The sequence below is a fragment of the Rahnella sp. CFA14(1/10) genome, assembly GCF_004195095.1.
GTDB lineage: Bacteria > Pseudomonadota > Gammaproteobacteria > Enterobacterales > Enterobacteriaceae > Rahnella > Rahnella perminowiae.
On sequence record NZ_SEWS01000008.1, the window covers coordinates 1 to 57,098 of the forward strand.

General features: G+C 53.3%; 51 protein-coding genes and 2 pseudogenes (1 of these 53 running past the window's edge). 32 read left to right on the forward strand and 21 right to left on the reverse strand.

Annotated features, from left to right (window positions below; translation table 11 throughout):
- Window positions 1–274: 274 nt before the first annotated feature.
- Window positions 275–736 (forward strand): hypothetical protein, encoded by a 462-nt coding sequence (locus EVX52_RS16225; protein ID WP_205952675.1) that lies wholly within the window; start codon window positions 275–277, stop codon window positions 734–736.
- Window positions 737–886: 150 nt separating this feature from the next.
- On the opposite strand, the pseudogene EVX52_RS16230 reads toward EVX52_RS16225, so the two are convergent.
- A pseudogene (locus tag EVX52_RS16230) lies at window positions 887–1,333 on the reverse strand (integrase core domain-containing protein); the annotation flags it as partial.
- 70 nt (window positions 1,334–1,403) lie between these two features.
- On the opposite strand from EVX52_RS16230, the pseudogene EVX52_RS16235 reads away from it, so the two are divergent.
- From EVX52_RS16235 to EVX52_RS16265, 7 genes and pseudogenes are all read left to right on the forward strand, one after another.
- Window positions 1,404–2,513: pseudogene (locus EVX52_RS16235) on the forward strand (IS3 family transposase).
- A 24-nt stretch (window positions 2,514–2,537) separates the two neighbouring features.
- A complete protein-coding gene (locus EVX52_RS16240) occupies window positions 2,538–2,798 on the forward strand; it encodes a helix-turn-helix domain-containing protein (protein WP_129991660.1) in 261 nt (86 codons plus the stop codon).
- Window positions 2,799–2,824: 26 nt separating this feature from the next.
- Window positions 2,825–3,088: a colicin immunity domain-containing protein gene (locus EVX52_RS16245; protein ID WP_129955071.1), complete on the forward strand. Its 264-nt coding sequence runs from the start codon at window positions 2,825–2,827 to the stop codon at window positions 3,086–3,088.
- 37 nt (window positions 3,089–3,125) lie between these two features.
- Window positions 3,126–3,380, forward strand: a complete 255-nt coding sequence (locus EVX52_RS16250; protein WP_129991661.1) for a bacteriocin immunity protein — start codon at window positions 3,126–3,128, stop codon at window positions 3,378–3,380.
- A gap of 557 nt (window positions 3,381–3,937) precedes the next feature.
- Complete coding sequence (locus EVX52_RS16255) at window positions 3,938–4,423, forward strand: hypothetical protein (RefSeq protein WP_129991662.1); 486 nt, start codon at window positions 3,938–3,940, stop codon at window positions 4,421–4,423.
- A 3-nt stretch (window positions 4,424–4,426) separates the two neighbouring features.
- On the forward strand, window positions 4,427–5,986 hold the full coding sequence (locus EVX52_RS16260; protein ID WP_129991663.1) for a colicin E3/pyocin S6 family cytotoxin: 1,560 nt from the start codon (window positions 4,427–4,429) through the stop codon (window positions 5,984–5,986).
- 8 nt (window positions 5,987–5,994) lie between these two features.
- Window positions 5,995–6,246 carry a colicin E3-like toxin immunity protein gene (locus EVX52_RS16265; protein ID WP_113877978.1) on the forward strand — a complete coding sequence of 84 codons (252 nt, stop codon included), beginning with the start codon at window positions 5,995–5,997 and terminating at the stop codon, window positions 6,244–6,246.
- A 174-nt stretch (window positions 6,247–6,420) separates the two neighbouring features.
- On the opposite strand, the gene paoC is transcribed toward EVX52_RS16265, so the two are convergent.
- The 3 genes from paoC to paoA are packed head-to-tail and all read right to left on the reverse strand — an operon-like array spanning window position 6,421 to window position 10,118.
- Window positions 6,421–8,619: an aldehyde oxidoreductase molybdenum-binding subunit PaoC gene (gene paoC, locus EVX52_RS16270; RefSeq protein WP_129991664.1), complete on the reverse strand. Its 2,199-nt coding sequence runs from the start codon at window positions 8,617–8,619 to the stop codon at window positions 6,421–6,423.
- A gap of 3 nt (window positions 8,620–8,622) precedes the next feature.
- The gene (locus tag EVX52_RS16275) at window positions 8,623–9,573 is read right to left on the reverse strand and encodes a xanthine dehydrogenase family protein subunit M (protein ID WP_129955075.1); all 951 of its coding nucleotides are present in this window, start codon (window positions 9,571–9,573) and stop codon (window positions 8,623–8,625) included.
- Window positions 9,570–10,118, reverse strand: coding sequence for an aldehyde dehydrogenase iron-sulfur subunit PaoA (gene paoA, locus EVX52_RS16280; protein WP_129955076.1), 549 nt, complete (start codon window positions 10,116–10,118; stop codon window positions 9,570–9,572). The genes EVX52_RS16275 and paoA overlap by 4 nt, the downstream gene beginning before the upstream one ends.
- 332 nt (window positions 10,119–10,450) lie before the next feature.
- Here paoA and EVX52_RS16285 point away from each other — a divergent pair, with 332 nt between their 5' ends.
- Complete coding sequence (locus tag EVX52_RS16285; protein ID WP_129955077.1) at window positions 10,451–10,708, forward strand: DUF1471 domain-containing protein; 258 nt, start codon at window positions 10,451–10,453, stop codon at window positions 10,706–10,708.
- 62 nt (window positions 10,709–10,770) lie between these two features.
- Here the strand turns inward: EVX52_RS16285 and EVX52_RS16290 are convergent, their stop codons facing one another.
- Both EVX52_RS16290 and EVX52_RS16295 read right to left on the reverse strand, forming a co-directional pair.
- Window positions 10,771–10,998, reverse strand: a complete 228-nt coding sequence (locus tag EVX52_RS16290) for a hypothetical protein (RefSeq protein WP_129955078.1) — start codon at window positions 10,996–10,998, stop codon at window positions 10,771–10,773.
- Window positions 10,999–11,063: 65 nt separating this feature from the next.
- On the reverse strand, window positions 11,064–11,987 hold the full coding sequence (locus EVX52_RS16295; RefSeq protein ID WP_129991665.1) for an AraC family transcriptional regulator: 924 nt from the start codon (window positions 11,985–11,987) through the stop codon (window positions 11,064–11,066).
- 96 nt (window positions 11,988–12,083) lie between these two features.
- Between EVX52_RS16295 and EVX52_RS16300 the strand changes: the two genes are divergently transcribed.
- The 3 genes from EVX52_RS16300 to EVX52_RS16310 all read left to right on the forward strand — a co-directional run bounded on the left by EVX52_RS16300 (window position 12,084) and on the right by EVX52_RS16310 (window position 14,533).
- Window positions 12,084–12,830: an SDR family oxidoreductase gene (locus EVX52_RS16300; protein ID WP_129991666.1), complete on the forward strand. Its 747-nt coding sequence runs from the start codon at window positions 12,084–12,086 to the stop codon at window positions 12,828–12,830.
- Window positions 12,831–12,950: 120 nt separating this feature from the next.
- Complete coding sequence (locus EVX52_RS16305) at window positions 12,951–13,184, forward strand: DUF333 domain-containing protein (protein ID WP_129991667.1); 234 nt, start codon at window positions 12,951–12,953, stop codon at window positions 13,182–13,184.
- Between the two features lie 191 nt (window positions 13,185–13,375).
- Entirely contained in the window at window positions 13,376–14,533 is a 1,158-nt protein-coding gene (locus EVX52_RS16310) for a M20 aminoacylase family protein (RefSeq protein WP_129955082.1), read from the forward strand.
- An 81-nt stretch (window positions 14,534–14,614) separates the two neighbouring features.
- Here EVX52_RS16310 and EVX52_RS16315 read toward each other — a convergent pair whose 3' ends face one another.
- Both EVX52_RS16315 and EVX52_RS16320 read right to left on the reverse strand, forming a co-directional pair.
- Window positions 14,615–16,402, reverse strand: coding sequence for a methyl-accepting chemotaxis protein (locus EVX52_RS16315; RefSeq protein ID WP_129955083.1), 1,788 nt, complete (start codon window positions 16,400–16,402; stop codon window positions 14,615–14,617).
- Window positions 16,403–16,538: 136 nt separating this feature from the next.
- Window positions 16,539–16,844, reverse strand: a complete 306-nt coding sequence (locus tag EVX52_RS16320) for a SelT/SelW/SelH family protein (RefSeq protein WP_129955084.1) — start codon at window positions 16,842–16,844, stop codon at window positions 16,539–16,541.
- 251 nt (window positions 16,845–17,095) lie between these two features.
- Here EVX52_RS16320 and recC point away from each other — a divergent pair, with 251 nt between their 5' ends.
- The 3 genes from recC to recD are packed head-to-tail and all read left to right on the forward strand — an operon-like array spanning window position 17,096 to window position 26,336.
- A complete protein-coding gene (gene recC, locus EVX52_RS16325) occupies window positions 17,096–20,557 on the forward strand; it encodes an exodeoxyribonuclease V subunit gamma (RefSeq protein ID WP_129991668.1) in 3,462 nt (1,153 codons plus the stop codon).
- Window positions 20,554–24,285 (forward strand): exodeoxyribonuclease V subunit beta, encoded by a 3,732-nt coding sequence (gene recB / locus EVX52_RS16330; RefSeq protein ID WP_129991669.1) that lies wholly within the window; start codon window positions 20,554–20,556, stop codon window positions 24,283–24,285. The genes recC and recB overlap by 4 nt, the downstream gene beginning before the upstream one ends.
- Window positions 24,282–26,336, forward strand: coding sequence for an exodeoxyribonuclease V subunit alpha (gene recD, locus EVX52_RS16335; RefSeq protein ID WP_129991670.1), 2,055 nt, complete (start codon window positions 24,282–24,284; stop codon window positions 26,334–26,336). The genes recB and recD overlap by 4 nt, the downstream gene beginning before the upstream one ends.
- 20 nt (window positions 26,337–26,356) lie before the next feature.
- On the opposite strand, the gene EVX52_RS16340 is transcribed toward recD, so the two are convergent.
- From EVX52_RS16340 to EVX52_RS16360, 5 genes are all read right to left on the reverse strand, one after another.
- Window positions 26,357–26,599 carry a hypothetical protein gene (locus EVX52_RS16340; protein WP_205951619.1) on the reverse strand — a complete coding sequence of 81 codons (243 nt, stop codon included), beginning with the start codon at window positions 26,597–26,599 and terminating at the stop codon, window positions 26,357–26,359.
- 123 nt (window positions 26,600–26,722) lie between these two features.
- Entirely contained in the window at window positions 26,723–26,830 is a 108-nt protein-coding gene (gene yniD / locus EVX52_RS16345; RefSeq protein WP_013574326.1) for a small membrane protein YniD, read from the reverse strand.
- Between the two features lie 24 nt (window positions 26,831–26,854).
- Window positions 26,855–27,004 (reverse strand): hypothetical protein, encoded by a 150-nt coding sequence (locus EVX52_RS16350; RefSeq protein ID WP_217137925.1) that lies wholly within the window; start codon window positions 27,002–27,004, stop codon window positions 26,855–26,857.
- A gap of 97 nt (window positions 27,005–27,101) precedes the next feature.
- Window positions 27,102–28,346 carry an MFS transporter gene (locus tag EVX52_RS16355; protein ID WP_129991671.1) on the reverse strand — a complete coding sequence of 415 codons (1,245 nt, stop codon included), beginning with the start codon at window positions 28,344–28,346 and terminating at the stop codon, window positions 27,102–27,104.
- A complete protein-coding gene (locus tag EVX52_RS16360) occupies window positions 28,343–29,494 on the reverse strand; it encodes a serine hydrolase (protein ID WP_129991672.1) in 1,152 nt (383 codons plus the stop codon). Before EVX52_RS16360 ends, EVX52_RS16355 begins: the two co-directional genes overlap by 4 nt.
- Window positions 29,495–29,608: 114 nt before the next feature.
- On the opposite strand from EVX52_RS16360, the gene EVX52_RS16365 reads away from it, so the two are divergent.
- The 4 genes from EVX52_RS16365 to EVX52_RS16380 all read left to right on the forward strand — a co-directional run bounded on the left by EVX52_RS16365 (window position 29,609) and on the right by EVX52_RS16380 (window position 33,324).
- Window positions 29,609–30,517 carry a LysR family transcriptional regulator gene (locus EVX52_RS16365; protein ID WP_129955091.1) on the forward strand — a complete coding sequence of 303 codons (909 nt, stop codon included), beginning with the start codon at window positions 29,609–29,611 and terminating at the stop codon, window positions 30,515–30,517.
- A gap of 27 nt (window positions 30,518–30,544) precedes the next feature.
- A complete protein-coding gene (locus EVX52_RS16370; RefSeq protein ID WP_129955092.1) occupies window positions 30,545–31,036 on the forward strand; it encodes a GNAT family N-acetyltransferase in 492 nt (163 codons plus the stop codon).
- 114 nt (window positions 31,037–31,150) lie between these two features.
- A complete protein-coding gene (locus tag EVX52_RS16375) occupies window positions 31,151–31,630 on the forward strand; it encodes a 2TM domain-containing protein (protein WP_129955093.1) in 480 nt (159 codons plus the stop codon).
- A 131-nt stretch (window positions 31,631–31,761) separates the two neighbouring features.
- Window positions 31,762–33,324, forward strand: a complete 1,563-nt coding sequence (locus tag EVX52_RS16380) for a sensor domain-containing diguanylate cyclase (protein ID WP_129991673.1) — start codon at window positions 31,762–31,764, stop codon at window positions 33,322–33,324.
- A 64-nt stretch (window positions 33,325–33,388) separates the two neighbouring features.
- On the opposite strand, the gene EVX52_RS16385 is transcribed toward EVX52_RS16380, so the two are convergent.
- The gene (locus EVX52_RS16385) at window positions 33,389–33,661 is read right to left on the reverse strand and encodes a hypothetical protein (RefSeq protein WP_129955095.1); all 273 of its coding nucleotides are present in this window, start codon (window positions 33,659–33,661) and stop codon (window positions 33,389–33,391) included.
- 90 nt (window positions 33,662–33,751) lie between these two features.
- Complete coding sequence (locus EVX52_RS16390; RefSeq protein ID WP_205952678.1) at window positions 33,752–34,480, reverse strand: DUF3053 domain-containing protein; 729 nt, start codon at window positions 34,478–34,480, stop codon at window positions 33,752–33,754.
- Window positions 34,481–34,662: 182 nt separating this feature from the next.
- On the opposite strand from EVX52_RS16390, the gene EVX52_RS16395 reads away from it, so the two are divergent.
- Window positions 34,663–35,718 (forward strand): DUF1615 domain-containing protein, encoded by a 1,056-nt coding sequence (locus EVX52_RS16395; RefSeq protein WP_165385185.1) that lies wholly within the window; start codon window positions 34,663–34,665, stop codon window positions 35,716–35,718.
- 352 nt (window positions 35,719–36,070) lie between these two features.
- Window positions 36,071–36,283 (forward strand): RNA chaperone/antiterminator CspA, encoded by a 213-nt coding sequence (cspA, locus tag EVX52_RS16400; protein WP_013574336.1) that lies wholly within the window; start codon window positions 36,071–36,073, stop codon window positions 36,281–36,283.
- A gap of 636 nt (window positions 36,284–36,919) precedes the next feature.
- On the opposite strand, the gene EVX52_RS25320 is transcribed toward cspA, so the two are convergent.
- Window positions 36,920–37,057 carry a hypothetical protein gene (locus EVX52_RS25320; protein WP_165385184.1) on the reverse strand — a complete coding sequence of 46 codons (138 nt, stop codon included), beginning with the start codon at window positions 37,055–37,057 and terminating at the stop codon, window positions 36,920–36,922.
- A 675-nt stretch (window positions 37,058–37,732) separates the two neighbouring features.
- Between EVX52_RS25320 and EVX52_RS16405 the strand changes: the two genes are divergently transcribed.
- Both EVX52_RS16405 and EVX52_RS16410 read left to right on the forward strand, forming a co-directional pair.
- Entirely contained in the window at window positions 37,733–39,070 is a 1,338-nt protein-coding gene (locus EVX52_RS16405; protein ID WP_129955098.1) for an MFS transporter, read from the forward strand.
- Complete coding sequence (locus EVX52_RS16410; RefSeq protein WP_129955099.1) at window positions 39,063–40,409, forward strand: enolase C-terminal domain-like protein; 1,347 nt, start codon at window positions 39,063–39,065, stop codon at window positions 40,407–40,409. Before EVX52_RS16405 ends, EVX52_RS16410 begins: the two co-directional genes overlap by 8 nt.
- Window positions 40,410–40,461: 52 nt before the next feature.
- On the opposite strand, the gene EVX52_RS16415 is transcribed toward EVX52_RS16410, so the two are convergent.
- The 3 genes from EVX52_RS16415 to EVX52_RS16425 form a co-directional block, all read right to left on the reverse strand.
- The gene (locus EVX52_RS16415) at window positions 40,462–40,665 is read right to left on the reverse strand and encodes a hypothetical protein (RefSeq protein ID WP_129955100.1); all 204 of its coding nucleotides are present in this window, start codon (window positions 40,663–40,665) and stop codon (window positions 40,462–40,464) included.
- 135 nt (window positions 40,666–40,800) lie between these two features.
- A complete protein-coding gene (locus tag EVX52_RS16420) occupies window positions 40,801–42,051 on the reverse strand; it encodes an OFA family MFS transporter (RefSeq protein WP_129955101.1) in 1,251 nt (416 codons plus the stop codon).
- Window positions 42,052–42,416: 365 nt separating this feature from the next.
- Entirely contained in the window at window positions 42,417–43,193 is a 777-nt protein-coding gene (locus EVX52_RS16425) for an alpha/beta fold hydrolase (RefSeq protein WP_129955102.1), read from the reverse strand.
- A gap of 193 nt (window positions 43,194–43,386) precedes the next feature.
- Here EVX52_RS16425 and EVX52_RS16430 point away from each other — a divergent pair, with 193 nt between their 5' ends.
- Window positions 43,387–43,785, forward strand: a complete 399-nt coding sequence (locus tag EVX52_RS16430) for a hypothetical protein (protein WP_240783480.1) — start codon at window positions 43,387–43,389, stop codon at window positions 43,783–43,785.
- A 207-nt stretch (window positions 43,786–43,992) separates the two neighbouring features.
- The gene (gene mrdA, locus EVX52_RS16435; RefSeq protein WP_129991676.1) at window positions 43,993–45,939 is read left to right on the forward strand and encodes a penicillin-binding protein 2; all 1,947 of its coding nucleotides are present in this window, start codon (window positions 43,993–43,995) and stop codon (window positions 45,937–45,939) included.
- A 222-nt stretch (window positions 45,940–46,161) separates the two neighbouring features.
- Here mrdA and EVX52_RS25595 read toward each other — a convergent pair whose 3' ends face one another.
- The gene (locus tag EVX52_RS25595; protein WP_240783481.1) at window positions 46,162–46,623 is read right to left on the reverse strand and encodes a hypothetical protein; all 462 of its coding nucleotides are present in this window, start codon (window positions 46,621–46,623) and stop codon (window positions 46,162–46,164) included.
- A 1,289-nt stretch (window positions 46,624–47,912) separates the two neighbouring features.
- Here EVX52_RS25595 and EVX52_RS16445 point away from each other — a divergent pair.
- The 7 genes from EVX52_RS16445 to EVX52_RS16475 all read left to right on the forward strand — a co-directional run bounded on the left by EVX52_RS16445 (window position 47,913) and on the right by EVX52_RS16475 (window position 55,906).
- Window positions 47,913–49,352, forward strand: a complete 1,440-nt coding sequence (locus EVX52_RS16445) for a HAMP domain-containing sensor histidine kinase (RefSeq protein ID WP_129955105.1) — start codon at window positions 47,913–47,915, stop codon at window positions 49,350–49,352.
- On the forward strand, window positions 49,352–50,107 hold the full coding sequence (gene qseG / locus EVX52_RS16450) for a two-component system QseEF-associated lipoprotein QseG (RefSeq protein ID WP_129955106.1): 756 nt from the start codon (window positions 49,352–49,354) through the stop codon (window positions 50,105–50,107). The genes EVX52_RS16445 and qseG overlap by 1 nt, the downstream gene beginning before the upstream one ends.
- A complete protein-coding gene (glrR, locus tag EVX52_RS16455; RefSeq protein ID WP_129955107.1) occupies window positions 50,104–51,441 on the forward strand; it encodes a two-component system response regulator GlrR in 1,338 nt (445 codons plus the stop codon). The genes qseG and glrR overlap by 4 nt, the downstream gene beginning before the upstream one ends.
- A 154-nt stretch (window positions 51,442–51,595) precedes the next feature.
- Window positions 51,596–51,934, forward strand: coding sequence for a nitrogen regulatory protein P-II (gene glnB / locus EVX52_RS16460; RefSeq protein WP_013574351.1), 339 nt, complete (start codon window positions 51,596–51,598; stop codon window positions 51,932–51,934).
- A 411-nt stretch (window positions 51,935–52,345) separates the two neighbouring features.
- Window positions 52,346–52,867, forward strand: coding sequence for a sorbitol dehydrogenase family protein (locus tag EVX52_RS16465; RefSeq protein ID WP_129955108.1), 522 nt, complete (start codon window positions 52,346–52,348; stop codon window positions 52,865–52,867).
- A gap of 26 nt (window positions 52,868–52,893) precedes the next feature.
- Window positions 52,894–54,495, forward strand: coding sequence for a GMC family oxidoreductase (locus tag EVX52_RS16470; protein ID WP_129955109.1), 1,602 nt, complete (start codon window positions 52,894–52,896; stop codon window positions 54,493–54,495).
- Window positions 54,496–54,505: 10 nt separating this feature from the next.
- Window positions 54,506–55,906, forward strand: coding sequence for a cytochrome c (locus EVX52_RS16475; RefSeq protein WP_129991677.1), 1,401 nt, complete (start codon window positions 54,506–54,508; stop codon window positions 55,904–55,906).
- A gap of 64 nt (window positions 55,907–55,970) precedes the next feature.
- On the opposite strand, the gene hmpA is transcribed toward EVX52_RS16475, so the two are convergent.
- Window positions 55,971–57,098, reverse strand: the 3' portion of a protein-coding gene (gene hmpA, locus EVX52_RS16480; protein ID WP_129955111.1) for an NO-inducible flavohemoprotein. It continues 63 nt past the right edge of the window; the window shows 1,128 of its 1,191 coding nt (coding positions 64–1,191); its start codon lies beyond the right edge, outside the window; the stop codon is at window positions 55,971–55,973.

Sequence of the window (57,098 nt, forward strand, 5' to 3'; positions counted from 1 at the left end):
GCTTCAGCCTCGCGGAGGATACTGATGATCTGTTCGTCGGAAAAACGCTTCTTCATGGGGATGTCCTCATGTGGCTTATGAAGACATTACTAACATCGTGGTGTATTAATCAACGGGGAGCAGGTCAGTAGGTCATAGGCGATTACTACTTGAAGGGAGCGATTCCGCCCAAGCTCCATTAACTGGATTTCCAAACGTCGATAGGCATCTTATAAAAATTCGTAACATATTAAGAGCTTTTCCTGGATTACACTCAGATGACATTGCTAATACAATGATTATACTTGGCGGCTTAGGAAATGTTGCAGCACAAGCTCTTAAAGCTAGTTTATTTATTGCTGGCACATCAGAACAAAAATTTCAGCGTAAAATAGCCGAAATGCTTAGAAGTAGGAATGAGATTGGCGAGAACTTACAAGGCCATCCAGAGGCTGCTGGTGGGATAACGGATCTCACATTTGAAGACATTCCGATAGAACTAAAAGTAGAAAATAATAAGGTTATTTTCCCCAAGTATTTTCAAAAATATTTTGATCAAACAGCAGCTTATGCCATTGGATTAGGTAAGCGTATCGGTATTTTGGCTGTTCTGGAATCTACGTCAAAATCAGCGCCGGTAGGAGTAATAGAGGATGATATTGAGGTATTTACTCATCCAACAGGACAATCTCAAGTTGCAATTGTTGTTGTCGTCGTCAGAGGTGGTTTCCCTAAACCTAGTTCCTATTCTCGATAGCCATTGATATCAACTAATAGTAGAATATAAATATTATATAAAATTGTATTATGTCTATATGATTTTATTTTTTATGTAGAGGGCAGCGTGTGAAAAGAAAAGTAGAAATAACGGTAATCCCCCCATTTTTAGCGGAGGTGATAAGTAGAATCAGGTCATGCGTTGAATATGCTGCATCGGTGTGTAACCATTCAACGCCATATTCGGACGTTTGTTATTATAAAACCATTGCCACTGAGTGGCATAGTTTTGCAATTCATCCAGTGATGTAAACAGGTACAGCCCCAGCCAGTCATAACGTACCGTCCGGTTATATCGCTCAATATAGGCGTTCTGCTGAAGCTTGCCGGGTTGAATAAAACTAAGGATTATATTCTGATGAACCGCCCATGACATCAGCATCTTCCCCGTATATTCCGGCCCGTTATCACACCGTATTGCCGTCGGTTTCCCTTTCCACTCAATCAGTTGTTCCAGCGTTCTGATGACCCGACTGGCGGGCAGGGAAAAATCTACCTCAATGGTCAGCGCTTCACGATTAAAGTCATCAATAACATTCAGCAAACGGACTGAACGACCATCCGATAGCTGATTGTAATCCCCCCTGAATTTAGTCTTACTGCTTGATAGAGTTCCCTGGTTAAAATACTACCAAAGGAGGCTCATCATGAAGAAAGCGCGTTTCACTGAAACTCAGATCCTGCGAGTTCTAAAAGAAGTTGAAGGGGGTCGGCACGTTAAGGATGTGTGTCGCGAAAACGGCGTGTCGGAAGCCAGCTATTACAACTGGAAATCTAAATACGGCGGTATGGAGTCCTCTGATATCAAACGAATGAAAGAGCTGGAAGAGGAAAAACGCCGATTAAAGCAGATGTATGCCTCCTTGAACTTAGATCATTAAATTCTTAAGGATGTTGTTTCAAAAAAACTTTAGCGGTGCCCGAAAAGCGTGAGTTGGTGCGTTACGTTATGACGGAACATCAGACCAGCGAACGACGCGGGTGCCGGATTATCGGTATAAGTCGAAGCCTCTTGCATTATTTCCCGAACACGACACGGGATCTGCCCGTGGTCGAGGCACCGCAAAAATTGGCGCATCAGTATCCGGCTTATGGTTTTGGCCTCATGTTCAATAAGTTACGCCAGGCAGGATTACTGTGGAATGCAAAACGGGTTTACCGGATCTACCGATTATTAAAACTGAACCTTCGGCGTAAAGGAAAAAAACGCTTACCTAACAGGCATCCACAGCCCTTGGTTATTCCGCATAAAAATGAACCACTGTTGGTCAGTTGATTTTATGAGTGATGCCCTGCTCTACGGGCGGCGATTCAGGTTATTTAACGTCGTCGATAATTTTAATCGGGAAGCGCTGGCAATCGAGGTTGATTTGAATATACCTGCTCATCGTGTTGTACGCATCCTGGAGCGGTTAAGTGCTGAAAGAGGCTATCCGGCATTTATACGCAGCGATAACGGGCCAGAACTTACAGCCGCTGCTTTAGCTGAATGGGCAGAGTTGCACGGCGTGATACTCGATTTTATTCAGCCAGGCAGGCCAATGCAGAACGAATTTATTGAGCGATTTAACAAAACGCTACGAACAGCAATACTCGATATGTATCTGTTCAGAACACTGTCAGGATTCCGTGTGCTAACAGAAGACTGGCGCGCAGAATATAACGAAGAACGTCCGCATAGCTCACTGGGTGATATGCCACCCGTTATCTATGCGAGGCAAAAACTGGCCGGAGATCCTCATTGGCGGTGGTACTAAAAACCGGAGGGACTACACGGCATCATGTTGATCAAGAGACTCAAGGAAGCGCGTTTGCGTGCTGGGCTTTCTCAATACAAGTTAGGCGTTCTGGCGGGTGTTGATGAGGCATCATCGAGCGCACGGATGAATCAATATGAAAAAGGTAAACATCAGCCGGATCTGGAAACGGTGAAGCGAATTGCGAAAGTATTGGATGTGCCTGTGGCTTATCTCTATGCCGAAGAAGACGACCTTGCTGCGCTGATTATTGCATTTCATGAAAATAGAAAGCAGTCAGTTTAGTGTTTTCAAGCTCAGGGAGCCAAAAAATGAGTCAGAAACTTTTAACCTTCGCCAGATCATTTATTAATGGCGAGATCTCAGCCGAAGATTTCGCCGACCCCTATCAGATGTTATGGAAAACTGAGGGTGAAAATGGTGATTTGCTGAAAGATCCCTATCAGGACAGCGAAAAATGTTCGACCATTTTTTGTCTCGCAGATCAATTCAATCCTGACAATGATCGTGAGAAAGATGAATTTGATGCTGATGAACTTAAAGCGCGGGTTCGGGCCGTTTTGGATAACGAATGATCCTCAGGTTTCAACTGAATCCAGATAAGAGAAAAATATGCAGCTCAAAGATACGTTTGAAGAATACTCGGAAACCGAATTTATTGCGCTGGTGAAAGATATTTTCGATGTGCATGGCAGCGAGTCATATCAGGACAGTTTACTGGAAAATTTCAGCCGGGTTACCGGGCATCCTTCAGGTACTGATTTAATTTTTTATCCTGAAGGCGATAAAACAGTAACTCCAGAGAGTGTAGTTAACGAAATTAAACAGTGGCGGACTTCTGTCGGGAAAGTATTGTTTAGAATCTGATGAATCTCTATGTCATCCGAATTCAGGCAGCAGATCATATTTCTGTTGCCTGTGATTTATCACGAATGTTATTTCTCTGCACTTTTCGCAGCAGCAATAATTTTGCTGCATAAATCCTGTCTTTCAGCGGGACAGGATTCAGATGACAGCGTAATGATCTGATTCAGGTCATCCGTATCCAGTGTAGAATCGAAGTAGTGCCAGAAATGAGAGCGAGTGACAGAACAGTTACGACAATTTTCATTTTATATCCATCAATTATCATGTGTTATTTTATGCGCTGACTGCATTTTAATGTTGAACGTAATCTTACATGAAGAAACCTGTAAGGGTATTTGTGCCATAAATATTTTATATACATTTACCATAACCCCTTATTAGTAATGATGGGTCTTTTTTGTCTTATCTTTTTATATGAATGAACCCGGTAATCTAAGCGATTTATCTCTTATGATTTAGCTCAATCTTTATGGGTTTATATTTATTGTTCGTTGTGGGTGTTTATTTTAGCTGCTTATCATACCGGTGAAACTCACCTCAATGGACGAAAAATAAATATGGAAATGCAATTCACTAATGAACTGAATCAGGAATTACTGGATGCCATCAACGCCTCACCTTTCACCGCTGAACAGCTGGCTGAAATGGATGATAGCGCGCGGGCGGTGGTTGAGGAACAGACCGCGTTTGCCCGTCAGCATCCGGTTATTGCGATTTACCGGCTGGCGGTTCCGGGCAGCCTGACTGCCCGTGGTGGCAAAGTCACAAAAGCCAGCAGTACGGGGGACGTCACCCTTGAGAACGGTACGGAAGCGGCGTTTGCCCTGGAACATGATGAAGTCACTTATGCGGATGGCAGCACGGCAAGGATTGCAAACAGTGCAGGTCAGCAGTTTTGTGAGGGAAATCGTGGGCTTGCCTTGGTCGGCAGCGTGCTGGATAACGGCGATAAAATTATCAGTACGCCGCAGAACAGTTGCTATCTGGTTGCCCGAAAAGATGTCCCGATGGCAGAAGATTTTCTTGTCATTACCGGAGCATAACGGATGGGGTATCGCTCAAATTGTTATGGTCGCGGGCAGGCGCTGCACGGTGATAAAACCACGACGGGCGCGGTGTGTCTGACCTCTCTGCCCAATGCGACGGAACACGGGCTTGGCGTGATCCGCATCGGTGATGTCACGACCGCCTGCCCGAAATGCGGCCTCACCGGAAAAATCACCAGTGGAGAACCGCATTCCACCTTTGACGGCCTCGCTTCTGCCGTGGACGGTTCAGATGTTTTATGTGGTTGCCCGCCGGGGACGAACCGGGTTATCGCACCGCTCGGACAGTGGATGGGAAAAGGTAAATCCCCTTCTGAACTCGCACAGGAAAAGTGGGAGGCAGAGCGGGCCGCAGTATTACGGGTTCAGGCTGAGAAAGAAGCGGCAGAACAGGCCAGACGCTCAATACCGGTGTTTGCGAAATCCGCAGAATGTGGCGCAGGAAATACCGAAGCACGAACCTGTGAGGAGCAGCATCATAACTTCGGGCGGATGTCTTACGGCGTACCGACGCCGGTCGCAGGCATAAAGCCCGAAATTGAGCAGCACGCGCAGGCGGCGAAGCGTAAGAAGTCAGCCGGTGATAAAACGCCGTGGTACAAAAAGATGTTTGGCGGGAAGGCTGATACGCCCGCACAGTCTGGCATGCCGCTGGCACTCCCCGTGGCAACGGGGGGCAGCACTCAGCTAATCGCGTCGGGCATGAGTGCACTGCACGGGGTGACGTCAGTCCGCCTCGGCAGCCTGTTCGTGAATCCGGTAACCGTCGGTGTTATCGGAACCTTTTATTCGAACGAGCTGAACGCTGGTGAGAAAGATATTTTAAGCGACAGCCAGCTTGCGGCACTGGCCGGAAAGTCCGCCCCGACGCGGATCCGCTTTCAGTGGACGAAGGATAAATATGGGCGGTTAATTCCCGTGGCTTATCACACCGGCGCTGACAGCGGTCTGGATCAGGTTCGCGTGCGCCCGATGGAGCGGAACACATTCACGGGTAACTATGAGTTCTGGGCGGATGGCGCGGAAAAGCCCACCATCATCTGGACACCCGACGAGCTGGAGTTCAAAGCGCCCACTAATACCGGTAATCGTGACGAGCCGTATTTACCTTCGACCATCACCGTATTACCGTTACCCGGCGCGGAAGAAATGGGCAGTACCTCAACCTCGCTGCCGATCCCGGATGAATCCTCATTTGATGATTACATCCTGGTCAATCTGCCGTACGGCATGCCGCCGGTTTATATTTATCTTAGCCAGAGCCGGTCGGGTATACCTAATAAAGATTACGATTACCATCCGGCTCCTGAAACAGAAGAAATCTCAGGTCTTTCAGGATTGAGACAATCCAAAAAGAAAACACCAAAGCAAAGTGGTGGTGGATTAAGAGAGCGCTGGGTTGATAGCAAAGGGCGCCGAATTTATGAGTGGGATTCACAGCATGGTGAACTTGAGGAATATCGAGCGAGTGATGGTGAACATCTTGGTTCCGTAGATCACAAAACAGGACAACAGCTGAAACCCGCTGTTAAAGGTCGAAATATTAAACGGTATCTGTGAGGCTTGAGATGGGATTAGCTCTGAAACTTGAATGGTTTGATAAAGCTGATGAATTGTTAGTTGGTAAAGAAGTATCTGTCGACCTGGGCAATGATGGCAGCCTTATAAAGAAATTTTCCCTGCCTTTTAATGGAAGGATTTACGATGGTGGATTTGATGTGTTACAGGCGTGGAGGAGTGATTTACAGCCATTATTTCAGCACAGAATTGATTTCAGTCGATATGATTATCAGTTGGTTTTCAAAAGAACAGATAGTTAATAAGTAGTGAATGCTGATGCCCTTATTGTAAACAGTAGCTTTCTATGAGAAGGCGGTAATGAGATTTGGAGATTAAGATCTCCAGGTCCTCAAATCATGAATAATCTCAGACTAAAGATAACTAGCCCTAATCCATCATATTAGGGCTTTTGAATTTTCAGCAATTGCTTCTTGTCAACCCAGTTCCGGCAACCCTCCAATCAGTTTGTCCAGCGTGACCGGATAATCCCGCACCCTGACGCCCGTTGCGTTATAAATGGCATTGGCGATGGCGGCGCTGACACCACACAAGCCCAGTTCGCCAACGCCTTTGGCTTTCATCGGTGAGGAGACCGGGTCGGTGTCTTCCAGGAAAATTACCTCCTGATCGGGAATATCGGCGTGAACCGGCACTTCATAAGCTGCCAGATCGTGATTCACGAAATATCCCAGATTCGTATCGACATTCAGCTCTTCCGTCAGCGCCGCGCCGATGCCCATGGTCATGGCACCAATCACCTGGCTGCGTGCTGTTTTCGGGTTAAGTATCCGGCCCGCAGCGCAGACGGCAAGCATCCGGCGGACACGGGTTTCGCCCGTTGCGATATCCACGCCGACTTCCGCAAAGTGCGCGGCGAAAGTGGATTGCTGGAATGTCTTGTCCAGTCCGCCGAATTCTATGGTGTCTTCCACGGTGAGGGTTCCGCTGGCAGCAGCCTGTGCGAGCGGAGCGGTGCGGGCGTCCTGACAAATCAGTCCGTCGGTAAACACCGCTTTATCCGCATCAAAACCGAGTTTTTCAGCGATGGCCTGGCGCAATTTTATGCAGGCGGCATACACACCGGCGGTGGAGGTATTGGCCCCCCATTGCCCGCCCGATCCGGCGGAGACCGGGAAGTCGGAATCCCCCAGCTGTACCCCCACTTTTTCCAGCGGTATGCCCATCATCTCGGCGGCAGTCTGGGCGATGATGGTGTAACTGCCGGTACCGATATCGGTCATGTCGGTTTCGACGGTCACGGTGCCCCGGGCGTCGAGATGCACCCGTGCGCCGGATTTCTCCAGCAGGTTGTTACGAAAGCCCGCCGCGACGCCGATACCCACCAGCCAGCGTCCGTCGCGAACCTGCGCCGGAATGGCATTACGGCGATGCCAGCCAAATTTCTCCGCGCCGGTGCGCAGACATTCGATCAACTGGCGGCGTGAAAAGAAGCGTTCAGTATTGAGCGGATCGACCTGCGTGTCGTTAAGGATGCGAAACGCCACCGGATCGATTCCGGCTTTTTCCGCCACCTCATCGATAGCGATTTCCAGTGCCATCAGGCCGGGCGCTTCGCCGGGGGCGCGCATGGCATTGCCTTCCGGCAGATCTAATTGAGCCAGCCGCAGTCCGGTCAGACGGTTTTTGCCCGCATAGAGCAGCTCACTTTGCTGCACCGCCGTCTCAGGTGTGCCGCCGGGCAGGTTACCGGACCAGCTTTCATGGGCGATGGCAGTGATGCGGCCTTTTTCATCCGTGCCGATGCGGATGTGCTGAATAGTGGCCGGACGGTGCGTGGTGTTGTTGGGGATCAGGGGGCGCGGCAGCATGACTTTGACCGGCCGGTTGGCGGCACGGGCCGCCAGCGCAGCCAGTACGGCATCACTGCGCAGGAACAGTTTGCCGCCGAAACCACCGCCGATGTACGGCGATATCACCCGCACGTTCTCTTCAGGGATATTGAGCGTTTTAGAAAGCTCGCTGCGACACCAGGCGATCATCTGGTTCGAGGTGCGCAGGATCAGTTTATCCTCTTCCCAGACGGCCAGCGAAGCATGCGGCTCCATCGCCATATGGCTCTGATCCGGCGTGGTGTACAGGGCATCATGCTGCACCGCTGAGGCCGCGAAGGCGCGGCCAAAATCGCCAGCGGTTTTATCCGGCGTATCTTCCGGTGGCGTAGTGACAGCAGGCTTTTGCTCCGCAAGGCTGTACGCGCCTTTCCCGCGCAGGTAATCCACTTTTATCAGTGATGCCGCAGCGCGCGCCTGTTCGAAGGTCTCCGCGACCACCACGGCGATCGCCTGATGATAGTGTTCAATTTGCGGGCCGCCGAGCAGGGTCGCAGCATTCATGTCGCCTTTGCCCAGCTTACCGGCGTTGTCAGCGGTGACAATCGCCAGCACGCCGGGCGCGGTTTCGGCATCATGTAAATCCATGGCAGTGATCCGGCCTTTGGCAATGGCGGAACCGACCACATAACCGTACGCGGCACCCGGCACGTCATTCTGCCATTCATAGGCGTAGGGCGCGGTACCGGTGGTTTTTAACGGACCGTCGATACGGTCATGCGGTTTGCCCACCACTTTCATCTGGTCGATCGGATTGTCTGTTGCAGGCGTATCGAATTTCATCTGTTATGCCCTCGCTTCAGTCAGCACGGAGGTGAGCGTTCGCTTTGCCAGTATCAGCTTGAACGCATTCTCAGGTGTCGGTTGCGCATCGGCGAATAACCGCGCGTAAACTTCCCCCGCGCCTTGCGGCACCTGCGCATCCGCTTCTGCCAGCCGCCAGGGTTTATGTGCGACGCCGCCCAGCGCAACACGGCCCGTGCCATCGGGCTGAACGATGGCGGCGACAGACACCAGCGCAAAGGCATAAGAGGCGCGGTCACGCACTTTACGGTAAATATGGGTGCCGCCGGCGGGTGGCGGCAGGGTGACGGCGGTGATCAGTTCTCCCGCAGCCAGCACGGTTTCCAGATGCGGCGTGTCGCCCGGTGCGCGGTAGAAACCGGCAAGCGGAATACGGCGCACCGCACCGTCAGGGTTGACGGTTTCGACCACAGCATCGAGCAACTGCATCGCAACGGCCATGTCGCTCGGATGGGTGGCAATGCAGGCCGTACTTGCGCCGACCACTGCATGCTGACGACTGAAGCCTTTCAGGGCCGCGCAGCCACTGCCGGGCTGGCGTTTATTGCACGGCTGATGGGTGTCGTAAAAATACGGACAGCGGGTGCGCTGAAGCAGGTTACCGGCCGTCGTGGCCTGGTTGCGTAACTGGCCGGAGGCACCGGCCAGCAGGGCCCGCGACAGCACGGCATAGTCGCGGCGGATACGTAAATCTGCCGCCAGATCGGTATTGCGCACCAGCGCGCCGATCCGCAAGCCACCGTTACCGTCGGGTTCAATGGTATCCAGCGCCAGCCCGTTGACGTCGATCAGGTGAGAGGGTTGCTCAATCTCCAGTTTCATCAGGTCCAGCAGGTTGGTGCCGCCTGCAATAAATTTTGCGCCCGGATGTTGTTGTGCGCTGCCTGCGGCGTCGGCGGGCGTTTGCACCCGTTCATAGGTAAAAGCTTTCATGGTTTTTGCCCCCCGGCGACGTCTTCAATGGCGGCAAGAATGTTGGAATACGCACCGCAGCGGCAGATATTGCCACTCATGCGTTCGCGGATCTCTTCTGCGGTTCGCCCTGGCGGTGAGACCAGATCCGGCGTGACGTGGCTCGGGATCCCTGCCTCGATTTCCTGCAACACCGCTACTGAGGAGCAGATCTGCCCCGGCGTGCAGTAACCGCACTGGTAGCCGTCGTGTCTGATAAACGCAGCCTGCATCGGGTGCAGATTGTCAGGTGTGCCGAGACCTTCAATGGTGGTGACATCGGCATCCTGATGCATAACTGCCAGCGTCAGACAGGCATTGATGCGGCGGCCATCAACAATAACGGTACAGGCGCCGCACTGACCATGGTCGCAGCCTTTTTTGGTGCCGGTCAGTTGCAGATTCTCCCGCAGCGCATCCAGCAGGGTGGTACGTGTATCAACGACCAGCTGGCGGATCTGACCGTTCACTTTCAGTTTCAGGTGGGACTGATGTATTTCGTTGCCATCGTTGTCATGGTTGCTCATACCAGACCTCCGGTATTACAAAAATTAAATCGGAAAAGGGAGATGTACTCGCGGGTTTTTTTCCGGAATTTTTTATCACGAAGCTTTAAGCATAGTCGGCGATGGCGTTGGGATTAATCCTGAAGTCCGGTTTCTCCGGTGTGTTCCTCTTTTCGTCCTGCATCTTGTGATCGCACATTTAGTTAACGATCATTAAATAAATTGCTTGCACAACCTCTCGCAGGCGCTTAGTATTTACTTATCGAACGTTAATTAATAAATAGCGTTGACCTGAAACCGGGACACCTGAAACAGGCTATCCCATCAAAATTCGAAGAACAGGAATTAACATCATGAAAACTATCGCAATGACTCTCGCCGCTCTGACACTGGCAACCGCTTCTTTCTCCACCCTGGCAGCAACTGAAGTGCAGTCAGCTCCCGCAGGTCAGCAATCCCTGGGTGTCGTCGGGGCGTCAACCACCGGTTCACTGTCAGGCCTGCAATCAGAACTGAATGCTAAAGCCACCCAGGCGGGCGCAAGTTCATACCGTATTATCGGTGCATCCGGTAATAATCAGCTTTACGGTACCGCAGAAATGTATAAATAAGCTGAGCAGTAACAAGCAGTAAGCAGAAGAGGCGGCGGTTGCCGCCTTTTTCGTGTCTGCGATTAACGGAATTTATGGAAGTGGTTATTGCGGATTTTCCGGTTGATATAACCATGCAGGCCGCTGCCGGCTTTTGCCATGGCGATCATGTGGTCAACGTCCGTTACCCCCGGGCGGATGGTATTATAGATGTAATGCCAGCCGTCTTTGAACTTTACGGTAATTGAATCTTCCGTCGTCGTGAAAGCGATGATACCCGAATTGCCCCCCCGGTTTTGGTACTTTTCCATATTCCCCTTCCTGATTGATGAAGCCATTCACGACTTGAATAATAATAGCTATAAATTTTTGCAGGTTATGTGAGTAAGAAAGCTTTTTTGGCAAAACGTCCGGGCGGCATCCCTGTGTAGCGGGTAAATGCCACACCGAAAGCGCTGACCGAACGGTAACCGGTGCGTTCGGCAATATCGGCAAGGGGCAGTTCGCCTTCTCTCAGCAGCCGTTTGGCGATCGCCATTCGTAAGGCCATCAGATACGCCATCGGCGGCATGCCGACGGCGCGGTTGAAGCGCTCGCACCAGCCGGATCGCGACATCGCCGCTGCCCGTGCCAGTTGTGCGATTGTCCAGCCCGCTGCGGGCGAACCGTGCATACAACGCAACGTGATGGCCAGTTTCGGGTCCGATAATCCGCGCACCAGGCCCGGTGACGCCGCGGTCACAGCCGCTGAGCGGAACGCTTCTATCAGCAATACTTCCAGCAGGCGGGTCATCACCATTTCCCGCGCGGGTTTATCCGCGCGATATTCCTCACCGACCATCTGCACCAGCGTCGATAAACGCTTTTCCCCGCGGACATGCAGCCATTGTGGCAGCAACGACACCAGCAGCGCTGAATCCGGCGAACCGAAAACGCAATTTCCGACCAGCATCCGCATATCCACCACGCTGTCAGGGTTACCGACACGGGCGCCACCGGGCATAGGTGTGATGGGTGTGGTGATTGTTTCCCCGGTAACGGGAGGCTGGCGGTCAAGGCTGGAGGTTGAAAAACGCTTTGCTTCCGGGATCAGCACAAAATCGCCTTCGCTGAGCAGAAGCGTTTCACGATGATCATCGTTTTCTATTGTCAGGTAACAGGATCCCTCCAGCACCGCGAAGTAGAAAGGGCGTCCTGTTTCAGCGCGCTGAACCGCCCACGGTGCGGAGGCAGCCACCAGTTTTGAGAACGGAGCGCTAGGCTGAAGTAACGAAATAACGTCTGCTAAAGGATCTACCATTTGGACGATCTCGACAAAAAGATGGATATCTGAACATAGGGATCCCGGAAAGAGTCGCCTATCTTAAAGATCTTGTCCACTGTTACGGAGTTTCCCATGTCATCACCATCAACCATTCTGATCACCGGTTGTTCTTCAGGTTTCGGCCTCGACATTGCGCGTCATTTTCTTGACAAAGGCTGGCGGGTGATCGCCACGATGCGTACACCCAAAAACGATCTGTTGCCGGGATCCGACGCATTGCGCATTCTTCCGCTTGACGTCACCGACCCCGAAAGTATCCGTCGCTGTTTTGAAGACGCCGGGCCAATAGATGCACTGGTCAATAATGCCGGTATCGGCCTGATTAGTCCGCTGGAAGGGGAAAAATTCAGCAGCGTGCGTCAGATTTTCGAAACCAACACCTTCGCCACGATTGCCATGACGCAGGCGGTATTGCCGCAGTTCAGGGCGCGCCGGTCCGGGGTGATTGTAAATGTGACGTCGAGTGTGACGCTGAAATCGCTGCCGCTGCTCTCGGTTTACACCGCCAGCAAAGCGGCGGTGAATGCTTTCACCGAATCCCTCGCACTGGAACTGGCGCTGTTTAACATCCGCGTGCGGCTGGTTTTGCCGGGGCGTGCGCCGGGCACCCGCTTTGGCGCTAATGCCCGACATCTGATTGCCGATACCCTTCCCGAAGCCTATGAGGAATTCAGGAACACGGTCTTTTCTTCGTTGCAGGACACCAGCACGCCGGTGACTTATTCACAGGATGTCGCCGATGCGGTTTGGGCAGCGGTCACCGATCCTGATGCGCCGATGCGAATTCCAGCCGGAGCTGATGCGGTGGTCCTTTCCTAAAGTTTAACGCCTGATAAACGAAGCAAAAAGAAGGCGCTTTTTAAGAATACGGGAGTAGATAACACCAGGCGGCGGGGAATAGAATTGCCCGTCGTTTTACTCTCATTACGAAGGCTCAGAATGAAAAAACTCTTCCTCATTGTCATGGTTTCAGCGCTGGCGGGTTGCGTGGGTTATCACCATAAACCCGAAAGACACCAGACCGGGATGGCGAATCCTGCCGCTGTGTATTGTCATGAAAGAGGCGGGAGATCAGTGAGTGTGCAAACGCCTCACGGCGTTCGTGCAGACTGCGTATTCCCTGACGGCCGCGGTATTGATGAATGGGAGTTATACCGCCGGGATCATCAGTAAATCTGCTGTCCGCAGGCTGAAAATCAGGCTTTCCCCGCAAGAGGAAAGCCTTTTTTAATCACCCGTTATCCGTGAGCCATTATGTGCGGATTTCCCGTTTATCGGTTCACGGCGGGATGTGATACTTTGGAACAGTATCGTGCCGGTGGGAATCTCTCACCGTGTTGAATTCAGAACAGCACAGAGGGTTTATGGCGGTCATTTCCGGACAGATTATCGAGCAGGCGAAGCAGTGGCGTCGCGACTTTCACAGGCGACCTGAACTTGGCCTGAATGAGCATGGCACCGCAAAAATAATCAGCGAACTGTTATTGTCTTTTGGTCTTGACGTGCACACCGGCATTGCTGTGACTGGCATTGTTGCCACATTGCGAAATGGCGAAGGCCCCGCGATCGGTCTGCGTGCGGATATCGATGCATTACCCATTCATGAACTCAATGATTTTACTCACCGGTCACAAAACCCGGGCCTGATGCATGCCTGCGGGCACGACGGCCATACCTCCATTTTGCTGGGCACGGCAAAACATCTGAGTGAGAATCGCCATTTTCGTGGCACTGTCCATTTCATTTTTCAGCCTGCTGAGGAAAACATCGGCGGCGGTGAAATGATGGTGAAAGAAGGGCTGTTCGAGCGTTTTCCGATGCAGGCAGTTTACGCGTTGCATAACTGGCCGGGGCTGCCGGTTGGTGAGGTGGCGGTCAGTCAGGGGCCGATGATGGCGTCGCAGGACAATTTCTATATCACGCTGACCGGCAAAGGTTGTCACGCGGCGATGCCGGAACGGGGAGCTGATCCTGTGGTTGCCGGTGCGCAGCTGATTTTATCATTGCAAAGCCTGATTTCGCGCCGTTTGTCACCGCTGGAACAAACGGTAATCAGCCTGACCCAGCTTCAGGCGGGCGAAGCCATCAATGTTATTCCTGAAACGCTGCATATGTCGGGTACGCTGCGCTGCCTGAGTAGTCATACCCGTGAAACCTGCTGGCGGCTGATTGAAGAATACGTCAATGCGGTGCCGTTGCCGTATGGCGTGAAAGGGGAAGTGCGCTGGGAATTAGGCTATCCGGTTACGCAGAACCATGCGGTGCAGGCGGAAATTGTGCGCGATGCGGCGAAAAACACGCCGGGCATTGAGAAAGTGCATTTCAACAATGCGCCGTCGATGGCTGCAGAGGATTTTGCTTATCTGCTGGAAGCGTGTCCCGGCGCCTATTTCTGGCTGGGGGCCGATGGCGCCACGCCTTCGGACTCGCTGCATAGCCCGCGCTATGACTTTAATGATGACATTATTCCGCTCGGCATTGGTGTACTGACGTCACTGGTGGAACGCGAACTGAAAGCGTAATGTGACGCACTGTCGGAAAAAACCAGACGCTTTAGCGTGTCTGGTTTTTTTGTTAACGGACCAAACGGCCTGTCGGATGAGTTACACCCGGAAGTGTCCGACTGCGACGGCCAGTCCGGTGGCTTGTTGCTGCAATGCGCCAGCCGCCCCGGTGGATTCCTGAACCATCGCCGCGTTCTGCTGCACCATGCCGTCGAGCTGGGTGATGGCACGGTTAATTTCGTGAATACTCAGCATCTGCTCTTCAGACGCATGAGTGATTTCCAGCATGACACTGCTGACGTTCGACACATTGCTGACGATTTCGCTCATGCTGTCGCTGGCGAGACGTACCTGCGCTGAGCCGGACGCCACGCTGCTGACTGTCGATTCGATAAGCACTTTGATCTCTTTCGCCGCCTGCGCGCTGCGCTGTGCGAGGCTGCGGACTTCGCTGGCGACCACCGCAAAACCGCGTCCCTGTTCACCTGCGCGCGCGGCCTCGACGGCGGCGTTCAGCGCCAGAATGTTGGTCTGGAAAGCAATACCGTCGATCACACCGGTAATATCCCCGATTTTTGACGAAGCGCTTTCGATGCTTTCCATCGTTGTTATCACTTTGGTCACCACTTCGTCACCGCGTGTGGCTGCTTCGGAAGCGGCTTTCGCAGTATCGGATGCCTGCTTAGCTGAACTGGCTGACTGAGAAACCGTCGCCGTGATCTGCTCAAGTGAGGCAGCCGTTTGTTGCAGACTGGCCGCGGCAGATTCCGTACGGCCGGACAGATCGTTATTCCCGGCGGCGATTTCATCGGCAGCGATTTTAACGGATTCACTGGTGGTGCGGATTTCCGACATCACCTTACTGAGTTTATCGACGAAAGTGTTGAAGGCATGCGCGATTTGCGTCACTTCATCATGTCCGTCAACCGGCAGGCGCTGCGTCAGATCATCCTCGCCCGAACTGATCGCATTGAGCGTATCGCGCACCACCGACAGGCGGTGGAACGATTTGCTGATTATCAGCCCGATGACGGTGGCTGAAATCAGCACAATCACCAGCAGGGTAACGACCGATGAAGTCAGCAGCGATCGCATTCCGGCTGTGGACTCCTTCTTATCCTGCGCCACCAGCGTGAACCATTCCGTGCCTGCCACCGGCATTGCACGGACGCGTTTGATCGCGCCATTCAGACGAATATCCACCGGCGCATTCGCGGTAAACACATCCTGCAAATTCACCCCTTCTGCCAGTGCGGTAAACGGCTTCAGCGCCAGACTGGCGTCCGGATGGGCGATAATTACGCCGGATTTATCCACCAGCATGCCAAAACTGCCCGGCGTCGGATGAAGGGTATTAACGTTATTAACGACGCTGTCCATCGATACATCGCCTGCCACAACCGCTTTCAGAGTGCCTGCTTCCATCACAGGTACGGCGAAAGTGACCACCAGTTTACCTGTGCCCGCGTCGATATAGGGCGGTGTGGCCACAGGATGGCCGGCGGCTTCAGCCTGCCTGTACCACGGGCGGCCGGTCGGGTCGTAATCTGCGGGCACACCGGCCGGATCGGAAAACTTCGCGGTGCGGTTTGCGTAACCGACGTACACGTTGGTAAACCCACCCGCACCGGCGATTTGTTTGAGCACCGGGATCGGATCTTCGGACATTGCGACCTGTTGCAGTGAAACGATCATCCTTGTTTTCGAACTTACCCAGTCGCGGATCCCTTGTGTCTGGCTGATGGTCAGGGCGTTCAGCGTGCTGTCTGTCGCCTGACTGTTGTACTTGTTTGCAACGGTATAACTCAGGAAGGTATTGATAATCAGTGAGCAGGCCACGATGGCGATGCAGGCCGTGATAATGCGCGAACGGATAGTCTTAAGCATGGGCGTTTCCCTGGAAGGAATCTTAAGTTTCAGGTATCGGCAAAGGGGCAAAAAACTTGACCCTCCGCCTGCCCGATCTCGCATCAATGTCCGAAGTCAGGATGAATATCCTGCCTTTTTGGCGTTTAGCGCAGCATTACGCCTCACCGTCCCCGCCGGCTTTCTTCTTATCTGCATGTCCCAGTGAACGTTCCGGGAAACAGATATCGCGTACACGCTGTTTGAGCGGTGCGGCGTCCGGAAAACCACCGTCGCGTTTGCGTTCCCAGATGACTTCGTCATCGACTTTAATCTCGTAAATGCCGCCCGTGCCGGGGATCAGCGTCACCGATGCCAGATCGGTACTGAACGAGTTGAGCAATTCCTGCGCCATCCATGCGGCGCGCAGCAGCCAGTTGCATTGTGAGCAGTAAGTGATGGTGATGGCAGGAAGTTTTTCCATGATATGAACCCCTTAACGCAGCTTTATCGAATTTTTAGAAAGCAGATAAAACCCAGAAAATAGCATGATGCGATGTGATTTTCTGCATCAGCAGATGTGGCCGAACGTTGTATCCGCTGATAATCCTCGTAAATCAGCAAATTAGCGTACAGGCAGAAAAAGCTTTCTGCCTGTTTTTCTTCTGTCCTTTCATTCCTTTTCAAATCCACGCAAAATCCCAATTCTGGCAGGCGATAATAAGAGATGCGGGCGTGAATTCAGGTTTGATGGTATTACATGGCAATCACTCAGAAGCACTGAGGGACGTGCTGGTCACGTGGATGGCGGCGCATCCGCTGTCGCCGCTGGAAAACGAAGTGATTCTGGTGCAGAGCAACGGCATCAATCAGTGGCTTAAACTGGCGCTGGCACGCGATGTGGCCGAGGGGGGCTGCGGGATTGCAGCGGCGCTGGATATCAGCCTTCCGGCGCGCTTTTTCTGGCAGGTGTACCGCGCGGTGCTCGGCAAAGACCAGGTGCCGGAATCGTCGCCTTTCGACCGTCCGCTGCTGACCTGGCGGCTGATCCGCTTGTTACCCGAACTGCTCACCGAACCGGTTTTTGCGCCACTGACCCGTTTTTTAAAAGATGACGGCGACATGCGTAAACTGCATCAGCTGGCGCAGCGTCTGGCGGATTTGTTTGACCAATATCAGGTTTACCGCGCCGACTGGCTGGAAGACTGGGGTAACGGGCTGGATGTTCTGCGCACCAGCCGCAAAGGCAGCGAACCTTTGCCCGAAAATCTGCTGTGGCAGCCACAGTTATGGCGCGCATTACTGGCGGATGTCCCTGAAAGCGAACGCGGCACCAGCCGTGCGGCGCTGCATCAGCGGTTCCTGCAACACGCGCAAACTATTCCTGAAGATCAGCGTCCCGCCGGGTTACCTGCCCGGCTGGTGGTGTTTGGTATTTCCTCTCTGCCGCAACAATCCTTTGAAGTGCTGGCCGCCCTCGGTCGCTGGACGCATATCTTTATGTGCGTACATAACCCGTGCGAACACGACTGGAGCGATATCATCGCTGATAAAGATCTGTTACGCGCGCAAAGGCTACGTCAGCAACGCAAACCGGGAATGCCGCCGGTGATAGCCGAAGATGAACTCCATCAGCATGCACATCCGCTGCTGGCGGCGTGGGGCAAGCAGGGGCGTGATTATATCGGCCTGTTGAATGAATATGACAATCACGAATCTTATGCGTCACAGCTGGCACCGGTGATCCCGCGTATTGACCTCTTTACTTCAAACGGTACCGATACACTGTTGCATCAGTTGCAGGAGGACATTTTGCAACTGCGTCCTCTGGCCGAAACAATCAATGAATGGCCGGCCGTTGATGTTCAGCATGACGATTCCCTGCGTTTCTTTATTACCCACAGTGCTCAGCGCGAAGTGGAAGTGCTGCATGACCGGTTGCTGGCGGCACTGGCTGCTGACCCGACGCTGAAAGCGCGCGACATTATTGTGATGGTCCCTGATATCAACGGTTATGCGCCGCACATTCAGGCGGTATTTGGCCTGACGGAGCGCAGTGATCCGCGCTATATCCCGTTCACTGTGGCCGATCAGGGGCCGCGTCAGAACACCCCGTTACTCGGTGCGCTGGAAAGCTTGCTGGCGCTGCCGCAGTCGCGTTTTGCAGTCAGCGATTTGCTGGATTTACTTGACGTACCGTCGGTGCGTCAGCGCTTCGGGATTGAAGAACAACAACTGCCTCTGCTGCACCGCTGGCTCAGAGCCGCCAATGTACGCTGGGGGCTGCATGCTGAACAGCGTCAGAGCCTTGAGCTGCCGTTATCGCCGGAACAAAACAGCTGGTTCTTTGGCCTGCAACGCATGCTGCTGGGTTACGCCGTAGGCAGCGGCGATGCCTGGAAAAATATCGAACCACTCGATGAAATCGGCGGGCTGGATGCGGCGCTGATTGGCCCGCTGTCACATTTGCTGAACTGCCTCGATGACACCTGGCGTCAGTTACGTGAACCCGCAGCACCGCAGGTGTGGGGCGAGCGGCTGCGTACCCTCCTTTCCCGGTATTTTGCCGAAGATGACGGCGAAGACGGTTTTATTTTAGTGCGTCTTGTCGGCGAACTGGAACTTTGGCTCGAAGCCTGTGAAAGCGTAGATTTACAGGCTGAACTGCCGCTTTCTGTGGTACGTGATCACTGGCTGGCGCAGATTGACCAGTCGGGGCTGACCCGGCCGTTTTTCGGCGGCGCGGTGACGTTCGCCACGCTGATGCCGATGCGTGCCATTCCTTTCCGCCACGTGTACCTGCTGGGTATGAACGACGGCGATTATCCGCGTAACCGCGTGCCGATGGATTTCGACCTGATGGGGCGGGATTACCGCCCGGGCGACCGTTCACGTCGCGAAGACGACCGGTATTTGTTCCTCGAAGCGCTGCTTTCTGCGCGTGAGCGCTTACACATCAGCTGGGTTGGCCGCAGCATTCATGACAATACCGAACGCCCGCCATCCGTGCTGGTGGCCCAGTTGCGCGACCATCTGGCGGCAGGCTGGGAAGCAGACAATGGCGAAAAATTATTGCCTGCACTGACCACCGAACATCGTCTGCAACCGTTCAGCCGCGACTACTTCTGTCAGGGCAGTCCGCTGTTCAGTTATGCGCATGAATGGCGCGCGGGGCTGGAAGCTGAAGCCGCCGCCGTGGCGACACAACCGCTGCAACCGGTAGCGCAGGAAGGCGCACTGACGCTGCGTCAGCTGTCAGATTTCCTGTCAGATCCGGTGCGCAGTTTCTTCCGCCAGCGGCTGAACATCTGGTTTGAGCTCGAAGATCCGGGCAGTGAGGATCAGGAGCCGTTCGACATCAATGCGCTGGTAAACTGGCGGTTGCAGGACGAGCTGATCCGTGCGCAAAAACGGGCGCTGGAAGCGGGCGTTTCGCGTCAGGAGGTGTTGCGCCAGCAACTCGAACGCATTGAGCGACGCGGTGAGCTGGCACCGGGCGAATTTGCCGTCGTACTGAGTGAAGATCTCGCTGAGCCGATGGACACCTTATTCGCCAGTTATCAGCAGGTCCTCGATGCATGGTCGCAGCCGCTGGTGAATGAGGCGCTGGAATGGCATGCGGGCGAGGTCAGTTTCTCCGACTGGCTGGTGGATTTACGCGCCAGCCCGCAGGGTGACCGTGCGCGCGTGGTGCTGGAAAGCATCGGCATCATGACCAAAGAACGCAGCTACCGTTTCGACCGGCTGCTGCCGTATTGGGTCGCGCATCTCGCCGGTCACCTTGGCGGAAAGCCTATGCACACCGTCATTATCAGCAAGAATGGCACGGCTGAACTGCCGCCGCTGGAAATTGCACAGGCGCGTGCCCTGTGGGACACACTGATCGAAACCTGGAAGGCGGGGCAGTTGCGTCCGTTGCCGCTGGCGGTGAAAACTGCATTTGTCTGGCTGAAAAAAGAAGGGACAGAAAACAACCCACCGGACAGCGACGCCTGGATTTCAGCCCGTGACAGTTATGAAAATCACGATCCGGCAAACATGAAATTCGGTGAGCGCGACAGTAACCGCTATCTGGCCCGCGCCTGGCCGGATTTCAGCGCACTCTGGTCTGACGGTGAATTTGCCCGCCTCGCGCAGACGCTGCTGGCGCCGCTGAGAAATCATCTTTCCCGCAGTAAAAAAGGAACGAAGGAATGATGGAACAATGTTTAACATCAGCATCAGCGGTGCCTTCTGTGGTGCCATCAGCGCTGAATGTGCTCAATTTTCCGCTGACGGGCAGTCGTCTGATTGAAGCCAGTGCCGGGACGGGGAAAACCTTCACCATCGCGGCGCTTTACGTACGGCTGGTACTCGGCCATGGCGGCAACAATGCCTTCGGCCGCCCGCTGACGCCGCCGGAAATTCTGGTCGTAACCTTTACCGATGCGGCCACTAAAGAGCTGCGGGATCGTATCCGCGAACGTCTTTCTACTGCGGCGATGTGTTTCTTAACCGATCCGCTGGCACCGTCTGCCTGCGACGAATTTTTGCAAACTTTGCGCGCGGAGTATCCGCCGGAGCAATGGCCTGGCTGCGCCCGTAAGCTGCAACTGGCGGCAGAATGGATGGATGAATCGGCCGTTTCGACCATTCACGGCTGGTGTAACCGTATGCTTGGCGAACACGCGTTCGACAGCGACAGCCTGTTCACCCAGACACTGGAAACCGATCAAACCGAACTGCTGATGAATGTGGTGCGTGATTACTGGCGCAGTTTTTATTTCTCCCTTGGCGGACAGGAAATCCGTACGCTGCGCGGATGGTGGCGTTCGCCTGAAGATCTGCACCGCAGCGTGATGCCGCTGCTGGAATATGCCGCAGAACTGGGCTCAGATCAGACGCCCGCCGATGTGTGCGAAACGGTGAATAACCAGAAAGCGGCAGAACTGGCGGCGCTCAAACAAGACTGGCCGCAATGGACTGAGGAACTGCGTACGTTGCTGGAAGGCGCGGTGGCGGCAAAAGTGGTTGACGGCAAAAAAATTCAGGCCCGGTTTTTCAACCCGTGGCTGGAAAAGTTGTATCTCTGGGCGACAACCGGCGAAGTGATACCTGAGCTGAAAACCGGCTGGACGCGCCTGACGCCAGCCGGTCTGAGAGAGTGCTGGAAACAGGGTGAACCGCCTGTACACCCGGCGCTGACTGCGATGGAAACCCTGAAAGCCCGACTGGAAAGCCTGCCGGATGCCCGCAGCGGGTTGCTGCAACACGCCTGCCGCTGGATCAAAAACCGTTTTGACGCCGAGCAGAAAAAGCGCGCGCAAATGGGCTTCAATGATTTACTGATCCGCCTGGATGCTGCGCTGGGCAGCGATAACGGCGAACGGCTGGCGGAGATCATCCGCACGCAATTCCCGGTGGCGATGATCGACGAATTTCAGGATACCGATCCGCTGCAATACCGTATTTTCGACGCCATTTACCGCGTGGCGGAAAACGTGCCGGAGCAGGGGCTGATCCTGATCGGCGACCCGAAACAGGCGATTTACGCTTTCCGCGGTGCCGATATTTATACCTATCTGCGTGCCCGCCGCGATACCGGTGGCCGCCACTACACGCTGGCGACCAACTTCCGTTCTACCCGCGCGATGGTGGCAGCGGTGAATCAGGTGTTTGAACTGGCCGAGAAACGTCTGGCCGGTGAAGGCGCATTCCTGTTCCGGCGTGGTATGGAGAATCAGGTGCCGTTCCTGCCGGTGGAAGCCAAAGGACGTGCTGATACGCTGGTGATTGATCATGCCGAAGCCGCTGCGCTGACGCTGTGGTATACGGAAAACCAGCCGGAAGCATTGCCGAAAACGCAGTACGTTCAGCTGATGGCGGACGGCTGTGCGACGGAAATTGTTCGCTTACTGCAGCTTGGTCAGCAGGGCGCTGCCGGTTTTGGGATCCCCGGCGAAACGCTAAAACCGGTGATGCCGGGCGATATTGCCGTGCTGGTGAATACCGGCCGTGAGGCGTCGGCCATGCGTGCTGCGTTGTCAAAACGTGGTGTGCGCAGCGTGTATCTGTCTGATAAAGAATCAATTTTTAAAAGCGCCCAGGCGGCTGAATTACAATACTGGCTGGCGGCCTGTGCCGCGCCGGAAAACGATCGTCTGCTGCGCGCTGCGCTCGGTACGCCTTCGCTGAACCTGAGTTGGGAAGCCCTCGACAGGCTGAACCAGGATGAAAGCGAGTGGGAACGCTACGTAAAACAGTTTCAGGATTTGCGCACCTGCTGGCGCAGGCAGGGCATTTTACCGATGCTGCGTCGCCTGATGTGGGAATTCGACGTACCGCGCCGCCTGCTCGGGCGCGGTGACGAACGTGCGCTGACCGATCTGCTGCATCTTTCCGAACTGCTGCAACAGGCCAGCGTTCAGCTCGACGGCGAGCACGCGCTGATCCGTTATCTGGCGCAACAGTGTCAGGATGAACATCAGGGGGGCGATGCGCGTAAACTGCGCCTTGAGAGTGATGCTGCGCTGGTGAAGGTGGTCACGGTGCATAAGTCCAAAGGGCTGGAATATCCGCTGGTGTTCCTGCCTTTTGCCTGCGCTTTCCGCGCAGTGAAAAAACAGGACTCACCGCTGAAATGGCATACACCGGAAGGTGAGCTGAAAGTGGGGCTCAGTGCCTCCGACGAGCAACTGGCTCTGGCCGACCGCGAACGTCTGGGGGAAGATCTGCGTAAGTTCTACGTCGCGTTGACACGTTCACGTTATGCATTGTGGCTGGGAATGGCTCCGCTGAAAGAATTTGAAAAGAGTGCACCTGGCTATCTGTTCCATGGCGGCGAGGCCATCGCTGCGGATACACTGCCTGCCAGTTTGCAGGCGCTGGAAACCGACACGATTCGCGCCTGGCCGCTGCCCGTTGCTGATAGCGCAATCTATCGTGGCGAACAGACGTTGCCTGAACTCGGGCCGCGTCCGCCGCTGCGTACGCACAAAGCCCCCCGCTGGTGGGTGTCGAGTTTCTCCGGTCTGCAAATCGCCCCGGCGGGTACATATATCCTGCCGGAAACGCTCCTCCGCGAGTCTCTGAACCGCGAACTCCCTGGTGAAATCGAAAGCGCGGCGCAGGACAGTTATTTAGAAGATCAAAAAGTGTTTGTGGAAGAAAAAGAGCCGGTGGCGGCTCTGTTGCAACCAATGACCGGTGAAAATTTGTATGCGTTCCCGCGCGGTCCTGCGCCGGGAAACTTTCTGCACGGTTTGCTGGAATGGGCGGGTGACGAAGGATTTGCGGCGCTGGCGGCCGATCCGGCGAAAATCGCCGATCAGATCGCCCGGCGTTGTAACCGGTGGGGCTGGGAAAAGTGGATTGTGCCGCTGACCGGCTGGCTGACAGCACTACTGACACAGCCGCTAGGCCTGCCGGACGGCGAAGCCTTCATGCTGGCGGAACTGCCACCTTATCAGGTCGAAATGGAATTCTGGTTTTCACTCAAACAGGTGCCGACCCGTCGTCTCGACATGCTGGTTCAGCAATACACGCTGGAAGGCGCGGAGCGCGCGCCGCTGCTACCGGAAGATCTCAACGGCATGCTGAAAGGTTTTATCGATCTGGTGTTTGAGCATAACGGGCGTTATTACGTGCTGGATTACAAATCCAACTGGCTTGGTGATGATGCCAGCGGTTATGACCAAAAGAATATGATGCAGTCGATGCTTGATCATCGCTACGATTTACAGTTCACGCTGTATCTGTTCGCGCTGCATCGCCTGCTGAAATCCCGCCTGCCGGATTATGACTACGACCGACACATCGGCGGCGCGGTCTATCTCTTTCTGCGCGGCAGCCATGCGCCGGGCAACGGCATCTGCGTTCAGCGGCCGGATAAAGCCCTGATTGAACAACTGGACGTTCTGTTCAGCGGCAGTGAGGAACGCGTATGAAAATCAACAGCCGTGAGGACATTGAGTCTCTGCTGGCGAGCTGGGTGGAATGTGGCTGGTTGCGCGAACTGGATCGTGCGCTGGCAACGTTTCTGGCGAAAGCAACGCCGGATGCCCACCCGTTGTTATTACTGGCTACCGCGCTGACCAGTTATCAGCTCGGGCGGGGGCATGTGTGTCTGGATTTACAGGCCACACTTGATGACTGCGCCTTTTCTCTTTCGCTGCCGCCGGAGGGCGATCATGCTGACGGTGCGGTGATCCGCCCGGCTGCGGTGCTGGATAATCTGAGTTTGCAGGAATGGCTGGCGGCGCTGGCTCACCCGACGCTGGTCGGACACGGAGAAGGATGTTCGCCGCTTGTGCTTACCGGCCAGCGCCTGTATTTGCGCCGTTACTGGCAGTACGAACAGAACGTGCGGGCGGCAATTGAACAACGTCTGGCACGCAGCATGCTGCATACGCTCCCGGTGGCGTCGCTGCGTGCACCGCTCACTGCGTTGTTCCCGGCAGAGGGGCAATCCGATCACACGAACTGGCAGAAACTGGCCTGCGCGCTGGCGGCGGGCAGTGCGTTCAGCATTATTACCGGCGGACCGGGCACCGGTAAAACCACCACGGTGGTGCGACTGCTGGCGTTATTACAGACGCTGGCGCTGGAGGAAAGCAATCAGCCGCTGCGTATCAGGCTGGCCGCGCCGACCGGCAAGGCGGCAGCCCGGCTCAATGAATCCATTGCCGGTGCGGTATCAAAGCTGGATCTCAGCGCCCTTAGCAACGGCAATGCGGTGCGCGAAAGTATCAACACCGATGTGGTGACGCTGCACCGTCTGCTCGGCAGCCGCCCGGATACGCGGCATTTCCGCCATCACCCGGGCAATCCGCTGATGCTGGATGTGCTGGTCGTCGATGAGGCATCAATGGTCGATCTGGAGATGATGGCCGTATTGCTGGCGGCATTGCCGGAACAGGCGCGTCTGATCCTGCTTGGTGATAAAGATCAGCTGGCGTCGGTGGAAGCGGGTGCCTTGCTGAGTGAGTTATGTCAGCGCGCCAGCAGCGGCCATTATCTGCCGCAAACCCGCGACTGGCTGCAAAGTGTGACCGGCGAACAGATCCCTGATGCGCTGGTTGATCCGCAAGGTACGGCGATGGATCAGGCGGTAGTGATGCTGCGACACAGTTACCGGTTTGATGCACAAAGCGGGATCGGTCAGCTGGCGGAAGCGGTAAATGACGGCGATGTGAAAGCGCTGAAACAGGTCTGGCAACACGGATACGCTGATCTGGCACAACTGACATTGAGCGCAGATGATGACGCCGGACTGCGTGACTGGGTGGTGAAAGGTGGTGCGAAACATTTCCCGGCATCGGCAACACGCGAGGGCGCGGAATCCCCGGCTGGCTATCAACATTACCTCAACGTAATGATCAGGGAACGGCCCGCAGACGATGAACCGCCGGAAGCGTTCAACCGGTGGGCGACCCGCGTACTTCTTGCTTACAGCCAGTTCCAGCTGCTGTGCGCCTTACGTGGCGGACGCTGGGGCGTGGAAGGGCTGAATCAGCGTATCGCTGACATCCTGCGAAAAGAAGGGTTACTTAAGGCCTCGCTCGGCTGGTATCCGGGGCGTCCGGTACTGGTGACCCGCAATGATTACAGTCAGCGCCTGATGAACGGCGATATCGGCATTACGCTGGAGATCCCGCAGCGTCTTACCGATGGTACTGTAGTGCCCACCCTGCGTGTGGCATTTCCGGCCGGAGACGGCACGCAGGATATCCGCTGGGTGATGCCGGGGCGTTTGCAGGCGGTGGAAACGGTATTTGCCATGACGGTGCACAAATCGCAGGGATCTGAATTTACCCATACCGCGCTGCTGTTGCCGGAGAATCTCAGCCCGATCCTGACGCGCGAGCTGATTTATACCGGCATTACCCGTGCGCGTCACTGGTTCAGTCTGGGATGTGTCGGCGGCATAAATGCTGTATTACCGGATGCGGTGAAGCGTCGGGTGTTACGTGCCAGCGGATTAATTGAAAGTGCGTAAGGCGTGTCTGAAGGCAGAAATCAGTATTCGTACGCGTGAACCCTGACGGGTTTACGCAAAGTGCGGGATTTACTGCCCGCCACTTTTGTGGCTTTGTCCGGATCGCCGGCGACAAATTCCAGCGTCGGCGAATAATAAAAAGGCAACCAACCGCCGTAGCCATTCTCCCACTCCCAGCGAACCGGGCAGGGCCACAGAATGTCTTCATGCATGATGTAATAAGTCCATCGTCCATGTGGACGACGAGGTTTCGGTGTTTTCATAAACGGGCGAACGGGCTCTTAAAAATCACTCAGGATATTCTGGCTCGCGTTGCGGAAGGTTTCAACCCCCTGGCCGGGTTGATGCTTATTTAAGCGGTTTTAAACGGGATCCTTTGCAAAACTTTACCCCCAGATCATCGCCGCCCAGCGTAACAGCATCAGTGCGCCACAGATACACAGCAGTACCACAACCATTTTCCAGTGCTTGGTCATCATCCGTTTAGTTACCATTTCTCCTCCTGCCATCCGGGCGTTTTAGCCCGCCATGTGCTGGTTCACATAGTGAACAACATGTTCTTTCAGTTCAGGAACGGCCTGATCGGCGAGCCATTCAAACACCATCAGCAGCAGGGCCGCCGCAGCAATAACGGACAAAAGTATAAGGGTTTTGTGACGTGCTTCCATGATTCTCATTGGTTCTGAATTGCCTGTTTTTTACTCTATCAGAATAAGCCGCACCCTGCGCGGCTTCGATGTTCCGGTTCCGGAAAAATTTAATAAATTATACCTTTTCGCCGGTTCCGAAACTTTGATCCTGTTTCTGCTCTTCAGGGATGAGTACTGTCTCTGCATGACGTGCTCCGGGGCGGAAACCGTTCTTTCGGGCGCAGATGGCAATCATCAGCCCGGCGACGATCAGCAACTGCATGGCCCACGGAAAAACAGTAATGCCTGCGGTTTCCAGCACAATGCCTCCGGTTAACCCGCCACCGGCAATCGCCAGATTCCACGCTACCACCACCATCGATTGCGCCATGTCGGCATGCTCGCCGGTGGCGTCAGCAATTGCCGTTTGCAGCAAAGTGGCGGCGCCGCCAAAAGTCAGCCCCCATAGCGCGACACACACCGCTACCGTCAGCGGAGAAGAGGGGTTCAGCGCCAGTATCAGGGAAAGCAGGGCAAACATAAACAGGCTGGTCAGCAGGGTGCGCCGCAAATGCTTATCCACCAGCATGCCGGTAATGCCAATGCCTGCCAGCGCACCGAGGCCGAAAACCAGCAATATCTGATCGGCACTGGCGTCGAGCCCGGACAGGCGCAGGAATGGCACGATGTAGGTATAAAGCAGATTATGTGCCAGCATCCACAGCAGGATCACCATCAGAATACTGCGTACGCCGGGCAACATCAGCACCTGCCTCAAAGGCTGGCGCTCACCGGCGGACTGGCCAGGATAGTCCGGCACTTTCCGCACCACCCAGACAATCAGCAGCACCGTAATAACAGACATTACGCCGAACGCCATCCGCCATCCGAGTGCGGAACCCATCCAGGTGCCCAGCGGGACGCCGACAGACAGCGCCAGCGGTGTGCCGACCATCGCCACTGATAATGCGCGCCCTTGCTGATGTACCGGCACCATCCGCCGTGCATAACCGGCCAGTAATCCCCACGCCAGCCCGGCTGACGCACCGGCTACCCAGCGGGCGAAGAGCGTCAGGAAATAATTCGTTGAAAACGTGGTGAGGGTATTAAAAATCAGAAAGCCAAAGATTGCCGTCAGCAACGCCGTGCGGCGGTTCCAGCCCCGTGTCAGAGCCGCCAGCGGGATGACGGCCATCAGCGAACCGGCGGCATACAGCGTCACCAGTTGCCCGGCCATCGCCTGTGAAATATCGAGACTGGCCGCGATCTGAGGCAACAGTCCGGCGGGAAGGGTTTCCGTCATGATGGCGATAAAACCGGTCAGCGCCATCGCCAGTAAAGCCGAAAGCGGCAGAGGGGATTTCAATACAGGGGAATTCATGATTGAACTCCATACACAGCATCGCGCAGTTGTGTAACGAACGGGCCTGACATGCCCTCATACAGAGTATTGGTGAAGGCGACGACGCTCAGTCCGGCGTTACGGTCAACGAACCAGGAATGGCCGTAAGCCCCGCCCCAGCGCCATGTGCCGGCCGACTCCGGTGAAGCGGCGGCCCGCGGATCCCGTAATACCGAAAAACCTAATCCAAAGCCCAGTCCCGGCGATTCCGGCAGTTCGGCACCACGGGTCTGATCCCGTCCCATTTCATCGACCAGCGCCGCTGAGACTAACGGAGCGCCGCCGCAACGCAGCATTTCCAGCATCTTCAGTACGTCAGCCGCGCTGCTGACCATACCCGCGCCGCCGGAAGGATAAGCCTGAGCGTTGAGTGCGCGTAAGGGAGAATATTCAATCCCCACGGTATTGTCGAAAGCGGCGACCTTTTCTCCTTCGCACAGCCGGTGGGGTTGCGGCACATCACTGACATACGCCGTAGCCAGCCGCGCCGGGTCACGGGCGACAAAACCGGTGTCATGCATGTTCAGCGGGCCGGTCAGTTGCATTTCTACCACTTCAGGGAGAGGCCGTTTGCCTACCTGTTCCAGCACTGCGCCCAATACATCGACGGCCAGCGAATAACCCCATGACGTTCCCGGTGTATACAACAAAGGCACGCCCGATAAACGCCGCAGATTTTCCGCCAGCGAAATACCGCTGCTGTCCATTCCGTCAGAAACGCCTGCACGTGCATAAGGGCCATTTTCGTCCGGCTCAAAAAAGCGGTAACTCAGCCCGGCGGTATGACTTAATAACTGCCGTACTGTAATGCGTGCCGGTTGTCCGTCTGGCAGGACAGGGCGAAACTGTGGCAACACGGTTTCAATATTGTCATCCAGCGCCAGCTTTCCCTGAGTGATCAGCGTCATTGCTGCGGTCGTCACAATGGGCTTGCTGACCGATGCCAGGCGAAAAAGCGTGTTTTCAGTCATTGGTTGGCGGCTTTCCCGGTCGGCAAAACCGGCAGCCTGGTGATAAACAATCTCACCGTGAAGGGCGACCAGGGCAACGGCACCGACCAGTCTTTGTGAGTCAATGGCTTGTGCGATAACGCAATCAAGCCGGGATTTCAGTGAAGAGGAATTCATGAGATATCTCAGTTTCAGAAAGTGTTAAATCACGATAGAGATCTCCTCAGTGCGGAAAAAGTAGGGTAGATTTCCATAATATACGGACGTTGATGTCCGTAATCGGGAGCGACAATGGAAAATCTCAGTAGCCTGAATGTGTTCGTCCATGTGGCAGAAACCCGAAGCTTTGTCGCGGCAGGGCGGATTTTGGGCGTGTCGGCGTCGGCGGTGGGCAAAAGTATTGCGCGCATGGAAAATAAGTTGAATGTGCGGCTGTTTCACCGCAGCACCCGCAGCGTGGCGCTGACCGCCGAAGGGACGCTGTTTCTCGAACGCTGCCGCAGGATTGTGGCGGAACTTGAAGCCGCGCAAAGCGAGCTGTCGCAACTGGCGGAATGTCCGCGTGGCAGGTTGCGGCTGAGTTTGCCGCAGGTCAGCACATTACTTTTGCCGGTGCTGGGGGAGTTTATGCGCCGTTATCCCGATATTGAACTGGATCTGGATTTCACCGATCGGATTGTTGATGTGGTGGAAGAGGGGTTTGACGCTGTGGTGCGCACCGGCCAGCTGGCTGACTCCCGATTGTCGATGCGTAAGCTGGGCACTTTCCATCATTTACTGGTCGGTGCGCCTGCCTATTTTGAACAGCACGGTACGCCTGCGAAGCCCCAGGAACTGGTTGATCACTGTTGTCTGCATTTTCGTTTTCCCAACAGCGGCAAGCTTGAGATATGGCCGCTGCCGGAATATCAGGATTTGGCGCTACCGGTATCAATGGTTTGTAATAATATTGAAACCCGCCAATGCTTTGCGCTGCAGGGGCTGGGCATCGCTTGTCTGCCTGATTTCAGTATCCGCAAAGAGCTGGCGCGCGGGCAACTGGTGACCGTGCTGGATGATTATGTGAAGCGCAGCGGTGACTTTTATATTTTATGGCCGTCCGGCGGTTATATGACACCGAAGTTACGGGTGCTGATTGATTTTCTCAGCGAACGGGTTTTCCCTGAAAAGCCTGAGCTGGCGCTGCGATGTCCTAATTAAACCTATCTTTAACTGAGGGAGTGTGTGATGAGTCATTCTGTCTTAATTGAACGCTTTTGTGCCGACGATCAGCGCGGTGTGGTTGAAGTGATCCTACCGATCCAGAATCACGAATTTGGTATTGCCATCACCGAAGCGCAGCAGCCTGATCTGCATGATATCCCACAATTTTATCAGTGCGGCACCGGGGATTTCTGGGTGGCACGCTATGAAGGGAAAGTCGTGGGCACGCTGGGGCTGAAAGATATCGGCAACGCGCAGACGGCACTGCGCAAAATGTTTGTCAGCGCACCTTTTCGTGGCAGGGAATACGGCGTCGCCGCATTGTTACTCAACACGTTGCTGCACCATGCGCAGACGAAAAATGTGAAAGATATTTTTCTCGGCACGACAGACAAGTTTCTGGCGGCGCATCGTTTTTATGAAAAAAACGGTTTTAAGGAAATCAGGGTGCCGGATCTCCCGTCAGCTTTCCCGCTGATGGCGGTAGACAGTAAGTTTTACCGTCTAACATTCTGATTTGTAAGGCTGTCAGGTTGCTGTCATGTCCGTGTCAGGTTGCTGTCGTGTTGATTTCCAATCTTACGTTGCATGCTGATTGGGTGTTCAACATTCACTCTACAGGTAAAACTTATGCATCAGAGCAAAATCAGGCAACTTCGCATTTCCCGCGCATGGTCTCAGGAGCAACTGGCAGAACTTTCGTCACTGAGCGTGCGCACGGTACAGCGTATCGAAAATGGCGAGCAGGCCAGCCTTGAGACTCTCGGCGCTATCGCGGCAGCCTTTGATATCAAGGTGTCTGAACTGACAGAAAACGATGTGCAAACGGGCAGTTCGCCGGGGCAGGCGCTTGACGAACAGATAGAAAAAGCCAGATATCAGGTGGTGGAAGAAAGCGGTTTTTATCGTTCCGTTCTGTTGTGGGCGGTGATCAACGCAGGTTTGTTCGCGCTAAACCATTACACCTCACCGGATTCAAACTGGTTCGTCTGGCCTCTGTGTATCTGGGGCGGCATTTTATTATTACGTGGTTTACGCATCTTTGTATTTCGTGGAACGTTAGAGCGCTGGCAGAAGGCGCGTTTACAAAAATTAATACGCAAGCCCTGAGGGGAGACGTTCAGCTAAAGCGCCATGATTAGTCACAAGCAAGACCGCCCTGACTGAGACACATCAAAACCCTTGCCTGACATACTGCTATCCTCTGTAATATTCAGGGTCATTAGCTCAACGGACAGAGAATGGATCAGCAGTGGCGGTTTGCATTTAATCTTAAAAGACTGATATTGCTTCTTGCGCTGATGAGTACGCTTGTCACCTTGCTCAGCAGCTATCTGGCAATTTTCCAGGTAGAGAAGAAACTCCTCATCGAATCCTCCCTGCGGGCGAGTCAGTCGTTTGCAACCCGGCTGTCGCTGACGGCCGATTTGTTTTTCAATGCGGCACAGAAGCAGGTTACCTATAGCGCTGATTTACTCGGTGACCGGTTTAATAATGTTGATGCGCTGACCGAAGAAGCTGATCGTTTGCAGGTACAAAGTAAGCGCTTCAGTTCGGTGCTGGTGGTGGATAAAACCGGCGTTGTGCGCGCGGCTTCACGAAACTCTGCGGCGATGGTCGGTTTAACTCTGGTGTCTGAGGCCAATACCGTTGCACTGAAAACCCGCAATCCGGTGCTCAGCTCGCCCTTTCGCACCCCGCAGAACAATCACATAATTGTGCTTTCCTCCCCCATCCGTAATGCGCGAAGCGGCTATCTTGGGTATCTGGCGACTGAAATTGATCTGGGTAAAAACAGTATTGTGGATACGCTGATTAATGCCCGCAATTACCGCAAAGATGCCTACATTTATGTCATCGACCGTGAAGGTGACGTGTTGTATCGCGCCGCGTCAGGCTGGATCGAGAGTGCGCCGCAGGGGCATGTGAACAAGGCATTGCTGGACGGCCGGGAACAGGGTTTTTTACGTATGAATAACCTGCAGGGCGAGGAATCCCTGGCCGGTTTTTCCACGATGGAAGTGGCGGGCTGGACGGTACTGGTGCTGCACCCGGCAAAAGATGATGTGGTGCTGTTATATCACGTCATGATGCAGGTTTTGTTATACACGCTGCCGATTGTCATTCTGGTGTTCATCTGCATCTGGCTGCTGACGCGCTATATTTCACGCCCGCTGCGACAGCTGGCCTCGAAAGCTGACACCATGGATTCACATGATGTTTCCGAGGAAATTCAGCAGATCAATGCCTGGTATTATGAAGCGTCGAAGCTGAAAACGGTGATGTTGCAGGGGATCAGGCTGTTGCATCAACGCATCGAACAACTGAGTGCCGAAGCCCATACTGACCCGATGACCGGGCTGCTGAACCGGCGCGGCTTTTATGAGGCCGTGGATAAACAGCTAACGGAGTCGTCGCGCATCGCGGTTATTACACTCGATATCGATCACTTCAAAAAAATAAACGATACCTGCGGGCATGATGTGGGCGATGTGGTGATCACCCAGCTGGCGCGCCATATTCTGAGTAGTTCGCGGGAGGGCGATTTGTTATGCCGCATGGGGGGCGAGGAGTTTCTGTTACTGCTGCCTGATGCATCACTGACACAGGCTATTCAGCTTGCTGAACGTTTGCGTAAACAGGTTGAAGTGCAGCAGTTTGAGGGCGCCGGTCAGGTGACGATTTCACTCGGAGTAACGCTGTTTTATCCTGGCAAAGTCAATATTGACGGGGCATTGAAAACGGCAGACAAAGCGCTGTATCAGGCCAAAAATGAAGGGCGTAACCGCGTGGTAAATCTATAAGTACGACTGTACGCATCAGGCTCAATGGGGAGAAAAGGCTCAGGCACCGTGCCTGAGCTTATTTTTAGCGGGAACCCGGCAGCAGGGATTCCGTGCATTTGAAGACGTCTTCGCGGAATTTTCGTGAGGCGTCGTCCAGATCAGCCTGGTTGGCGACATCTGCACGGTTGGCTTCCAGCGCCTGATTGACGGCGAGGGTGAAGGCATTTTCCTGGCTGGCATTAAGCACATTACCCACGCTGCCGAACAGCAGACGCATGGCGGAAATTTGCACCAGGAGCTCACGGTTTACGCGCTCAAGCTGGTCAACACGTTTGTTCAGGGTTTCATCACTCATAGGTGTCTCCTTATTTAATTGCCGCACACCATAACAAAAGCACTGCCATGAAAAAACCGTCTTACGGTGGCGGAGGCTTTGCCTGACGGATTAACGCACCATTTGCTGCATCTGACGGCTGAGTTGCATCAGTTGTGCATTCAGCGGCACCAGCTGTTGCTGAATGGCATTGTATTTATCCAGCTGCTTCTGGTTGGCGAATTGCAGACGATTGCCGGTGATGGTGACATTTTTACCCTGATTTTTGATGAAGTCGGCTTTCGCCACAATCAGGTTCAACACCTGCGGCAATAAATCGAATACCTGTTCCGTGATTTGTGTCGGTTTAACGATGGTTTTCTCGTAGGCCTGATCATAAATCTTCTTCAGGTCATCTGGCTGTTTCAGTGCCGCATGCCGGGTATCGGCCTGGGTTTTGAGCAGCACAATTTTTTCTTTCCATTTTTCACTGCTGTCAGCCATTTTTTTCAGATCATCGCGTTGTTCCAGCAGATTACTGACGCTGTTTACGCCGTTCATGCCGGCAAAAACCGGTACCAGCGAAGAATCCAGTTCGATATTCATCTGATGATGAAAACCGGTGATGATCGCGTAATCTTGGGTGTAATCGCCAAACTGTTTTTTCTGCGCTTCGGTCAGTTGCGGGACGGCCAGTGCGGGTTTATCGAGGATCCGCGACTGAAGAAAATCTATAAAAGCTTTGCGTTGCGCGGGTTCTTTATCACCGCAGCCGCTGAGGGCAAACATCATCATCAGCAACAACATAAAAGGCAGCAAAAATACGCGGTGGAAAGCCTGAGAGCGGGGCGCTGAATGCATAATTTCCGTGTTCCTTTATCTCCATCATCAGAGTCTTAACCTTAACGCATAAAGATAATTTTTTGCTAGATCGGTATAGCTATCTTCGCTAACGTCACCCTCAGAGTCATTTATTCAGGGAATGTATAACTTTGAAGCAAAAGTCATTTTCGATAAAACAGTTCGCGCCCGCGCTGGCCATAATGATCCTGGCCGGATGTACATCGACGAAAAAAAGCGAAACGCCGGTGCAAAATCCGCATGATGTGAAAGCGGATATTGTGAGGCTGATGCCAGCATCGGCCCCTGACAGAAAAGGTTGGGCGACTGATATTACGGCCGCTTTTACGACGCAGGGCATCCCGGCGACGACCGAAAACATCTGTTCCGTGCTGGCGGTGGCGCAACAGGAATCCAATTTCAACGCCGATGCGCCGGTGCCGGGATTAGGCAAAATTGCCTGGAAAGAGATTGACCGGCGCGCCGATGCGGTTCATGTGCCTAATTTCCTGGTGCACACAGCGCTGTTGCTGAAATCCCCGAACGGAAAATCCTACAGTGAGCGGCTGGATAACGTAAAAACCGAGAAACAGCTGAGCGCTATTTTTGATGATTTTATTGATATGGTGCCGATGGGACAGAAGCTGTTCGGTAATTTGAATCCGGTGCATACCGGCGGGCCGATGCAGGTCAGCATCGCGTTTGCCGAGCAAAACGCCACAGGCTATCCGTATAAAATCGACGGTTCGATCCGCAACGAAGTGTTCAGCCGCCGCGGCGGTGTGTATTTTGGCGTCAGACACCTGTTGGGATATCCGGCGAATTACACGCAACCGCTGTACCGCTTTGCCGATTTTAATGCCGGTTGGTATGCCAGCCGTAACGCCGCGTTTCAGAGCGCGGTAAGTAAAATATCGGGCATTCCGCTGGCACTGGACGGTGACCTGATTAACTACGGCACGGATAAACCGGGCGGCACAGAGCTGGCGGTACGCACACTGAGCAAACGTCTGGACATCAGCAATTCGGCCATCCGTAAGGCCCTGGAGAAGGGAGAGCAACTGGGGTTTGAAGATACCCGGCTCTATAAGCAGGTCTTTGCGCTGGCAGATAAAACCACCGGCAAACGTCAGCCGCGCGAAATGCTGCCGGGTATCACGCTGGAAAGTCCGAAGATTACCCGCAAGCTGACCACCGCCTGGTTTGCCAAACGGGTGGACGGCCGCCGCGCAGATTGTATGAAAAGAGCGGGAGGATAAGGTTTAAAGCCTGCCGGAGCAGGGTGGGCTTTCTCATTATTTAATCGGACTACAGCCGTTGTCACGGGCGGCCTGAGCGTTATTTTCCCCTGGAATAAAAACACCGCTAATATCATTGTGTTGAAATAAAAGCTTGCTTAATAAATCCGCCTGTGTGTAAATAGCGTCAACGGTTTGTGGTTAAGACCTATTTATGTAAGACATTTTAGTAAAGCAGTTCCTGGTTCAAGTGATATAGCAAATCCTTTCTCCGACGAATTTCCTTCTCTGATGCATCCATAAGTATTTCAAATAAAAACAGACCTATATTGCCCTATGGCATCATAAAATAAAAACGAAGAAGGTATTTCCTATGTCTAATAAAATGACTGGTTTAGTAAAATGGTTTGACGCTGGTAAAGGTTTCGGTTTCATCTCCCCTGCAGACGGCAGCAAAGACGTGTTCGTTCACTTCTCTGCAATCCAGAGCAATGATTTCAAAACCCTGGACGAAGGTCAGAACGTTGAGTTCACCATCGAAAATGGTCAGAAAGGCCCATCAGCGGGTAACGTTGTCGTTCTGTAATGTCGCCTGATATTGAAGGCAAACACTCTGCAATAGCGAAGATGGGTTAAACCCGGAGCAGCCAGAATAATTGTTTCAATATCGACATTATTAATGACAAAAATAAACCCTGGCCAACGCCGGGGTTTATTATTTATTAAGCTTCTGAATTTATTTCCGGAGCCATAACAGAAAAGCCGGTTGAATTATTATTCCCCCCCAGTCGTTTTTTCTGTTATGAAAAGGTCGTGCTCAGGCCGCGCAATGTCGGAGTGTTCGATGGACGCTTGCGCCATAATATGACGGCCGGGAAAGCACCGGCACTTCTTCCCTTCATACTTCAAGCCGCAGATGCGTTGGCCGCACTCAGTCACCCGAATCACTTACATAAGTAAGCTCATCGGGACTCCTTCTCTTGCCGCCTTCCTGCAACTCGAATTATTCGTGAATAAGAGCAAATCGCTCATCTTCCCAAATCCCCATTGATGCCTTTGCCGGAAAACAGGCAAAAAAAAGCCCGCACGCGGCGGGCAAAATAACAGGGTTCTACAGGGGTATTACACAGGGACATCACACAACATTTGATGGATTTAAGATACCAAACCTTGTGTATGGTTTTGTCATCACCCGGTAAGGTTAATCCAGCAGATGTAAGCCTTATTTGTCCGCATAATGCGTAATCACCTGATCAATTTTGGCGTCTGCCAGCGCAATTCCTTTCTGTATCAACGACTCTGAACCGATGCTTGCCAGCACGATAACGACGGCAACAATCATTAATCCTTTGTATGTCATGGCTTGCCCTTTCGCATTTCTCAATCAATGGCAGCATTATGCGACGATACTCACGGTACCGCCACAAGGCAGGGGAAAACGCAGGGAAAGATGTTATGCGCCTAAATGGCCGACGGTGAAATAAGTTACCAGACCAACGATAACCAGCAGCGCGATGGCGGCTGCAGTATAGAGAATGATGCGCTTTGGGCTGTAAAATGCCATGAAATGTCCTTATTTATCCGTCGTCAATGCTGCTTCATCCGCGAAGTTCCATCATCAAAGCCATCACATAACCGATGCCGACGGAACCCCCCGCCATCATTAGCCAAAAAGCAGTTGCCTTCATGTCACACTCCTTGTGCGGGACGGTATGTCCCAACAATTTGTCAGAGAATAAAATTATAACAATCATATAATCCGTATGGATAAATATGTGTTCTTATTTTAAGCAATCCGTCTGGAAATCCCTTTCTGAACTGTGAAGTTCCTCGCTAATCTGTCTAAAAGCAATGATGAAGCTGAGCGGGGGGTTGTGCTTATGCACATCGTTTAATGCGTTGATAATATGCAATAACTGTGTGAGTTATTCCTTGCTGGTGATCAAAGCTTGGGCGGCTGCACAATGGCAAATCCCGGTGTTCCCATCTTACTTAGTGTTGCAGTTGTTCATAATTTCAACGCTAAGGGAACACCATGAACGGTCATGAAAACAAAGCGGTACGCAGTGCAAACCGCAAATTCTTTGCCCGCACCATTCCTATGCTCATCCTGATGTTGATCATTAATCAAATCGACCGCACCAACGTGGGCTTTATCAAACACAGCCTTGAAACTGACGTGGGCATCAGTACCGCCGCGTTTGGTTTCGGTGCCGGGTTGTTCTTCGTCGGCTACGCGCTGTTTGAGATCCCCAGCAATATGCTGATGGACAAGTATGGTGCGCGCGTCTGGCTGACACGCATCATGATCACCTGGGGTGCGGTAGTTTTTGCCATGGGCTTTGTCACGACACCGATGCAATTCTACGTGCTGCGGTTTTTGCTCGGCGTCGCCGAAGCCGGTTTCTTCCCGGGGATCCTGTTTTACTTTCGTAAATGGGTGCCAAATATTTACCGCGGCCGTGCCACGGCTTTGATCCTCACCGGTTCGGCGGCGGCATATTTGCTTTCCGGTCCGGTTACCGGTGGCCTGCTGGAACTGCATGACTTTATGGGATTGCCCGGCTGGCAGTGGGTGCTGTTTATTGAAGGTGCACTGTCGGTGCTGGTCGGGATCGTGGCGGCATTCTTTCTGGTGTCGAAACCTGAAGAGGCAAAATGGCTGACTGACGAGGAAAAACTGGCACTGAGTACGGCGCTGAACACGGAATCCAGTTCGCGTGATTTACATACACAGGGGCAGTCGCGGTGGAAGCTGATCACTGACGGGAAAATGGCGTATCTGTGTTTTCTGTTCTTTGTGATGTGTATGACCGGTTACACGCTGGTGTTCTGGCAGCCGGAGATCATCGGACGTATTCCGGGGCTGTCCCCTTTCCAGATTGGCATGCTGAATTCCGTGCCGTGGATTTGTGCGATTATCGCTATCAATATTCTTGGTCGCGTCAGCGACCGTTTCCGTGGCAGTCGTGAAACCATTCTGGCACTGGCGCTGATTGTGGCGGCGGTCGGCACCTGTCTGTGCACTGTCGGCAGTCCGTGGTTTGGCTTGTTTGCACTGTGTGTGGTGTGTATCGGGACAAAATCCAGTGCCGTGTTGTTCTGGCCGATCCCGCAAAGCCAGTTGCCGTCATCGATCGTGGCGCCGGGGATTGCGCTGATCAATTCTCTTGGCAATCTTGGCGGTTTCTTCGCACCGGCGGTGTTTGGCTATCTGCAACAAACCACCGGCAGCACCACGGCGGGCTTGTATATCCTCAGCGGGATTTCAGTTTTTGCCGCTATCACACTGTTCTTCACCAAAACTCATCGCACGCCAACTCAACCCGAATATCACGCCCCGCAGGGAATGGAGCCAAAACATCATGTCTGATACGCCAAAAATTGTCGAAATGCAGGTCATTCCGGTTGCCGGTTACGACAGTATGCTGCTGAACATTGCCGGTGCGCATCACTGCTATTTCACCCGTATTTTGCTGGTGCTCAAGGACAATGCCGGGCATACCGGCGTGGGGGAAGCGCCCGCCACCGGCGTGGTGCTGAAGATCCTCACGGATGCCATCCCGCATATCGTCGGGCAGGAAATTGGCATCATGAATCAGCTGGTCAGTGAGTTACACAAACGCGATCTGGAGGAAAACCGCCAGCCGAAGCCTGTGTTGCCAGGTTTCCGTCCGTGGGATCTCGAACGTCATCATAATGCTGTCGCGGTGCTGGAAACCGCACTGCTGGATCTGATGGGACAGTTTCTCAATCAGCCAGTCGCGCAACTGCTCGGGCCTGGTAAACAGCGCGATGAAGTTCCGGTGCTTGGTTATCTGTTTTATATCGCTGACAGGCAGAAAACCGATCTGGAATATCAGGACGGAAAGCGGCAGGAGGGGCAGCATCCGTGGTACCACCTGCGCCATCAGGAGGCGATGAGCCACGACAAGGTAGTACAACTGGCGGAAGCGGCGCAGGATAAATACGGCTTTAAAGATTTCAAACTCAAGGGCGGTGTACTGGCAGGCGAAGTCGAAATTGAAACGGTAAGGGCGCTGAAAAAACGCTTTCCGCAGGCACGGATCACGGTGGATCCGAATGCGTCCTGGTCGCTGGATCAGGCGATTTCGCTGTGCAAAGACATGCACGGGATTTTGTCTTACGTGGAAGATCCGTGCGGCGCAGAGCAGGGGTTTTCCGGGCGCGAAACGCTGGCGGAATTTAAGCGCGCCACCGGATTACCGGTCGCGACCAATATGATTGCTAACGACTGGCGGCAGATGAGCCATGCGCTGCAACTGAATGCGATCGATATCCCGCTGGCTGATCCCCATTACTGGTCGATGCGCGGGGCGAATATTATCGGTACGTTATGCAATGCGTGGGGGCTGACGCTTGGCTGTCATTCGAATAATCATTTTGATGTATCGCTGGCGATGCTGGCGCATCTCGGAGCCGCCGCGCCCGGTGAAATCACCCCATTCGATACGCACTGGATCTGGCAGGAAGGTCAACATCTGACCAAAAATCCGTTACAGATTAAAGACGGTAAACTGGCGCTGAATGAACTGCCGGGGCTGGGCGTTGAACTGGATATGGATGCGGTCGGCATTGCCCATCAGCGTTACAACAACCTGCGGCACAAAGATCGCGATGATGCGATCGCCATGCAGTATCTGATCCGCGGATGGGCGTTTGACGGCAAGCGCGCCACACTGGTTCGCTGACGTCAGGATGACCGGCGTGGGGTTACGGCCGGTATTTTCGCTTTCAAAAAGATTACTTCAGATAGTCGGTGCTGGCGTTCAGTTTGGTATGTGCGCCTGCATCGATCGTCGTGGACGGTCTGGTGCCGCTTTCGCTGGCTTTACGGTTCAGTTCAGAAGCCACTTCCTGTGCGCTGGAAGGATAAGCCTGAGCCAAACTGTTGAAAGTGGTCATGGCTATCATCAGGCCAAAAAGAGCGAGGGTGGTGCGTTTCATTTTGCGGGTGTCCGGTCTGTTCACATTTTGTCATAAGGGGGTGTGATTCAGCGGCCGATTTTATATGCTTTATTCATAAGAAACGGGAGCAAATTGTGCTCCCGTTCATCATTTATGCTGCGCTCAGCTGCTGTGTTACACGTGCTGGAGCGTATTATGCGCTTCTTGTGACTTATTCGGTAAGCGAATCGTGGCAGAAAGAACCAATGACACAATCAATAATGCGGTGATGATGCTGAAGGTCACTGCGAAACCACCAAACAGAGAAGCCACCAGGGAAGCAAAGATGCTGCCGATACCGAAGCCCAGATACAGCAGGCCGTAGTTTTTGGTCATGTTGTTCAGGCCGAAGAAATCGCTGACCAGTGACGGATAAACGGTAATGGTACCGCCGAAGCTGAAAGCGACACAGGCCACGGAGAGGAAGAACATCATTTCGTTCATCTGGGTGAACAGCATCATGCTCATACCCGCCAGTGAAACAATCTGTGCAATAGAGATAACGCGGATACGCTGCATTTTATCAGACAATACACCCAGCACCAGACGACCGCTCAGGTTGGCAATCGCAATCACGGTCACGGCGTTAGCCGCCGTCAGCGCATCCAGTTTGACCAGGCTCTGACCGATATCTTTCGCCACACCAATCACATACAAACCGCTCATGCAGGCGGTCAGGAACATCAGCGCCAGCATCCAGTATTGTGGCGCACGAATCGCTTCGGCCAGCGTGAAATCACGGCTGTCGTTGCTGTTGTCATTCAGACTATTTTCTTCGCGGGTTACTGCGGCCGTTTCTTGTTTCGGTGCATCTTTCATCATCAGTGCGCCGGCAATCACCATGACCATCGCCACACCGCCCCAGATCATAAAGGTGTTTTGCAGACCTTCTGTCGCCAGCAGGTGACCGCAGACAAATTTAAATAACAGGCTGCCCAGGCCGTAAGCACCGATTGAACAGGCTGAAATCATCCCCTTACGTTCAGGGAACCATTTCACACAGTTAGTCAGGGTCAGCAGATAACCGGCACCGTCCGCCAGACCGACCAGCACACCTGCGCTGATGTACAGCATGATGACGTTATCGGAATGCGCGGTCAGTGCGAAGCCGGCAGCCATCAGTAAACCGGCGGCGATGGTGACGGTACGCACACCAAAACGTTCCTGAAGTTTACCCGCAACGGAAGAGGCGAGAGCCAGACACAGGCTCAGGATACCGAAAGTCAGCGCTACGCGGCTGATCGGTTCGCCGAGTTTTTCAGACAACTGACCGTTAAACAGACTCCAGGTATAAACGGAACCCAGCGCCAGCTGAGTAAGAATAGTACCGGCCAGTGTGAGCCAGCGGGTACGGTTGTTGTTCTGCATGCCAGATTTGTCACTCATAGTGGGTTCTCCCGAGCGAAGTAGATTCAATTAACTGTGGCTATGATAAGTCTGCTGAATGGATGCGGATGATTTGTGGCGTGAGATGCATGAGTTGCGGAATGAAATGCATCCATGACGGCATGAGTCGCCATTTTCGGGCTAAATTCATCCCAAAATTGGACTTAAAGCACCGCTGCAGGCCTTGCGGGACGCGGGTTTTAGTTGATCTGGATCACTAATCCGTCATTTAGTTTTTTCGGGCAGGGTAACAAACTTTTTTGGAAGGCATTGTTGTGCTGTCGGAGACGTCCGGCCCGGGAGATTTAAATCATTACGCTGTAAAAACGAGCCGTTTTGGCTCGTTTTCGTTTCTATGCTCTGACCTACAATGCCCCGGCATTCAGCGCAGCATTAATCGCAGCCGCGACGCCGGTCGGGTTTTCCCACATCATTGAGTGACCGGCTTGCGGCACAATGGCGGTCTGAATACCCTGTTGCGGCAGAACGGCGACATCCGGTTCAGGCAGTGAAAATTCACCAAACAGTACCGTCGCAGGCATTTCCAGCTGATAAAGCTGTTCGCGCCATGATACCGCTTCACCTCTGACCAGCCCGGTTGCCTGACGGTGGATAGCCAGCGGCGAGGCGATGCCCATACACCCTGCCCAAATGTGATCGTTACCGCGTACTGCGACATTAATCAGGTGTGCATGGCCCTCGCGCAGATACTCTTCTTCTGAGTACTGAGCAACCGCGCGGCTGAAGGTGCCACCGCCGGCATCCAGATTTGGCTCGGCGACAATCAGACGCTGGATCAGATCAGGACGTTGCGCTGCCACCATAATGGCGATGCTGCCGCCCATGCTGTGACCGATTAAATTGACTTGCGGCACACTCAGACTCTCCAGCCAGGCAATCACACAATCAGTATGCGCCTGCAGGCTGTAGCTGAAATTATCGGGTTTATCGCTGTAACCTGAACCGGCGAAATCCAACAGCAGCGAGCGTCGCGGACGCAGGAAGGCATCTGTCGCCACCCGGGGAAAATCGCATGAGGCCGCACAGCCCAGACCGTGTAAGAAAACCAGCGGGACGCCCAGCCCTGACAATTCATGGAAACGTAAATGCATTTCCGTACCGGGAACTTTGAACGATTTCATCTCAATCCTTTGTTAACAACTTAAATGCAATCTGCGGATTATAGGCAGGATCTTTCCAGGTGGCAGCACAAAAAACGAGTAAACGCGCTTCCCTGAACGGGGTTATCATAAATGATGGCGGATTTTAGTTAAGTCATTCAGCTTGCGAATATTTTTTTCGCGAGCGCTTTCTATCAGTCAGACAAGTGATAGCATGGAACTCTTGCTCACTTTATGGATTTATCTGATGGTCAGGTTAGGCAGTTATGTGGCGGTTTCCCTGGTGCTGGCGTCGTTTTCAGCATCTGCTGTCACTCAGTATCAATGTGTATTAACGCATCATACTCAGTCCGATGATGGCAACGATGTTTCTGAGGTCGTCAATAAAAATGCACAGGTTTATGACGCAGGTAACACGTTCAGTTTTTCTCCCGATGGGAGCAAAATGGTGGCCAGCCCGGAACTGACGGACATCATTGGCAAAGACAATCAGCCAATGAAAGCCGGTGCGCAAGATAACCTCATGTATATTCACGTAAAAGACAGTTTTGTGGTCGCGACGCAAACTGAAGGTTATGTCTACGGCGATTGCAAAGTGAATACTGCGAAATAAAAAGCCCGGCCACCACATTTTCTGAATCCGGGGTGTTACGCCTGTCCGCAACGCCCTGCAATAAATAGAAACACTCCAGCCAGTTCATTAGCACACTTCTTATAGTCGCCTGTTGCCCGACGGGCTATTCTTGCGCACTTTTCCGGTATCCAGTTTTTTCATTTTCGCCCGCTTCAAGAAGCAGACAAAAAAGGTATTTGCCCGCTTATGGCCTTACTTAACGACGAAATCCGCGACCATACCGCCGAGTCCGTCCTTTTCGTTCGTCGTGCCGTGATCGCATTTCTGGTCGTGATCCTCCTGTCGTCTGCACTGGTGTTTAATCTGTATCACCTGCAGATAGGCATGCATGATTTTTACCAGACCCGCTCAAATCAGAATGACATCAAAATGCTGCCGATCGCACCCAGCCGCGGGTTGATCATGGATCGCAATGGTGTCGTGCTGGCGCAAAATATCACCCTGTATCAGATTGAAGTGATCCCGGGAAAAGTTCCTGATCTTAAAGCTACGCTAAATGCGCTGAAACCCATTGTCGGTCTGACGCAGGATGATCTGGACAGTTTTCATGATGCGATGATCCATGGACGACGCTTTGCGCAGATCCCGCTGAAACTGGCGCTCACGGATGTCGAAGTCGCACGCTTTTCCGTTAACCAGTTTGATTTTCCCGGCGTCTCCATCAGTACCTATCAGCAACGCCGTTATCCGTATGGCGCAGAACTGGCACATGTCGTGGGTTATGTTTCGAAGATAAACGATAAAGATGCCAAACGTCTTGAAGCAGAAGGTATCGCCGAGAATTACGCCGCTGATCACGATATCGGCAAGCAGGGCGTTGAAAAGTATTATGAAAATATTCTGCATGGCCGCACAGGTTATCAGGAAGTTGAAGTCGATAACCATGGTCATGTGGTGCGCTTACTGAAAGAGGTTCCGCCGCAGGCCGGGCAAAATATTTATCTGACGCTGGATCTGGATTTGCAGCAGTACATCGAAAAAGTGCTGAAAGGGCAGCGTGCGGCGGTGGTGGTGATGGATCCGCGTGACGGCGGGATCAAGGCAATGGTCTCCAGCCCGAGTTATGATCCGAACCCGTTTGTGAACGGCATCTCCAGTAAACAATACAGCGCGTTGCTGAAAAATCCGGATCTGCCGCTGATCAACCGTGTGACACAAGGGCTGTATCCGCCGGCTTCGACGGTGAAACCTTTTATGGCGACATCGGCGCTGTTTGAAGGCGTTATCACGCCACAAACCACTTTCTTCGGCGCGCCGACCTGGACGCTGCCGGGCACCACGCGCCATTACCGCGACTGGTTAAAAACCGGTCACGGTATGCTGAATGTGACCAAAGCTATCGAAGAATCTGCCGATACATTCTTCTATCAGGTGGCCTATGAAATGGGCATCGACCGTATCCATACCTGGCTGAGTAAATTTGGCTATGGTCAGTCGACCGGTATTGATCTGGATGAGCAATATAACGGTGTGCTGCCGAGCCGTGAGTGGAAAATGAAGGTTCACAAAAAAGGCTGGTTCCAGGGGGATACGGTTTCGGTAGGTATCGGCCAGGGTTACTGGGTGGCGACGCCGATTCAGATGGTACGGGCGCTGAGCGCACTGGTGAACAACGGCAAGCTGGAAACGCCCCATCTGCTGTATTCTGCAAAAAGTGGAAAAATAGTTACCCCTTATAAGATGCCGCCAACGCAGCAAATTGCTGATCCAAAATCGCCGATCTGGGGCATCGTGAAGAACGGCATGTTCGGGATGGCTAATCTCCCGAACGGTACCGGCTATAAACTTTTCCATACCGCGCCTTATCAGATCGCGGCCAAATCCGGCACATCACAGGTATTTAGTTTGCGGGAGAATCAGGTCTATAACGCTAAAATGACGCCGGTACGTTTACGTGACCACATTTTCTATACGGCGTTTGCGCCTTATAAACACCCGACAGTGGTGATGGCGTTGATCATGGAAAATGGCGGCGGCGACGGCGTCGTAGCAGGGCCAACGGCGCGTGCGATCCTTGACCATATTTTCCTGCCGCCACAGGCGGCAATTTGTGATCCGGCGAAAGCGGATAATCCGGCTGACTGCGAACAGCCGGTACCGACACCCAATTCGCTGGGCTTTAGCGAGCATTGATGCCGGGCGTCGGATCACATCATCTTGCGTTATTAGATCGGCAAGGTGTGCAACTTGCTGATATCCCTGCCGTTAAACAGCGAAGCTGCGTTCTGGCGGCAGAGCGGGATTTCGTTTGAATAAGGGCCGGATACTCATCCTCAAATAATCAGTATCTTATAAAACCGGGTGTCATTGTTAGGGGACGACATCAGGGTATACCCCATACTTATCGATATTGACTCAAATTATCTCGTATTCTAACTGGTTGATTTCTGCTGCTTTAGCGGCGACTGCTTCGGGTGATTCCGCACAATAATCATACATATCGTTACTTTCTGTATGTTCGACAACCACTATTTTGCGCACCCGGATCCTTTGTGTTGCCGGCAGACCGGCATATAACTTAACTCCCGGGCGACCGATAATGAGCACTTCATTATGCGATTCAATATGGCGTTTTTTCTTATCTTCTGACAATAGTGTCTGAGGCGTCAGCAGTCGTTGATATCCTCCTTCACACCGGTAGTCGTCTTTACCTTCTCCGCGGAATATCGCACGACTAAGGGCTGAAGCATCGATAATTCTGCCACCGGCATAGCCATTTTTACGCCCGACGTGATTAGGAAACCAGACGTCAGTCGGATGCGTCCCAAGAATATTTTGTACCGGGACTTCCAGAATTAAGGCAGTGGCGCAATACATTCCGGTATACCGCTTGGTTTTGCTTAAGGGTTGGATATCTTTTAAGTCAACCAGCGAGGTGCTGATAATATCCCAACTGCTTAAAAGAGATTAGGCGCGTTGGTGGCAAAACGGACTCTCCGCGCCTTCAAAGGCATGAATCAGAACATAGTTTTTTGGCAGGGAACGCCAGTTGTTGAGTATTTTTTCTCTGTCCCCGGATAAATATTTAATATCCTGTTTTTTAATAAATGTAATTCCCGACTTTTTATGTGAAAACATACTGCCTCAGTGGTTTATTTTTAGGGTTATCCCCGAAATATAACACGTGATCCTTTTTGAATGGCTTAATACATAATTAAAAATAATTGTATTGTTAATAATTATTTGTTTTTGCTATGGTTTTGACAGTATTATCTGATGTGTTTTAGATGTTCTTATTTTCTGTGGGTAAAACAAAATTGTATGATCCCGGATGTCATAAATTAAGCGTTTTTAGAGGATTCACCTCCTGAGAAATAATAATCCTTTGAAACTGCAAAGATAATTAACAGGAAATCACTCTGTTGTGAGTTTTTAACCCCACGCGATCCGGTTATTCGTTTTTACACCGGTTGTCGGCTGAGTGTACCCAACGGCAGGCATCCGACGTAGCCGACAGGTGTGTGGAGGCCTTACCGGCCGGCTCAGGCCCGGCGATGTGCAGCGATAAGCTGCTGAGCAAAAAAGCCGGCATTAACTCCTGACAGGATGTGTCTAAAAATAGCGACAATAGCCTTTTGGGCTGTCTCCATTTGGAGACATTTAACTGTTTGATAATTAAGGATTCTGTTTGCGCGGTAGGATACTGTTGCGATTCAGCGACACCTTGGGTGTTTTTCCAACGGATTATTGCGCCTTATGAGGAAGCTTGAAATATTTTTAAAATAAAAATTATTAAAATTCATGCGCTTGAATATTTTTCTTTAAAGTTGGCATGTATCCTGCTAGATTGCAGCAGTTGCTCATTCACCTGATTATGATTGGCTCACGCGAAAGCGTTGATATGCTCATAATGTCCGAATGACGCCAAAGAAACGGTGCCTATCGTTCACCCGACCGATAATCGTTGCGCAAGCACGTTATCAAGCATCGAACGACACGTTGAGTGAGGCACCACCTTTTCCGGCCTGCTGAATTTTCTGAAGAATATTCAGCAGGCCAACCCTTCGCCGTCTGTCTCTCCTGTTTCCCCATCTTGTTAACCTCCCCGACGACACTGGCTGTTTAAACCGTTGTCCGCTAGCATGACTTTATCTGTGGTAAATGAGATGAATGCGTTGAAAAGAAGACGTTTATTCCCCGGTTCGTTACGTCAGCTGGTCTTAATGGCTTTCCTGCTGGTGATGCTGCCGTTACTGGTATTGGCTTATCAGGCTTATGACAGTCTGGATCAGCTCAGCCGGCAGGCGGCGCGTATCAACCGCACCACGCTCAGTGATGCGCGTCGTAGTGAATCGATGTCCGGCATTGCGCTGGAAATGGAACGCAGCTATCGCCAGTATTGTGTCCTCGACGATCCGACGCTTTCCCGCCTTTATCAGAATCAGCACAAACAATATGCCCAGTTGCTGGATGCGCATGCGTCTGTGCTGCCGGATCTGCGCTATTACCAGACGCTGCGCACTTTGCTGACACAACTGACACAACCAACCTGTCTGAATAACTCACCGGATAAAGACTCCTCTGCACGACTGGAAAATTTCTCACGCACTAATGCTGAGATGGTTCAGGCAACCCGGGAAGTGGTGTTCTCGCGCGGACAGCAACTTCAGCGTGCGATTGCCGAACGCGGCCAGTTTTTTGGCTGGCAGGCGCTGGTGCTTTTTCTGCTCAGTGGCGCATTGGTGGTGCTGTTCACCCGCATGATTATCGGGCCGGTAAAAGGCGTCGAGCGGATGATCAACCGGCTGGGCGAAGGGCGCAATCTGGGGGATGTGGCCCGCTTTAAAGGGCCGCGGGAGATCCGCTCGCTGGTACAGCGTATCGTCTGGCTGAGTGAACGCCTTGCCTGGCTGGAGTCACAACGCCACGAATTTCTGCGTCATATTTCTCATGAACTCAAAACTCCGCTCGCCAGTATGCGTGAAGGCACCGAACTGCTGGCGGATGAAGTGGCCGGGCGGCTGACGCCGGATCAGAAAGAAGTGGTGGCTATTCTTAATAACAGCAGCCGCCACCTGCAAACGCTGATTGAACAACTGCTCGACTACAACCGCAAGCTGGCGGATGCACCGACGCTGAGTGTGGTTGTTGATCTTAAAGCGTTGGTGGACGACGTTGTGACCGCTAACAGCCTGCCTGCCCGCGCAAAAAAAATCCGCAGTGAAGTGACGATCGAAGCGCCCCGGTGTCTGGCAGAACCGACTTTACTGAGACGGGTGCTGGATAATCTCTATTCCAATGCGGTGCACTACGGGGCTGAATCCGGTACTATTTGGGTCCGCAGCCGGCACGAAAACGGACGGGTGATGATCGAGGTGGCGAATACCGGAATGCCGATCCCGCAGGCCGAGCGCGCGATGATTTTTGAACCTTTTTACCAGGGTAGCCAGCAGAGAAAAGGGGCTGTAAAAGGCAGCGGTCTGGGGTTGAGTATTGCTCAGGACTGCATTCGTCGCATGCATGGAGAGCTGCAACTGGTTGCCGTTGAGGATGCGGACGTTTGTTTCCGTATTGAATTGCCCCTGACGGCTGAGAAGAATGAATAATGATCAAATTTTTAAGCGGTTTGTATGCGCTGTTACGCTGCCGGGTGGTCTTAGTGGGTGCACCGCTGGTGCTGGCAGGCTGCGTGCCGCATTCCGGCAATAACCATTATTATCAGCAAGTTTCCGATCAGATCGTGCCAGACAGCAAAGTGATCGACTTTCGTATTGCACCTTGTGAAACGCTCTGGGCGCTGGACGACAGCGACGCGATGACCAATTCACTGTACTGGTTACGGGCGATGGATTGTGCTGACCGGATGAGTGACGCGCAGGCGCGTTATCAGGCGCAGCAGATCCCGGCAACCCAGTGGGAAAGGGTGTTTAAACAAAGCATTCTGCTTTCCGGTGCGGATCCCGATCAGCAGCAGCGTCGCGCGTTGCTGGCGAAAGTCAGCGAGTACCGCGGCCAGATGCCGGGCTCGATTCGCCCGCTGGTACAGTTATGGCGTGAACGGCAGAATCTGCAGGTAGTACTGGGGGATGAAAAAGCCCGCAATGCCCGCCAGCAGGCGCTGAATGAAGAAAAAATTCAGACGCTGACCGCCGGACAACAGGTGCTGGAAAATAATCTTACGGATATGCGGCGTAAGCTGGAAAACCTGACCGATATTGAGCGCCAGCTTTCCTCGCGCAAACAGAGTCAGGGCGATTTGCCGGATAACGATACCAGCACGCCTGTGAAGGCAGCTTCCGGTAATGCGGTCAAACCTGCCGAAACCTACGTGCCGCCCGCTAAGGATCAGAACGTAAAATGACGATACGTAAAGCTGCCAGCTTATTGCTGGTTGATGACGATGCCAGCCTGTTAAAACTGTTGGGCATGCGCCTGACCAGCGAAGGTTTTCGTGTCACCACCGCCGAAAGCGGTGCTGAAGCGCTGCGTGTGCTGCACCGCGAACGTATTGATCTGGTGCTGAGCGATTTGCGCATGGATGAAATGGATGGCATGGCGCTGTTCGCCGAAATCCAAAAATTCCAGCCAGGCATGCCGGTGATCATTCTGACCGCGCATGGCTCTATTCCCGATGCGGTCGCCGCTACCCAGCAGGGCGTATTTGGATTCCTCACCAAGCCGGTTGACCGCGATGCGCTGTATAAGGCTATCGATGAAGCTCTGGCGCAGTCCAGTCCGTCGGCTGATGAAAGCTGGCGCGAATCGATTGTTACCCGCAGTCCGATCATGTTGCGTCTGCTTGAACAGGCCAATATGGTGGCGCAGTCTGATGTCAGTGTGCTGATTAACGGCCAAAGCGGCACCGGTAAAGAAGTGCTGGCACAGGCCATTCACGCTGCCAGCCCGCGCGGCAAAAAAGCTTTTATCGCCATTAACTGCGGCGCTTTACCGGAACAGTTACTGGAATCCGAGTTATTTGGCCATGCTAAAGGCGCATTTACCGGCGCGGTGAGCCATCGTGAGGGGCTGTTCCAGGCGGCGACCGGCGGCACGTTGTTCCTTGATGAAATCGGCGATATGCCGTTGTCGCTGCAGGTGAAATTACTGCGTGTACTGCAGGAGCGTAAGGTGCGTCCGCTGGGCAGCAATCAGGATATTGATGTGGATGTACGCATTATTTCTGCAACACACCGTGATTTGCCGAAAGCGATGGAGAAGGGTGAATTTCGCGAAGACCTGTTTTACCGCCTTAACGTCGTCAGCCTGAAGTTGCCAACGCTGAGTGAAAGATCAGAAGACATTCCGCTGCTGGCCAATCATCTGCTGCGTGTCGCGGCGCAAAGGCATAAACCTTTTGTGCGCAGTTTTTCTACGGACGCGCTCAAACGGCTGATGGTCGCCAGCTGGCCGGGCAATGTGCGCCAGTTAGTGAATGTTATCGAGCAATGCGTGGCGCTGACTTCTGCACCGGTGATCAGCGAAGCTCTGGTGCAACAGGCACTGGAAGGAGAAAACACCGCACTGCCAACGTTTGCCGATGCGCGGAATCAGTTCGAACTGAACTACCTGCGTAAGCTATTACAAATCACCAAAGGTAATGTGACGCAGGCGGCACGTATTGCCGGGCGTAACCGCACCGAGTTTTATAAGTTGCTCTCCCGCCATGCGTTAGAAGCGACCGATTTTAAAGAGTAACGGGAATTTACTTTCAGAGGCTTGAGGTACATTCCTGCCGCTGAACTATGATACCTTTAGCGCCTTCGCATGCCACAGGCATCCGAAACCAGATTGTGAACCATGCTGCCGCGCAGGAAGGCGGAGAGCAAACGAATGATTATAAGGGTCCGCCATGAAAAAGATTGATGCGATTATCAAGCCATTCAAACTCGACGATGTCCGTGAAGCATTAGCGGAAGTCGGGATTACCGGGATGACTGTGACCGAAGTGAAAGGCTTTGGCCGTCAGAAAGGTCACACCGAACTCTACCGTGGTGCGGAATACATGGTCGATTTCCTGCCGAAAGTGAAAATCGAAATTGTCGTGGCAGATGATATCGTGGATACCTGTGTGGAAACCATTATGACTACCGCGCAGACCGGTAAAATCGGTGACGGTAAAATCTTTGTGTTTGATGTGGCACGAGTGGTCCGTATCCGTACCGGGGAGCAGGACGAAGAAGCGATTTAATGTTTCATCAGGGCGGGTAATTGCCGGTTACCCGCCCTGTATTTTCCCTTTCCTATCCCTGTTGATCCCATCTTGTTATACCAATCACTCTTTAACCAAATCACACCCAACCCTCTGTTTATTCTGTTTCGATGACCCGCTTTTGTTCCGTAGACGGAAAAACCCTGTTCGGCGATCACCACAAAAAATGCTATTTGTTAGTTTTTTGTGAAGGTTGAAGGGTTTTTATTGTGACTTCGTTGAAAAAGTGAGAGTAAAATCACACTTGTTGTTATACCAGTTAGAAAAACTTGTCAGGTACGTTGTAATCACTCACTAAAATAATTCAGGGTGAAAGTATCCGGCAACCAACACTGGTGTGGATTGATCTCCGTTGATCGTGGTTTTCACGCCCATTCAAAAGGCTTTGCAATGTCACAACAAGAAAAACCCATACGTATTTCCCGTCGCGTATTTTTAGGGGGCGCACTGGCGGCGCTTTCCGTTCCGCTGATGAATAAGCTGCTGCTCAGCCCGGTCTATGCCGCGCCGGTTGCCGGTTTGTCTCAGGCAAAACAGGATTTCACCCAACTTTCTCTGTATCTGACCGGTCACGAACAGTTAGATCCGGCCCTTTCTGAACGTTATTACCAGACGATGTTGCAGTTGTACCCGGACTTCACCGCACAGGTTCAGGCATTGCAGGGATTTATCACGGCGAATCATATTGACGCCGCTGATCTGCAAAAAACGCTGGATGCACAGCAGCCTGCGCTGGCGAAACTGCCGCGCAGCATCCTTCAGGCGTGGTATCTCGGGGTGGTCGGCGAGGGTAAACAGGCCGTTTGTCTGGCGTATGAAAATGCGCTGATGAATGTTGCGGTTCGCGATCACCTCAATCCGCCGAGCTATGCCTACGGCGCTTACGGTACCTGGGCAAAACAGCCCGTCTGAAAATAACGTTCCAAAAGGGTTAAGCAATGAGTGAACAACTTTCCGCTGACGTCGTCGTCATCGGCTCAGGGATCTGCGGCTCGCTGGTCGCACAGCGTCTGGCAAAACAAGGTATCTCCGTCATTATTCTGGAGTCCGGCCCGCGCATTGACCGCGGAACGCTGACTGAAAACTTCCGTAATTCGCCGCGTAAAAAAGACTTTATGTCGCCGTATCCGTATTCCGACTGGTCGCCACATCCGGTGTATAAACCGGAAGATAATGATTATCTGCAACAGCAGGGGCCGTATCCGTTCCCGGCGGAATATATCCGTATTATGGGCGGCACCACCTGGCACTGGGCGGCACAGGCGTGGCGTGTTCTGCCAAACGATATGAAGATCAACACGCTGTACGGTGTCGGGCGTGACTGGCCGTTGTCATACGAAGAACTGGAACCGTTTTATTACGAAGCTGAAGTGAAAATGGGCGTCTCCGGTGCACCTGACAACGGCTCACCGCGCAACCAGCCCTTCCCGATGGAACCGGTCGCCGAATCCTGGCTGCAACAGCGTTTTCGTGAGCGACTGGCACCTGGCGGTTATGACGTGATTGTTAACACTACCGCGCGTAACAGCCGTAACTATGACGGACGTCCGGCCTGTTGCGGTAACAATAACTGCATGCCGATTTGCCCGATCGACGCACAATATCACGGCGGCATCGCAGCGCAGGCTGCTGAGGCGGCGGGCGCAAAGCTTATTACCAACGCCGTGGTTTACCGTCTGGAACATGACGAAAAAGGCCGCATTGTCGCCGCGCATTATTATGATCCGGATAAAGGTGAGCATAAAGTCACAGCGAAAAACTTCGTTCTGGCAGCCAACGGCATTGAAAGCCCGAAACTGCTGCTGATTTCTGCCAGTGATAAATATCCGGACGGGCTGGCAAACAGTTCCGGCACCGTCGGGCGTCACCTGATGGATCACCCGAGTAATTCTCTGACGTTTGAAACCGAAGAACCGTTGTGGGCAGGGCGCGGGCCGATGAGCCCGGCTTCAATCAACAGCCTGCGCGACGGCGATTTCCGTAAAGATTACGCCTCGTTCCGTATCGATATCGCCAACTCTTCCCAGGTGCAGTCGGTCACGCAGGATTTGCTGGCGGAAGGCGTCTACGGCATCAGTCTGGATAACGAAATTCGTCGCCGGGCGTCGCACCAGACCAGCCTGAAAAACGTGATGGAACAGCTGCCCAATTACGATAACCGCATCATTCTCAGCGATAAAAAAGACAAACTGGGTATTCCGAAACCGGCAGCGATTTACCACATGGATGATTATGTGCATCGCGGTATGGCGCGTGCGGTGAAGGAATACACCGAAATTGCCCGACTGATGGGGGGCACCAACTTACGCTTCAGTAAGCCGGGCGTTTACGGCAACAACCAGCACATCACCGGCACGATGAGCATGGGTCATGACCCGAAAGATTCTGTGGTAGATGCATTCGGACGCACCCATGACCATGAAAATCTGTTCATCACCAGTACCGGCGTGATGCCAACCTCGGCCACGGTCAATTCCACGCTGACCGCTGTTGCGCTGGCATTACGTACCGCTGATCATCTTGCCAAAACTGCGCTATAGGCTGACTGACATGACTCTGAACCGTTTCACTTACAAACGTCTGACGGGCGCGTTGCTGGCCTTTGGCCTGAGCCTGACTGCGGGCACGGCTTACGCCGCGTTATCGCCGGAGCAGGATGCGCTGATCAGGAAAGGCGAATATATCGCAGTAGCCGGAGACTGTGTGGCATGCCATTCCACCGAAGGTGGCAAGCCGTTTGCCGGCGGCCTCGGGCTGGCGACGCCGCTGGGCACCATTTATTCGAGCAACATCACACCCTCTAAAAAAGACGGTATCGGTAATTATACGCTGGAACAGTTTGAACATGCAGTGCGCGACGGTGTGCGCGGCGATGGCGCGAATCTGTATCCGGCGATGCCCTACACCTCGTATGCCAAAATCAGCGATGACGATATGAAAGCGTTGTATGCCTATTTTATGCAGGGTGTATCACCGGTTGATGTGCCATCAACGCCGACAGCATTGCCGTTCCCGTTCAACGTGCGTCTGTCGATGGCGGGCTGGAACTTGTTGTTCCTCGAAAAAGGGGCGTTTAAAGCCGATCCGTCGAAAAGCGATCAGATCAACCGGGGGGCCTATCTTGGCGAAGCACTCGCACACTGCAGTACTTGCCATACGCCACGTAATGCGCTGATGGCAGAGCAGGGCGATAAAGCGCTGAGCGGCAGCAGTCTGGGCACCTGGTTTGCACCGAACATTACGTCGGATGCGGTCAGCGGTATTGGCAACTGGAGCACGGATGAAATTGCCGGTTACCTGAAAACGGGTCACGCACCGGGCAAGGCGCAGGCGGCAGGGCCGATGGCTGAAGCGATTGACCACAGCCTGAGCCATCTGAGCGACAGCGATTTGCAGGCGATTGCCGTCTGGCTGAAACAAACCACGCCGGTCAGTCAGGAAGGACAGGCGAAAGCCGCCGATCAGTTCGGATCACCGGCGAATTATGTCGATACGCTGCGTGGCGTTCCGCGTCCGGCTGACGCCGGAAAAATGACCGGCTGGCAGGTGTATGACGGTTATTGTGCCAGTTGCCATCAGCCCGACGGGCGTGGCAGCAAAGACGGTGGCCTGCCGTCGCTGATGAATAACACTGCGCTGGGACATCTGAACAGCGACAATCTGGTGATGGCGATTTTACATGGCGTGCAGCGCGGGCCGGAAAACAAAGATGTCGCGATGCCGGCCTTTGAGCATTTACTGTCAGATACGCAGGTCGCTACGCTGAGCAATCAGCTGTTGCAGCAGTTTGGCAACGATCAGGCGAAAGTTACGCCGGAGCGGGTGAAAGAATTGCGTGCAGGCGGCAAACCTTCGCCGCTGCTGGAACTGGCGCACTGGGGAATGGGCATTGCCGGGCTGGTGGTTATCCTGCTGATTGCTTTATTCTTTATGCGTCGCCGTCGTCCTTAATACCTGCTGACGCAGCAATAATAAAGGCTGACATTCTGTGTCAGCCTTTTTTTTCGTGCAGGGATTAAATCACTTTATGCGGGCCGAAACATTCGTAGTGAATGTTAGCTTCGCTGATGTTCATCGCCAGCAGTTGTCTGGCGACGAACTGCATAAAGCCCACCGGTCCGCACAGATAGAAATGCATGTCCGGGGTGCTCAGTGACCCGCTGACTTTGCTCAGATCCATCAGTCCCTGATACTGGAAATCTTCTCCGGGTAAATCATCAGCCTGTGGCAGGTTATACCAGACATGATGTTCCAGTTGCGGCAGGCTTTCCTGCGCGTTTTTCACTTCACCGGCAAACGCATGCACCGCGCCGTTTTCCGCGGCGTGCAACCACTGAACCGGGGCAGGGTGTCCGCGCTGTGCCAGTGTGTTGAGCATGCCTAACATTGGCGTCTGACCGACACCGGCGGATATCAGCGCCACCGGCGTGATATCGCTGATGTCCATAAAGAAATCACCGTGCGGGGCGGCGAGATGAATAATATCGCCCGGTTGCGCGAAATTATGCAGGAAGTTGGACACCGCACCTTGCCCTTCGCGTTTTACCGCGATGCGGTAGCTTTTGCCATTCGGTGCCTGCGTCAGAGAATACTGACGGATTTCCTGATTTTCCAGTGAAGCATCACGAATATACACCGCCAGATATTGCCCCGGTTTGAAGTCCGCCACCGGTTTACCATCGACAGGCTCCAGCACGAAAGAGGTAATGAGCTCACTTTGCGGTTGTTTTTCGGCAATACGGAATTCACGCGTACCGTGCCAGCCACCGGTTTTTTCTGCACTGTCCTGATAAATTTCAGCTTCACGGTTGATAAACACATCCGCCAGCACGCCATAGGCTTTGCCCCACGCATCCAGCACTTCCTGGCCCGGACTGAACATTTCATCCAGCGTTGCCAGCAGGTGAGTCCCGACAATATTGTATTGCTCAGGCTGAATGGTAAAACTGGTGTGTTTCTGCGCGATGCGCTCCACGGCAGGCAGCAGCGCCGCCAGGTTTTCAATATTGGCGGCGTAAGCGCAGATGGCATCGAACAGCGCCTGACGCTGATCGCCGTTGCGCTGGTTGCTCATATTAAAGATGTCTTTCAGCTCGGGGTTATGTGTGAACATGCGGTCATAGAAGTGTGCGGTCAGTTTCGG

Excerpts from the sequence above, each read along its gene's own strand:
- EVX52_RS16390 (WP_205952678.1), bottom strand. The coding sequence starts at position 34,480 with ATGCATTCAGCGCCCCGCTCTCAGGCTTTCCACCGCGTATTTTTGCTG.
- EVX52_RS16245 (WP_129955071.1), top strand. The coding sequence starts at position 2,825 with ATGAGTCAGAAACTTTTAACCTTCGCCAGATCATTTATTAATGGCGAG.
- EVX52_RS16360 (WP_129991672.1), bottom strand. The coding sequence starts at position 29,494 with ATGAATTCCTCTTCACTGAAATCCCGGCTTGATTGCGTTATCGCACAA.
- EVX52_RS16225 (WP_205952675.1), top strand. The coding sequence starts at position 275 with ATGATTATACTTGGCGGCTTAGGAAATGTTGCAGCACAAGCTCTTAAA.
- EVX52_RS16265 (WP_113877978.1), top strand. The coding sequence starts at position 5,995 with ATGGGATTAGCTCTGAAACTTGAATGGTTTGATAAAGCTGATGAATTG.
- EVX52_RS16395 (WP_165385185.1), top strand. The coding sequence starts at position 34,663 with ATGATCCTGGCCGGATGTACATCGACGAAAAAAAGCGAAACGCCGGTG.
- EVX52_RS16445 (WP_129955105.1), top strand. The coding sequence starts at position 47,913 with ATGAATGCGTTGAAAAGAAGACGTTTATTCCCCGGTTCGTTACGTCAG.
- EVX52_RS16365 (WP_129955091.1), top strand. The coding sequence starts at position 29,609 with ATGGAAAATCTCAGTAGCCTGAATGTGTTCGTCCATGTGGCAGAAACC.
- EVX52_RS16300 (WP_129991666.1), top strand. The coding sequence starts at position 12,084 with ATGTCATCACCATCAACCATTCTGATCACCGGTTGTTCTTCAGGTTTC.
- EVX52_RS16260 (WP_129991663.1), top strand. The coding sequence starts at position 4,427 with ATGGGGTATCGCTCAAATTGTTATGGTCGCGGGCAGGCGCTGCACGGT.
- EVX52_RS16285 (WP_129955077.1), top strand. The coding sequence starts at position 10,451 with ATGAAAACTATCGCAATGACTCTCGCCGCTCTGACACTGGCAACCGCT.
- paoC (WP_129991664.1), bottom strand. The coding sequence starts at position 8,619 with ATGAAATTCGATACGCCTGCAACAGACAATCCGATCGACCAGATGAAA.
- EVX52_RS16370 (WP_129955092.1), top strand. The coding sequence starts at position 30,545 with ATGAGTCATTCTGTCTTAATTGAACGCTTTTGTGCCGACGATCAGCGC.
- EVX52_RS16475 (WP_129991677.1), top strand. The coding sequence starts at position 54,506 with ATGACTCTGAACCGTTTCACTTACAAACGTCTGACGGGCGCGTTGCTG.
- EVX52_RS16380 (WP_129991673.1), top strand. The coding sequence starts at position 31,762 with ATGGATCAGCAGTGGCGGTTTGCATTTAATCTTAAAAGACTGATATTG.
- EVX52_RS16275 (WP_129955075.1), bottom strand. The coding sequence starts at position 9,573 with ATGAAAGCTTTTACCTATGAACGGGTGCAAACGCCCGCCGACGCCGCA.
- EVX52_RS16385 (WP_129955095.1), bottom strand. The coding sequence starts at position 33,661 with ATGAGTGATGAAACCCTGAACAAACGTGTTGACCAGCTTGAGCGCGTA.
- EVX52_RS16290 (WP_129955078.1), bottom strand. The coding sequence starts at position 10,998 with ATGGAAAAGTACCAAAACCGGGGGGGCAATTCGGGTATCATCGCTTTC.
- EVX52_RS16415 (WP_129955100.1), bottom strand. The coding sequence starts at position 40,665 with ATGAAACGCACCACCCTCGCTCTTTTTGGCCTGATGATAGCCATGACC.
- paoA (WP_129955076.1), bottom strand. The coding sequence starts at position 10,118 with ATGAGCAACCATGACAACGATGGCAACGAAATACATCAGTCCCACCTG.
- qseG (WP_129955106.1), top strand. The coding sequence starts at position 49,352 with ATGATCAAATTTTTAAGCGGTTTGTATGCGCTGTTACGCTGCCGGGTG.
- EVX52_RS16315 (WP_129955083.1), bottom strand. The coding sequence starts at position 16,402 with ATGCTTAAGACTATCCGTTCGCGCATTATCACGGCCTGCATCGCCATC.
- EVX52_RS16250 (WP_129991661.1), top strand. The coding sequence starts at position 3,126 with ATGCAGCTCAAAGATACGTTTGAAGAATACTCGGAAACCGAATTTATT.
- EVX52_RS16320 (WP_129955084.1), bottom strand. The coding sequence starts at position 16,844 with ATGGAAAAACTTCCTGCCATCACCATCACTTACTGCTCACAATGCAAC.
- EVX52_RS16295 (WP_129991665.1), bottom strand. The coding sequence starts at position 11,987 with ATGGTAGATCCTTTAGCAGACGTTATTTCGTTACTTCAGCCTAGCGCT.
- glrR (WP_129955107.1), top strand. The coding sequence starts at position 50,104 with ATGACGATACGTAAAGCTGCCAGCTTATTGCTGGTTGATGACGATGCC.
- EVX52_RS16310 (WP_129955082.1), top strand. The coding sequence starts at position 13,376 with ATGGCGGTCATTTCCGGACAGATTATCGAGCAGGCGAAGCAGTGGCGT.
- mrdA (WP_129991676.1), top strand. The coding sequence starts at position 43,993 with ATGGCCTTACTTAACGACGAAATCCGCGACCATACCGCCGAGTCCGTC.
- EVX52_RS16240 (WP_129991660.1), top strand. The coding sequence starts at position 2,538 with ATGTTGATCAAGAGACTCAAGGAAGCGCGTTTGCGTGCTGGGCTTTCT.
- yniD (WP_013574326.1), bottom strand. The coding sequence starts at position 26,830 with ATGGTAACTAAACGGATGATGACCAAGCACTGGAAAATGGTTGTGGTA.
- EVX52_RS25320 (WP_165385184.1), bottom strand. The coding sequence starts at position 37,057 with ATGACATACAAAGGATTAATGATTGTTGCCGTCGTTATCGTGCTGGCA.
- EVX52_RS16405 (WP_129955098.1), top strand. The coding sequence starts at position 37,733 with ATGAACGGTCATGAAAACAAAGCGGTACGCAGTGCAAACCGCAAATTC.
- EVX52_RS16425 (WP_129955102.1), bottom strand. The coding sequence starts at position 43,193 with ATGAAATCGTTCAAAGTTCCCGGTACGGAAATGCATTTACGTTTCCAT.
- EVX52_RS16350 (WP_217137925.1), bottom strand. The coding sequence starts at position 27,004 with ATGGAAGCACGTCACAAAACCCTTATACTTTTGTCCGTTATTGCTGCG.
- cspA (WP_013574336.1), top strand. The coding sequence starts at position 36,071 with ATGTCTAATAAAATGACTGGTTTAGTAAAATGGTTTGACGCTGGTAAA.
- EVX52_RS16420 (WP_129955101.1), bottom strand. The coding sequence starts at position 42,051 with ATGAGTGACAAATCTGGCATGCAGAACAACAACCGTACCCGCTGGCTC.
- EVX52_RS16470 (WP_129955109.1), top strand. The coding sequence starts at position 52,894 with ATGAGTGAACAACTTTCCGCTGACGTCGTCGTCATCGGCTCAGGGATC.
- EVX52_RS16355 (WP_129991671.1), bottom strand. The coding sequence starts at position 28,346 with ATGAATTCCCCTGTATTGAAATCCCCTCTGCCGCTTTCGGCTTTACTG.
- glnB (WP_013574351.1), top strand. The coding sequence starts at position 51,596 with ATGAAAAAGATTGATGCGATTATCAAGCCATTCAAACTCGACGATGTC.
- EVX52_RS16375 (WP_129955093.1), top strand. The coding sequence starts at position 31,151 with ATGCATCAGAGCAAAATCAGGCAACTTCGCATTTCCCGCGCATGGTCT.
- recB (WP_129991669.1), top strand. The coding sequence starts at position 20,554 with ATGATGGAACAATGTTTAACATCAGCATCAGCGGTGCCTTCTGTGGTG.
- EVX52_RS16410 (WP_129955099.1), top strand. The coding sequence starts at position 39,063 with ATGTCTGATACGCCAAAAATTGTCGAAATGCAGGTCATTCCGGTTGCC.
- EVX52_RS16465 (WP_129955108.1), top strand. The coding sequence starts at position 52,346 with ATGTCACAACAAGAAAAACCCATACGTATTTCCCGTCGCGTATTTTTA.
- EVX52_RS16430 (WP_240783480.1), top strand. The coding sequence starts at position 43,387 with ATGGAACTCTTGCTCACTTTATGGATTTATCTGATGGTCAGGTTAGGC.
- EVX52_RS25595 (WP_240783481.1), bottom strand. The coding sequence starts at position 46,623 with ATGTATTGCGCCACTGCCTTAATTCTGGAAGTCCCGGTACAAAATATT.
- EVX52_RS16340 (WP_205951619.1), bottom strand. The coding sequence starts at position 26,599 with ATGAAAACACCGAAACCTCGTCGTCCACATGGACGATGGACTTATTAC.
- EVX52_RS16305 (WP_129991667.1), top strand. The coding sequence starts at position 12,951 with ATGAAAAAACTCTTCCTCATTGTCATGGTTTCAGCGCTGGCGGGTTGC.
- EVX52_RS16255 (WP_129991662.1), top strand. The coding sequence starts at position 3,938 with ATGGAAATGCAATTCACTAATGAACTGAATCAGGAATTACTGGATGCC.
- recD (WP_129991670.1), top strand. The coding sequence starts at position 24,282 with ATGAAAATCAACAGCCGTGAGGACATTGAGTCTCTGCTGGCGAGCTGG.